This window comes from Paenibacillus sp. PAMC 26794 (assembly GCF_000316035.1).
Lineage (GTDB): Bacteria > Bacillota > Bacilli > Paenibacillales > Paenibacillaceae > Paenibacillus.
This window is the reverse complement of sequence record NZ_ANHX01000079.1, coordinates 1-57671: the sequence shown is the minus strand read 5'-3', so window position 1 is coordinate 57671 and position 57671 is coordinate 1. Positions and strand designations below refer to the sequence as shown.

The following is a 57671-nucleotide window of genomic DNA, read 5'->3' as shown; positions in this document are numbered from 1 at the left end:
TTCCTCCTAGAATAAAAAACCGTTTTCCAATCTTTCAGTTCGAATATTTTCGAACTAACTGAAAAGAAATGTAACACACTTCTTATACTGCCTGCAAGAAATATATAAGTTGAGACCGACTTTTACACTAACACGGAGAGTGCAGAACCAATCTGAAGAAGCGAAGCGTGCGCTTGAAAGCTTTCTGAAAGAAAGCTACATCGGAAGCATACGCTATCACCGGATTGTTCCCTTGGACCAAGGAAATAAAGAAAATCTGGGGATAAGAGCGATCGAAAGATGGTACTGCAATCGGAGTAAACAAGTGTAATAGTTACAGTTCAACTTCTATAGTTCGATATTTTTCAAACATTGAAAGAGAAAGCCGAATATGCTAACGTCATAGATATGAGAACTCCAACGATACCTATGGCTTCGGAATTGAAACTGACTACGGTCTGCAATGCATTGGGCGATCCGATCCGCATGAAAATTGCACACTGTCTAGCCAGCTCTGGCGAGAAAAACTGTTCCGCCTTCGAAGTAGACCATATTTCCAAATCCACGTTGTCCCATCACATCAAAATTTTACGTGAAGCTGGCGTGATCCAGCCGCGTATTGAAGGTAAACAGCACTTTTATTCCCTACGAAAGGAAGAGCTAAACACACGTTTTCCAGGCCTCGTCGAGATGATTCTGAATTCAACCGAGGAATACGTACATTAAAGTAAGTAGGTCTGGGATAAAAAAATCACATTAATCATGATCGCAATTCCCATAAAGGAGGCTAACCATGTGGACAAAAAAGCGGCAAAGATACTGTTGAGCACCTTCTGGGGAGGTGGGGGCTGGAAAACAACCTCTCTACCCTTCTCTGGAGATGAATTTGAATATGCTAAAAGCAAAGGCGTTATGTTCGACCCAATCACGATCACGCATGACGAGATCGTCCAGCGTCTATACGACATGCATCAGGATGACTCGCTCAAGGAGCGGGTGATTTCGGCCTTTCTACATAGTCTGTCCACCAAAAAAGTCTATCTACGCAGCGCATTATCCAGCTGGGCTTTAACATCGAAGATGCCTTTGCATACTTACAAGGAACGTCCTGCCCTTCACCCTAACACCAGTGCCTGTGGAGATTGTAACTTCCTGCGTTTGCAGTCAGACAAAGATTATTCTAACGTCGACTTAAACGTCCTGAATTTTGAACGGATCAAGTGGGGCGGCGTGCGTCATGGCTGGCTTATCTATTGCCTGATGGATCTGGAATTACTGCTTCAGGACAACGATGCGAACTATGAAGTAACTCCTGAAGACCAAGCCATCCTGGTCAACCTTCTTGAAGCAGCTCAGACGGAAGACCCCAAGGACAGTGCACGTTCCCTCGAGAAGAAGTGGAAGGATCTCTTCCCTTCCAGCAAACAGGAGCGTGATGCCCTGCTGGAAATCTGGGCGGCAGCCGGAATATTGGTGCCTGGAGATAAACCGAGAAAAGGCAAAGGTGGTTCCAGTGATTTCGTCTTTGCGGCGACCTGGCAAGGTGATGATGGATATAATGTAGAAGCGACAAATCATTATTTCGGCTCCTATCTTCCTCAAATACAATAAAACCTGAACTTTTGCTCACCTTTGCGTACGTCTGGTTACAATAATGACATCGACAGATTTCCTGTTTAACTCGTATAATAAGGTGAAATTGGTAGATGGGAGTGAAACAAGCGAGTTTATGGTATACATACTGGCTTTTATAGTGTCTTTTGCTGTCGTGGTTCTGCTTATTCCGCCGCTTGGTCGACTGGCTCACCGGCTCGATTTTGTGGACAAGCCCCGGGAAGATGTGGAGCGTAAGCTACACAGGCAACCTATCCCGCTCACGGCGAGTTACGCGATATTTACTGGATTTTTCCTGACATACATTGCTCTGACGAAAGAAATCACATGGGAAACGGCGGCTCTGGTCGCTGGTGGTATGCTTCTGCTAACGATTGGTACCGTCGACGACTGGTACAAAACAAAAGGCAAAGATTTTCCTGCCCTGCCCAAGATGCTCGTACAGGTCTCTGCGGCAGTGCTCGTATTTGCTTCTGGCATAGCGTTCACCGGATTTGTGAATCCCTTTAACGCGGAATATGTCATGCTTCCAATCTGGCTGCAATTCATTCTCACGATCCTGTGGATCTTCGGGGTGACAACAGTCATCAACTTCTCGGACGGCATGGACGGACTGGCTGGCGGATTATCGGCCATCTCGGCGATTACCCTGTTCATCGTAGCCTTGGCCAAAGGTCAAAGTGATTCCGCACTCATGTCCATCATTCTGGTCGGTGTGACGATCGGTTATCTGAAGTACAACAAAGCTCCTGCCAAAGTATTCATGGGCGATGCAGGCGCTACGTTCCTTGGCTTCATTTTGGCGGTTATCGCTCTGGATGGTGCATTCAAACAGGCAACCATGTTGTCCATCTTCATTCCGATTTTGGCGCTGGGTGTACCGATCTTCGACAACATCTTTGTCGTTATCAAACGTTTCATTCAAGGTAAAGCGATCTACCAGGCCGATGCGAGTCAAGCCCATTATCGACTGCTGCGTGCCGGATTGAATCAAAATCAGGTTGTGGGTGTGCTGTATCTCGTCAGCACCTGCCTCTGTCTGTCCTCCATTATTCTGATGCTGGTGGATCTGTAAAATAGTAAAACCAAACAAGGAAGCAACCTTCGTTACGATGAGGGTTGCTTCCTTGTTTGCGGTTCAATCCATGTGTAGCACTCCATATGCTGGCCTGCCCGATCAGGCGAAGGATGCAATGACTGCCCCCGAAGCATACCTTGTTAACTCCTGCACCTGAACTGAATTAAGATTTAACAGCCCCGGCCATAGCGCCTCCCACAATGAACCGTTGCAGAGCAACGTACAGGACAACCAGCGGCAAGGTAACAATCAGAATGCCACAGGCGAGCAGCGGCCAGTTATTCATGTATTGTCCATAAAATGTGAAGAGTCCTTTGGTTACCGGCTGATAATTCGGATCAGATAAATAAATGGTCGGCCCGATAATATCGTTCCATACACCTATCGCGGTGAGAATAATGCCTGTTGCCAGGATTGGCTTCATTAACGGAACAAGGATCGTGAACAGATAACGTGTATATCCACTCCCGTCCATGGCCGCCGCCTCATCCAGCTCCCGTGATACGGATTTGATATAACCCACGAACATCAAAAAGGCGATCCCCGTCCCTGTCGTCTTCAGCAAAATATACCCCAGCTGCGTGTTGTAGAGACCCAGATTGTTGATCAGGGAAAACTGCGGAATGAGCGGGTTAGGAAGATACATGGAGATCAAAAAGAAAATATAAATGAGTGTGCTGAACTTCACGTATCTGCGTGCGAGCGGGAATGCGGCAAAGATGGACAACATTAATGTCAGAAGGGTGGACATCCCTGTATAGAGCACACTGTTCCACATATACTGAGAGAAGTTTCCTTTATTCCATGCCTCGGAAAAGTTCTCAAGTCGAATTCCTTCGGCAATCGCTACAGGATCAAGCAAATATTCCGTCTGCGTCTTCATCGATACATTGAACAGATAGAACAGCGGGAAAACGTACAACGCAAGCATAAGCAGGACGATGACGTAGCTAGCCATTCTCGACGTTTGGCTCTGCTTCATTATACTTCCACCTCTCTTCTACGAAGATAGAACAGCGCAATCATAGATATCGTAAATACAAAGAGGAACTGAATCATGGCGACAGCAGAAGCCAAGCCGTAATCTGCCGTTCCGCTGCCAAACGCCGTAGCGTATACATCAAACGCAAGCGTCGTTGTATTGAACTTGCCACCCGTAAGTACATAGATAATGTCAAAGGTTTGCAAAGCTCCAATAATGGACAACAGCATGTTGACCGTAAATGAAGGGGCAATCATCGGGAATGTAATGTTGGTAAATGCTTTCCACCCTGAAGCACCATCCATGTAACCCGCCTCATACAGATCGCTTGGAATGGATTGCAGACCTGCCAGAAAGATCGTCATGGAATACCCCATGTACATCCAGATCTGAACGAAAATAATCAGTTCAAAGGCGATATTATAATCACCAAAAAAGTTGGAGCTGGTACCAAAAAAATTGAGAAGCGACTGGGCTGGGCCACCCAGCGGATTCGCAACGAGTTGCCAGATCAGTCCGGACACCGTAACCCCCAATACAACCGGCAAAAAGAATACCGCACGGTACAATTTGTCGCCTCTAAGCTTCTTGTTGATCAAGATCGCCATGAACAAACCAACCGCATTTTGGATGATCACTACAGCAAATGCAAAGTACAAGGATCGCCCAATAGCATCCAGCCGATCTCCGGCATTGGATGCACCAAAAAATGTTTTATAATTTTCAAAGCCGATAAAGCTCCATGTCTGACCCCGAACGCCAGTTGCATCCGTGAACGAAAACAGCACCGTTACGAGCGATGGTCCGAAACCAAACACCATGTACAGCAGCAACGGAATGCTCAAATAGAGATAAGGAACAAGCCGAGCCTTACCTTTTCCAAAGGGATACATCTTCCTCACACCTTTCATGTGGTAAAACCAAGACAAAGGAAAGCCGGAATAGCGGTCTGGCCTGGGCCCGAAGGCTCTGACCCTGAGCGTGATTCCGGCGTATGCGGCACATATGTGCCATCGATGCTAACTTATTTTGGAGCAGCAGCGTCCCAATCCGCTTGTGATTTGCTTGCAAGCTCTTCCGGCGTTGCAATCGGTCCGGCAGGCTTGAGCATTTCCGCGTGAACGCTGGACTCCGAAATGTACTGCCCTACATTTTGACGGTTAATGAACAACTGATCCCAGGAAAGCTTGAAGTTTTCCAGGTACGGCTGAATGCCCTTGATAAATTCGCTCGATATTTCCACATCAGGTTGTGTTGGGAGGAAGCCGGCTACATTAACAAAATCCGTATAGTTCTCTTTCTCGGACAACATGTCAAGCCATTTCATTGCGTAGTCCTTGTTCGGTGATTTGTCCACCACCATCCAGGTCATATCGTATTTACCGGCCAAATCTTTGTTTTTGGCCGCATCATTGCTGCCTGGAATAGGGAAATAACCGAATTTCAGATCAGGATTGGCCGTTTGAATCGTTGTTGCATCCCAAGTGCCGTCAGCAATCATGGCAACCTTTCCTGTAGCAAACAAACTTGGCAGTGTGCCATAGTCAACACCCATGAAGCCCGGCATCGCACTGTTCATCAACACTTGAGATTTTTGTAATACTTCGATCTGGACCGGATCAGTCAGCTTGGTTTCGCCAGTCCACAGTCCTTTGATATAAGCAAGCTGATCCTCATGAATAGAAGCCTGAAGACCTTGCACCGCGAGGCCAATCGGCCACACATCCTTGCCCGCCAGACCAAGCGCCTCTACCCCATTGTCTTTAAATACTTGGATGACATGCTGCAATTCGTCCCAGGTTGCAGGCACTTCCAGATTATATTTGGCGAAAAGCTCCTTGTTGTAGAACAGTCCTGTGAAAGCTACTTTACCCATGTTCACACCGTACACTTTGTCGTTGTACGTCATTGCGTTCTGTACATCCACTTCATTGTAGTTTTGGATGAATGATTGATCCGACAGGTCACTGATCAGCCCTGCATCAATCCACTGCTTCCACATCGGGTCAGCAGCGCCCTTGGACCAATCCTGCGGAGCGCCTACAAAGCTTGATTTGAGCGGAATGATATCGACATCTCCACTATTACCGGCGTTCATCCGTGTTTGCATCAATTGATCATATGTAGCATCCGCCGGAACCGTCGTATATTCCACCTTTACGTCCGGATATTTCGCTTCAAATTTCGTATTAAACTCTTTGATGTAGTTGTTAATGTTCTCTTGCTGCCAGTGAATAATCTTCAAGGTAACTTTTTTGCTGCTGTCTGTAGCCTGAGTTCCTTCTTCCGAAGAGCTGCTACTACAAGCGGCGAGCACACACAATAAAGCGGTTACAAGCGCAATGGTTAAAGTCATTTTCTTCATTTTCGTTGTCCCCCATGATTTTGAATTAAATCTACGAAATCAGTTTCGTTAATTTCACCCTTATTATGACTTCAGATCTTTATTTTGTAAATAGTCATTTTGTGTTTTTTGATTTCCATGCACCAACCCGCTTGATAAAAGCTTTTTTTATCGTTATATACGTTGAAATCAAGTTAACCTTTACGAAAATTACGAAACACAGCACATGACATGATTTCATGTACAGCCCCAGATAACCCGGTATTCCCTTCAAATGGACTCAAAATCTGTAAAAAAATTAAGATTATGTGCTAAAATTCATCCTTATTTTCGCGACAAACCTCCTTGATCGCTTAAAACCTATGGATGCATATCATTTCAAGTGTGAACCCCCCTTTCTGCTGTTGACTCTCCTGTCTTTGTAGCATAGAATACTTGCAAGAAAGCGAAAAAACCGATACAGCCCCAGTTTACGAAACCAGTTTAGGAATCCGAGGGATGTTTATGAATATCAAAACGATAGCGAGTTTAGCCGGCGTGTCTGTAGCCACGGTGTCCAAGATTATCAATAACTATCCAGATATCAGCGAGGAAACGCGCCAGCGCGTGCTTAAAATTATGGAAGAGACAGGCTATCGTCCATCTTCTTCAGCCAAAACACTGGCAACCAAAAAATCCAGCCTAGTTGGCGTCGTGTTTGCAGGGAAGCTGAACGTGGATTTCAGCCACCCTTTCTTCGTACAGGTTATCAATGCGTTTAAGAAACAAATTGGCTTGCTTGGATACGATCTACTCTTCTTCTCGAATGAGAAGTTTCTGGATCAGGGTGAGGACTACTTGGCGAGATCCAAGTATTTTCAAGTGGATGGCTGCATTATTATTGCGGGGGATGAGGTAGAGAGCAGCATATTCGACCTGGATGCCAGCCCGATTCCTTGTATCGGCATTGACATTGAGCTGACAGGACAGGGCTCCTGTTACATCATGTCGGATAACGAGAAAATTTCACTCAAAGTTGTCGAGCAGTTCTATATGAACGGGTACCGGGATATCGGTTTTATTGGGCTTCAGCGTGCCTCCTTGGTGATGCAACAGCGGGAAGAGGCGTTTAAGCGTTCCCTACAGCAGTTTAGTATTGAGGAGAAGCCCGAATGGATGGTATACAGCTCCGATTATGCCGCAGCAGACGGATATGAAGCAGCCAAGAAAATACTCTCCTGTGACGTTCTGCCACGGGCAGTATTTGCGGCCACGGATCTGCTTGCCTTCGGAGCTGCCCGCGCCTTCAAGGAGCACGGCCTACGCATACCGGAGGACATCGCGATTGCAGGCTGTGACGATATCGAGGCCTGCCGCTATACCGATCCGCCGCTCACAACCGTCAAGCAGGATACCGACAAAATCGGACGCCTTGCCGCCATGATTCTGTTCGATCTGATGAACAAGCAAATGGATAACCGCTGCATTAAAGTGGAGCCGGAACTGGTTGTGCGTCAATCCTGTGGCACAGCCATGCTGCTGGCACAGGAGATCTGAGCGATATGTCTATGGGACTGGCTGCTACAGATCACTTCACATCATAGACATAGCGATTTTTCATAAAACTCCACATCAAAAAGCAAAAAGGGGATGTCCCATAAGTCATGAATATGACAGGGGACATCCCTTGTTCGTGTTATTTTGTTTTTAATGAACCTGAGACACGCTATTCGCTTCCATTGCCGAGATCTGAGATCTAACGAGTCACAGAGACGTTATTTCGTCGATTCGGTGGAGGTTTTAGGTTTTGACCACGTTTTATGACGAAATAGCGTTACTGAAAATCTTGCAAGCGTTGATGATCCGCCTTTTAAGGTGCGGCAGGTTCGTTAGCGCTTAGAGCGAGGCGGAATTCCTTTTGAAACAGCCCCATTTGCGATGCTGAGTAAACGGACAGTCCTGCTCTGAGATCATGGTTATACCGGGAAATTCCTGCTATCTGGAAGCAGCAGGTGGCAGCTCGACCTCTACTGTCTGCAACTCAGACCAACCCGGCCGATCCAGTTCGAGCAGACGGCGATAACGCTCTTCCCTAGCCAGCAATTGTTCGTGAGAACCCTGCATGGCAATCTGACCATTTTCCATAAAAATAAGTTCGTCCATCTGTTCCGCACCAATCAGGTGATGGGTGACCCAGATCATCGTTTTGCCTTGCAAGCTGTTCAGAATGGTGCGCATCAGTTCGCGTTCCGTCACCGGATCAAGCCCTACGGTTGGTTCATCCAATATAATAACAGGTGTCTCCCGAAGCAGTACCCGGGCCAGAGCAATCCGTTGTCTTTCCCCACCGGAGAAACGCAGACCCGTCTCCAGCATCGGCGTATCATATCCTTGCGGCAAAGATTCGATCAGACCGGATAAACCTACTTGCGCGGCCACCCGACGAATCTCCTCATCCGTTGCATGTGGACGACCAATCCGTAAATTATTGGCTACCGTGGTATCGAACAGGTGTGGACTCTGATTCAGCACCGCAATGACATCAGTGATACTTTCGCCCAGGGTCTGCACAGGCAAATCATTAATCAGAACGTTACCCGCAGACGGAAGCAAAGCCCCCTGAATCAGTTTCAACAAGGTCGATTTGCCGCCGCCGCTTCGTCCAAGAATAGCTAATCGTTTGCCTTGTGGCAGATGAAGGGATACGTCCTGTACAGCGTAGGAATCATCCGCTGCATACCGGTAACTAACGCGATTGATCTCAATATCTGCTCTTAGTTTGGGCGGAATGCGAAGACGAATTCGTCTGTCCGGGATAGCATTCGCAGCTGGCAAGGACTCCGATGTCTGTCCAGCCAATCCGTTGCCGTTTTTTATTACAGAGATCGAGTCGCCTGTTCGGCCAACATCATCCACTCCATTCTGCACCGGAAGATGCTCTATCCCTTCCAGCTGTTTCAAGCTATCCAGCGACTCCCGGTACTGTGGAAGATGCTCCACCGCATCCCCTACAGGCAGAAGTGTTTCCGTGAGCGGAAATAATACCAATACAAAAGCAGCAATCATCACGGCAGGTAATTGCCCGACAGAAGCAGTATTTCCGGCCCATAACGTAACCGTTACTACCATTAGTCCAATGACGCACTGGGCCATCAGATCACGCCAGCGTGTCCAACGCCGCAACTTGCGACGAATCGCGTCGACCTGTTCTTCTGCCTCTTCCTGCTGCTGAACAAATTCTGCGGCTCGTCCACTTGCAAGCCAATCTCCCAGTCCAAGCACACCGTCAGTTAGACGGGTATACAACCTGCTGTTTTCCTTTTTCAGCCGTACACGCCATTTCCACGTTACTTTAAGAGAGATCGCAGGTAACACGGCAACGAGAAATAACATATACAAGCCCATCCACATCGCAAATCCCAGATCCACACTGCCAAAGGCAATCACAGCCCCACCGTACATCACAAGTGCGGTAACGGCGGGAAAAACGGTACGCAGATAGATATCCTGCAACCGCTCCACATCATCGGCGAGTGCTCCGAGTACATCTCCTGTCTGCATGCGAGAGCGCAGGAACAGGGCTTGCGGCTCAAGAATGCGATACAGCTTCACCCGCTGATCGGCCAATACCCGCAGTACGGCATCATGTCCTGCCAATCGCTCGATATATCGAAACACGGCGCGGAATATCCCAAATGCACGTACCCCGACAATAGGTACATACACCATCAAAATATTTTCAGGACGCAGCGCAGACTTGGAGATCAGAAATCCGGAGGTGAACAGCAGCAGTACCGCACACAGTGCAGCACACGTGCCTAGCGCAATGACTGCAATGAATCTCCAGCGGTACTGTGCCACATACGGAGCAATCCAGCTATTTTTTTCTTTTCCGTTACGGACGGTCTCCATATGCTCATATCCGGACTTCATGTTATATCGCCTCCATCTGGGCCTGAATCATCTGATAATATACACCTTGTCGTGCCAGCAATTCCTGATGTGTTCCCGTCTCTGCCACCGTGCCGCCGTCCATAACAATAATCCGATCCATATGTGGCATCCAGTGCAGGCGATGGGTAGCCAAAAATACAAGTTTGCCATCAAACAGCGGCAGCATCGTCTGTTTCAGTTCATACTCTGTTTCCACATCCAGATGAGCTGTCGGTTCATCGAGCAGCAGGATGTTCGGTTGACTAAGCAAGGCTCTTGCCAGCGCTACCCGTTGCTCCTGCCCACCACTGAGCTGTCTGCCGCCAGCCCCAATCGACTCATGCAACCCACCGGATAATGAGGTCAGAAGCTTGGTTAATCCAGCTGCGCTAATGGCCTTGGCCACTTCCGCATCCGAAGCCTCCGGCATATAGAAACGAACGTTATCGGCTAGGCTTCCACTAAAGATATACGGATGCTGCGGGATAGCTGCCGTCTGTCTTCGCCAGGATTCAAGCATATCCTGTGTCACAGGCTGTCCGTTGGCTAATACTTGGCCTGAAGTAGGAAGCTGAAATCCAGCCAATACGTCAATCAACGTGGATTTGCCTGCTCCGCTGGCGCCAATAATACCGATTTTGCCGAGACCTGTAATCTGAAATGTAACATCCTTTAGCGAATAAGGACCTTCATCATCATGCCGTACCTGTACATCCGTTAATGCCAATCTGCTATTCTCATTCCAGAAGGACACTGAAGATGAGGAAGCAACAAGATTAGGAGTAGTAGAAGTAGAAGCAGGATCAGGATGCCCCGCTGCCATTTTATCGTTCAACACGACGTGTATGGTCGAAGAGCTTGCTTTCCTTTTACCCGAAGATAACGATGATGTAGATCCAGCTCCGTCCTCTGTTGTGTCTGCATGCACAACAACATTCGCATAGGCTTCTTTCTGTTGCTGTTCAGCGGCTTTTCCCCGTTCAATCACCTGGTTAATGGCTACTCCGGCTTCCTTACCGTCCAATGTTGCGTGGTAATCGGCACCGAGCATACGTACAGGCAGGAAATATTCAGGTGCCAGAATCAGTACTGTCAGCGCAGGGCCAAGCAGCATATGCCCTTCCGTCAGACGTAATCCCAGACCAACAGCTACGGAAGCAACGGACAGCATGGTGAAGAAATCGAGTGCAAACGAAGAAAGAAAGGTTAGGCGCAGGGTAGACATCGTTGCCTTCCGATACCGCTGACTGACCCGCAGAATGGACCCTTCGTGTGTCTTGCTCTGTCCCAATGTTTTTAGCGTCTCCAGCCCCCGCAGGGTATCGACAAAATGGTTAGCGAGTGCTTTGTAGGATCTGAATTGTCCGTCTATCTTACGCTGAGCTGCGAGGCCAATCAGAATCATGAACACAATCAGGATTGGGAGAGTCAGCATCAGAATAACCCCGGACATCAGATCCAGCTTGAACACATACAGCAGAATGACGATGGGTGTGAATCCTATGCCCAGCATGCGAGGAATAAATAGTTCCAGATACGTCTTGTATTGAGCTGTTCCCTCACGTGCCAGTGTAACCAGATGGCCTGTGCCCTCCGTCTTGGCATAACGCGGTCCAAGTCTGAACCACTGCTCCACCATCTGTCTGCGCAGATCGGTCCCTGTCTTCTCCGCATATCGTGAAGTCACGAGTTGTAACCAGAAGGATAAGGCGTAGCGGGCGGCAAAAGCAGCCAGGAACAGCAGCAGTACCGGGTACTGCTCCGTTACGGATGAACCTTCAAACAATGCTGTTATGGCCTGTGCCAGCCATTTGGCTTGCATAATGATCGTCATCGCCTGCAACAGTACCAGCGCTGATGCCAGCGCGAGTACCGGCCGGATGCCCGGCAGCTTCAGCAGCCCTCGTCCCATCTCAGTACTCCAGTTGGTGCTGCTCGTTCAGACGTTTGCGGAAGATATAATAACTCCAGATCTGATAGCCAAGAACAAACGGCAGCAATGTGCAAGCTACAATGGTCATTACTTTTAATGAATACGCACCCGATGCGGCATTGTATACAGTCAGGTCATACGCCGCCCCAAAGGAACTCACCATCACTCTTGGGAAAAGTCCGATAAAGACCGAGGCAAAGGCAATTGCAATCACTGCCCCAGTCATACCAAAAGCCCAGCCTTCACGCTTCTGACGAACAAAGTATGCCGCAAGTGCAAGCGAAACTGCGCCAAGTACAACCATAATCCAAAGAGCCCAACCGCGTACGGCGAACACATCCGTCATGAAATACGTCATTAACGCGTAAACAGCGAGTAGTGCAGCCAGCGGCAGCATCAATTTTTGCGCTGTCTTCAAGGCACGCTCTCTGAGATCACCTACTGTTCGTAGTGATGCAAACAGCAATCCATGAACCAGACACAGCAGGGTTACGCTCAAGCCACCAATCACGGTGTACGGATTAACAATATCGAGGAATCCTGCACGCAACTGCATCTCCCCATCAATGGGCAGACCTTTCATCAATGTGGCAAAGACCACGCCGAACAGGAACGGCAAGAGCGCGCTGGAGACAACAATGATGATGTCCCATGTTTTGCGCCAGCGTTGCTGTTTCATTTTACTGCGGAATTCGAAAGCAACACCGCGACCAATCAAGGCGAGTAACACCACTACAAGTGGCAGGTAAAAACCACTGAACAACGTCGCATACCAGTGCGGGAAGGCGGCAAACATCGCGCCCCCCGCCGTAATCAGCCATACTTCATTACCATCCCAGAACGGACCGATCGAGTTGATCAGAGTCCGGCGTTCGCGGTCTGTTTTGGCAATAATGCCTGTAGACATCCCCACACCAAAATCAAAACCTTCCAAAAAGAAGAAACCAACAAACAATACGGCGATCAGCAAAAACCACAACTCACTTAGTGACAACGGAATAACCTCCATCCACGCCGAACGGATCGGCCGATTCATCGTGATCTTCTGGCTTCTCAACCGCAAATGGGCCTGCCTTGATCTCACGTACGAACAGGTATACCATCACGATACCAAGCACGGTATACGCAGCTGTGAACGCAATCGTGGAGAACAGGATCATGCCTGCGGATACGTTCGGTGAGACCCCGGCCTCGGTGGTCATATAGCCAAATACCGTCCATGGCTGTCTTCCAACCTCGGTCATGATCCAGCCTGACGTATTGGCAATAAACGGCAGGGAGATGGCAAATACCATCAGACGCATAAACCACTTTCCAGCGACCTCCAGCTTCTTGCGCATAGCCAGAAACGTACCGTACAGAGCAAGCACAATCATTAAACCACCTGCTGCGATCATAATGCGGAAACTCCAGAACGTTGTCCGTACCGGCGGGATGTAGTCCCCCGGTCCATACGTCTGCTGATACTCAGCATTCAGTTCCTTCATGCCTTTGACACTACCGGAGAACTTGCTGTAGGACAGGTAACTGAGCAATCCGGGGATTTTGATCTCACCCGTACTCTCCTGTTTATCCGGATCAATAAAAGCGACCACCGTCCATGGCGCCGGATCTTCTGTCGTCGTCCATGTGCCTTCACTGGCTGCCATCTTCATTGGCTGTGTCTCCACCAGATATTGCGCCTGGAAGTGCCCCGAGAATGCCACGCCGAATGAAGAAACAAGAGCGATAATGATCGCAATATTAAACGATTTGCGGAAGATCTCCACATCTTGCTTCTTCATCAATTTGTAGGCACTGATCCCGGTTACGACAAAGGCCCCTGTCATCAATGCCCCAAAAATCGTATGTGGGAACTCGACGAGAAGCTGACCATTCGTGATGAGTGCAAAGAAATCATTCATCTCGGCTCGGCCGTTGTTAATCTCAAACCCGACAGGATGTTGCATAAATGAATTGGCTGCCAGAATCCACAGCGCGGACAGGAATGTGCCGACAAACACCAGCCAGATGCAGGCCAGATGCACTTTTTTGGACAAACGATCCCATCCGAATATCCACAATCCAATAAATGTAGACTCCATAAAAAACGCCAGTAGCGCTTCAATAGCCAGTGGCGCACCGAACACGTCCCCGACAAATCGGGAGTACTCGGACCAGTTCATACCGAACTGGAACTCTTGCAGAATACCTGTGACTACCCCGACGGCAAAGTTAATCAGGAACAGCTTGCCCCAGAACTTGGCCATCGTTTTGTAGATCTCCTTACCCTTAACAACGTACAACGTCTCCATGATCGCAACCAACAGTACAAGACCGATGGATAGCGGGACAAAAAAGAAATGGAAAATCGTTGTAAGTGCATATTGGATACGCGATAACATAATCGGATCCATATCGTTACCCCTTCTTTCTGTTCACTTCGCAGTATGCGTATTTGGCATTGAAGCTGCACCTTCGCTGTCTGTCCGCCAAATACGTTGATGAACGTATTGTGCCAGATTACCTATTTTATACATGTGAGAATTATCACAATCTTCGTCTCTAGAGCAAAAAAAAGTGATCCTGGTCACACAAAAGATAAAATTCAGCCTATTATCACAGCTTGCCAACTTCATCTATTCATGGAAGATACTCATGTTTGGTACGGAATGCCCATATGTTAGTCTCAGGCATATCATGCGAAGTGCCGTGAGGACTTTACATATGAAGTGAAAGCATGAAGCACATGCAGAGCGAATGACGCGCCATATTACAGTCAAGGTGAGGTGAACTATTCATGGAAAATCCTGCGCCGTTACCGGATTCAGCCCCCGAAGTCAGCCCGGATGGGGCCAATACAGCGCAGTCCCCTGTTCGGTATGTTCTCTTCCCTCGCAAAGGAGGCTGGTCATCCTTTCCCTATCCCGATATTGCTGCACTGCTATCGATCGAGGGAGAGGTCTACTATGTCAGTAGCCTGACGCAAACAGAGGATGTACCTCCGGTCATTACCGTCATCTCCCTCCCTGAGGCCGAGCAGCTATTGCTGGAACCTCGCACCGTAGCCGTGGTCGCCCATCCCTACTGGCTAATGGCTACAGCTTCGCTGGAGCCTGAGCTATGTATTGTCCTGCTCCCTGAGCCTGCTGGAGATGAAGCACAATCTCCGCTATGGGAGAGCAGTATTTCCAAACTGGTCGGCATCGCAGATCTGGTAGGTACATCCTCCGAAACACGTTATATGAAGCTGTTATTCCAAGGCGTACGTGCTATCTGGCTGGGCGGCGAAGACCCTGCACCTGCGGGTACGATGCAAAAGGATGATCTCGAAGTCCCTCTCCGGGACTACGAACTGCTCTTCCTGCATGCGCTGCGGCAGATCCTGTCAGGCACTCCGGATAGCGTCACCCTGCTTCAATGCAGTGTACGTGCCGACTACTACCGTCAGCTCCGAGCCAAAGCAGGTGCTCATGAGACGATATCCTTTTTGCTGGCAGCCTATGAGTACTTGCTTGAAGATCCTCGGGCTATCCATTCACTTCAAGAGGCATTCTCCCATGCGGTCTTGAATGGTCGCAGTGACTGTGTAGTCTCCCACTATAGATTCCTGTCTGCCATCCATGCCCGGGCCGGCAAGTTGGAAGACGCCCTACTGGTGTATGGAATCAGTGCAGCCGACGAACAGGAACGCCATCATTATGAACAGCTCTGTCGCTGGTTTGAGGCGGGAGAAGATCAACTTGTACGAGCGGAACTACTGCGTATGAACGATGATTACGGAAATGCCCTGCGTATCCTGGACGAACTTGGCGGAGAAACGGCGAGACATTGGAAATTCCGCATCTACCAGGAGACTGGACGTGTGGAAGAAGCACTGGCTCTGGTGCATGCAGTCGACATTCAGGATGATGCCAGTCGCCGGGATTATCAGCAATTATCCGGTAGTGCGCTGGCTCTGCGAGGGGAAAGGCACGGGGCAGTCCGACATTTTCTCGAAACGGCACTGGAGGATGAAGATGCGCTCGCCCGGATTGTCGAGCTGGAATTGTTGGATCATGCTGTACAGCAATTGCTTGGGGAGGTGCCATGATGCTGGACCCGAAGAAGCGCAGACAACAGGTGAATGGGCCAATGGTGCACAGGGATATCCGAACCGAAACCACTTACACGCCAACGGAAACAGTCGATTGGACACATACAGACGCATTGGAAAATGGCGATCACACGCCGGATCATGCACAACAAACGCAGGACATCCGAAGCCAAGTGCATCACTGGGGTGATTCACAAGGTCAGGAAGAACAGAATGTTGCTATAACACAAGAGGAAACAAGTGTATTCAAAGAGCCCTTCTCCATTCATCGGGTTCGCAAAAGCAAAGGCAACAAGCTGACCGCCATGCTCCAGGTTCGCAATGAACGCGGCCGATACCTTGAAGAAGTATTGCATGATCTGAGTGAGTTCGTAGATGAGATCGTGATTGTGGATGATGCCAGCACAGACGGAACCCCAGATATATGCAAAGCCTATCCGAAGGTGGTCCGTCTGGAGGTCTTGGAGAAACCGCTGTTCGCCGTGGAATGGCGACTTCGCAACACCTTATGGCAAGCGGCGGCGGGAACACGTCCCGACTGGTTGCTCTCGGTTGATGCGGATGAGCTGTACAGCACAGAGGCCAAGAAAGCCATACGCGCTCTGATTAATCAGGAGTATGCAGACTGGTTTGCATTTCGATTCTACGATATGTGGGGTGGCAGGACCCACTACCGGGAAGATGATCTTTGGTGTCTGCACAAACGGCATACCGCTTCACTTGTACGGTATATGCCTGGATATCCTTATTTTTATCCACAACAGAATCATCATGTTCCCCGTCTTCCCTTGTCCTGCACCGTATTGCCTGGGGTCAGTACGGAACTGAAGGTTCAGCATCTCGGCTGGGCCGGTAGTCTGGAGGACCGGGTTCGTAAATATTTGCGTTACAAGCGCATTGATCCTGGCGGTGAGTGGGGCAATCTTGCACATTACGAGTCGATTCTCGATCCGGAACCTCGGCTGATTCCCTGGAAGGAGGGACCGTGAGATGGGTGTGGTGAGTATTCTGACGCATAGCTTCACCGACGGGTACAATCGGGAATTCGGCAGGGTATTTGGCGGTGGACTGGAGCGATATATTCTGGATCTGTGCAGTGTCATCCGTGGACTCGGGCATATTCCCGAGGTTCATCAGCTCTCTTATTTTGAAGCATTCCAGACTCGGACGGAGCAGATTGACGTATTTGGTTATTCGTACGACATGGATAATGTACCGCAAGCCTTTGACCGGATGGCAGCAGCAGCGCGCGGCCCAGTGATCTATGCCAACTGTCTGTGGCAACCCATCACCTATAAACCGGGCAGTCTTGGCATCTGTCACGGCATTAACTGGGATCGTCCCGGACTGCCACTGGAGACCAAACAACAAGTCGCGGAACATATTCAACTGGCTCTGGATGGACTCGTGCGCATTGTATCCGTGGATTCTCATTTCCAGACCTTTTGCCGGGCTGCGTGCACCTATACCGATCCAAGGCAGGTTGTCCTGATTCCCAATGCAGTGGATACGTCCTATTTCACACCAGCCCCGCCAACACGAACCTTTGAGCAGGAACAGGAAGACGAATGGCTTGTCGCAGGGAAGAATGATCTAGCGAGTCATGAGGAGAATGCTGGTGCGGTTATATCAGGGGTGCAAGCTGTAGAAGTAGATGCTGAGTCCCAGGTTAATGGTTCAATTCAGGGACAGGTTGAAAAGAAAGCTGCTGATGCCCGTGTGTCTTCTCCCCGTCCAATTCGCATTATCTATCCGCGCCGCATCAGCATGGAACGAGGCATTATTCCAATGATGCTGGCAGCAGATAAGCTATTGGGGGCTTTTCCGGATCTGGAGATTGAATTTGCCGGGGAACTGGTCGAAGGCAGTACGGTAGGGAGAGCCTTTCGTTATTGGCATCGTACTCATCCACATGCGGAGCGAATCATCCAGCGCACGTATGATTTTCGGGATATTCGTGAGGCCTACCATCAGGCAGATATCGCCGTAATACCAACCGTTTTCTCAGAGGGTACCTCCTATGCCTGTCTGGAAGCGATGAGCTGTGGACTTCCGGTGATTGCATCCAATGTTGGCGGGTTGAATGATTTGATTCAGGACGGGTTTAATGGACTCTTGGTGCCTCCTGGTGAGCAGGAACTAACCGCCGCACTGGTACGTCTTGTACAGGATCGAGCCGAGCGAGAACGACTGGGAATCTACGCGCGAGAGACTGCACTGTCCTATGATCTTGCCAGGTGGCGGGGCCGGTGGAGCACGGTGTTGGAATCTTTTTTGGCAGAGACAGGATTAAAGGAGGGAATTCGGGGATGATGGATACGCCCAAGGCAACGGAATTCATGGAATCAAGATACATTCGGCAAAGTGACCCTAAAACGGACACATTGGTCTTCCCCCTGCATCCGGCATGGTGGAGCCGTCCTTATGAATACGAATGGGCCCGGCGATTTGCACGTCCAGACGACGTCGTACTTGATGCAGCCTGCGGCATCTCCCATCCGTTCAAATTCTGGCTCGCCGAACACTGCCGCGAGGTTCACGCCTGCGACTGGGATGAACGCATTTTGTCTGAAGAAGCGATCAGGCTGGATATTGTTTCTGATTTTGGCGAGCAGGCCGCTCAGGATCTGCCGGAATCAACTCTCGCCCGATTGCACCGTGCAAAGGCTGATCTGGCCCAGCTTCCGTACGAGTCGGGTAAGTTTGATCGGGTATTCTGTATCTCTGTACTGGAGCATCTGGATACGGGCACGATGCTGCGGGCTTTTCGTGAATTCGCCCGGGTGTTGAAGCCAAACGGACAGTTAATCGCTACCTTCGATGTACCCGAGATGCGCCCTGATCTGCTGGAGACGATCATGGCTGTTACCGGATTAAACATTGAAGATAAGCTGAATGTGAAAGAGCCGGACGATGCCATCTGGTCTGACATGTACGGCACGCCAATCCGCTGTTTTCGAGCGGTGATATGCAAAGGTTGAGAATGATTGCGTTGAGTACAGAGTAAGGAACGAAGGAATGAGGGATCGAGCTATTGGCAACGGAACCATACACGGTTCGGGAATTGCTCCGATGACCGGTAGCTCCGTTGCTTTTGCATTTTCAATGGGATGAGCTATTGCGGGAATATGTGGTGATTAAGTGATATTTACGAAGTAATCCGTGAATGACCTCCTGCATTTCTGGGTCCTGAGCAGAGGGGCTAGCGGGTAGAGCGGACTTATTCTCATGCACAGCAAGCCGATATCCGTAGCCCCGTACTGTATCCAGACGGATCTCGTCCCAGCGTTTCAGCTTCTTGCGCAGGCGATAGATATGATCGTCCACAGTGCGTTCAACCGGATATTCAAGCGGCCATACCCGATCCAGCAATTGACTGCGGGTGAAGGCTTTCTCCTTGTTTTCATACAGAAAATGCAGCAGTGCAAATTCCTTGGCGAGCAGGCGAATGGACTCTGTACGCCGCGTGACCGTATATGTCCCTTCATCCAATTGCAAAGACATGCCTGGTTCCTCCTACTATGTATAATTCGCTGATCCGAAATCGTATAGATTCATTCCATTTTTTCAACGTGTTCAACATACCACAAAAACCCTTTGCGAGAACGCAAAAGGTTTTTATCGTCTAACTTATAGATGGCTTAGATTGTGGATTACGGTACGTATATCTGTTCTTCCAACAAGTGTTCCCTTGTCTTAACCCAGCACGACACGATCATCTGCCATTTTTTTGCCGCTAATCCGTTCGAATTCACCAAGCAACTCAGGGACAGTCAACGTACGTTTACGCTCTTCGCTGACATCCAGAATAATTCGGCCTTTGTTCATCATGATCAGACGGTTACCCAGACGAATGGCCTGCTCCATATTGTGCGTCACCATCAATGTAGTAAGTCTCATCTCACGCACAAGTGTCTCCGTCAGTTCCGTGATCAATTCGGCACGTGAAGGGTCAAGGGCTGCCGTATGCTCATCCAATAGCAAAATCTGCGGCTGGGTAAAGGTCGCCATCAACAGGCTAAGTGCCTGCCGCTCCCCACCAGACAAGAGACCCACTTTTGCATTCGGCCGCTTTTCCAGTCCAATTCCCAGCTTCTCCAGTTGGGTATTGAAAATCTCACGTCTGGCACGGGTAACTCCGAAGCCCAGTCCGCGTCCTTTACCACGTTTGTATGCCATCGCCATATTTTCTTCAATGGACATATGTGGTGCTGTTCCTGCCATCGGGTCCTGAAACACCCGGCCAATCCAGCTGCTGCGTTTATGCTCCGGCAGGTTTTTAATGGAGCGGTCATTGATCAGTACATCACCCATATCCGGCTTCATCACACCCGAGATGATGTTCATCAGCGTGGATTTACCCGCCCCATTACTGCCAATCACCGTCACAAAATCTCCCGGATTCATCGTCAGATTCACGCCAACCAGCGCGGTCTTCTCATCCGTTGTGCCTGGGTTGAACAGCTTGGTTACTTGCGTAATCTCCAGCATGATCACATACCTCCCTTCGCCTGATGACCCCCGGATCGCATCAACTCTTCTGTTCGTTTGCGAGCCAGACTACGCTGCTTCATGGAGCGCTGCATAGTAGGGAATACAAGGGCAATAATGACGATCACCGCGGTGATCAACTTCAGATCAGATGTATCAAACCATTCGACCTGTAGGGCAAGCGCAACCACAATCCGGTAAATAATCGAACCAACGATCGCTGCAAGTGTAGCCCAGAAGACCGTTCTTGCACCAAGAATGGCCTCACCGATAATCACCGAAGCCAGTCCAATGACGATCATACCAATGCCCATCGTGATATCCGCAAACCCTGATTGCTGTGCAATGAATGCACCGGACAGGGCAACCAATCCATTGGATAAGCTGACCCCTACAATCGTAGTCACATCCGTATTTGCACCAAAGCTGCGAATCATACGTTTGTTATCACCTGTCGCGCGGAGTGCCAGTCCAACATCTGTTTTCATGAACAGATCGAGCATGATTTTAAACACCAGCACGACGATGATAATTAACACCATGACATGCTCACCTGAGAATGGATTATCCATACCCATAATGGATTTATTCGGTGCGCCAAGAATACGCATATTAATGGAGTAGAGCGCGATCATCATCAAAATCCCGGATAATAATCCGTTGATTTTGCCTTTGGTATGAAGCAGACCTGTACAAGCCCCAGCCACCATGCCGCCAGCCATTGCCGCCAAACAGGCTAGCCAAGGAGAGAAGTCATTGGAGATCATAACCGCCGCGATTGCGCCTCCTGTTGTAAAACTTCCGTCTACGGTAAGGTCAGGAAAATCGAGTATGCGGAACGTAATATATACACCAAGTGCCATCAGTGCATATAAAAGCCCCAGCTCGATCGCCCCTTCAATTGAATTCCAGCTTATACTCACACTACTTCCTCCCTGTCTATCGAAAAGAATGAGGCGAACCCGTTGCATGTCCGCCTCGCATCCATACTGCCGAATTTGCATTCCGGTCAGATTATTGAATAATGTTGTTTTCCTGGTCTTTTACTTCCGCTTTCATCTCATCCGTAACCGTGATGCCTTGGGCTTCAGCTGCTTTCAGGTTCAGGATCAGATCCAGTTTGTCTGGAACGGTGACTTTCATATCACCAGGTTTCGTACCATTTTTCAGAATGTCCGCAGCCATCTCACCAACCTGATATCCATGGTCATAATATTTGAAGCCAACCGTTGCGAAGGCCCCTTTTTCAACGGTATCCCGATCACTGGAGAAAAACGGAATTTTATTACTGTTTGCCGTTTGGATAATCGTATCCACCGCACTCACGACAGAGTTATCGAGCGTAATGTAAAAGGCGTCTACTTTGCCAACGAGGGAATCCGTTGCCTGTTTTACTTCAGATGTATTCGTAACTGGTGCTTTCACCAGCTTGATATTATGTGTTGCGAGCGCTTTTTCTGCGTTATCTGCCATAACCACCGCATTTGGTTCACCTTCGTTAATGACCAAGCCCACCGTTTTCACATCCGGCAGATTTTTAGCGATAAAGTCAGCCAATTGTACAATAGCCGCCGGATTCGTGTCGGATGCACCTGTAACATTGCCGCCCGGCTTGTCCATATCGGTCACCAGTTTGGCACCCAGTGGGTCTGTTACCGCTGCGAACAATAATGGCTTATCCTTCACTTGTTGAGCCAGAGCCAGCGCAGATGGTGTTGCGATTCCGAGTACAAGATCATTTTTGGAATCACCCGAGATTTTCTGTGCAATGGACAGGTTGTTCGTCGAATCACCTTGCGCATTATTGTAATCGATTTTGAGGTTTTTGTTCTCTTCAATGCCCGCTTCCTTCAGGGCTGCGATGAATCCTTCACGTGTAGCATCCAGAGATGGATGTTCAACAATCTGCGAGATGGCAATCTGGTATGATTTTTCCTCGCTGCCTCCACCTGTTGTAGTCCCTGATCCTTCGGATTCCGAGCTTGTACCGCTGTTATTTCCGCAACCTGCTGCAACGATCATTGAAGCAACCATCATCAGTGACATCCAAAATTTCTTTTTCATGTGTGAGAACCCCTCTCCATCTTATAAAATGTAGTTACCCTTATCGAGATTCCATTGACACGATAGGGCGGGACAAAACAAACGCTTCAACGCATTGTTGCTTTGATCGACAAAAGCAGACAAATATAGACTTTTCTCATGCGACTGAAGTCCATGACCCGTGTTGGTGTTTTATTGTTCCCCTAATATTAAGGGGCGTCCCGATATCCGTCAATGGTTGAACCGCTTCCAATTTAGTTTCATCGTATGGGTGTGATAGAAAACATTACATAAAACATAAAAACCACCCACATTGTTCTGTAGATGGTCGCCATGAGTACAACAAAATAAGGTCCTACTCATAAAAATGGAGTATTAAGTCTTCTTCTAATCTCGTCCACAAGCATTGTTTTCTCCGCTTCCGATATGGCATCCGCGATCAATTTGCGTGCCGCAACAGGCGCAATCCATGGTTCGATATCTGCATAGCCAATACCGGACAACTTCTCATACTCCTCCATAAAGATGCGAATGCTGGCCTCTCTGGTAGCATCAAGAACAACCGTCGCTTCATGTGGCAGATGCGGGGGCAGTATCGCATATCGAATCATAATAATGTATTCGGCCAAGTCTGCTTCCGGACTCCCGGTAGAAGCATTATTCCAGTCAATAATGACTGCATCATGATCTCGAAGGAGTATGTTACCCGGGTTGGGATCACCGTGACATAGTTGCTGCTTCATGGGTAATTGATCCAACTGGGCAATCACGGCAGCTTTCTCCGCTTCAGACAAGTATTGTGCTTCAACAATATTATGCTTGATATTTTCCCGCTGACTCGGCATATGGGCAACCGAATGCGAATGAATCTGGTGAAAAAGCTGTGCTGTAATCCGGGCATTCACGAAATCTATGCCGACATCCAAAGGCGCCTGTATTCTGGACTGTTCTAACGCTCTGTCTACAAAACGCTTCATGATCGTCTCGCCATCAATCCGTTCAAATACAATACCTGATCGCCCTTCAACAGTCACCAGATCATATGGCTTGGGAACTGGCAACCCACACGCCGAAGCGATTCGGCAATGATGAAGTTCGGCCTCCAAAGCAGCCGTAATCGTGTTCGGTTTGGCCAGTTTAACGATCTTGCTCCCGTCTTCCCATTCGAAAACTTCCGCACATCCACCTTCTCCAATTTTGTTGCCGAGCCTATGGACCATGATGCTCACTCCTTCAACGGATTTAATAAGTGAGACCTTCTCTATGCAATAACATCTCGTACATTTCCCGGATCATCTCAATCGCTTCATTCATCTCCAGCTCCAGGGTGTGAGAGTTCAGAAGTGTTCCAATGCCAATCAGATATATCGTGAGCTTAAGGAAAATGCGCTTGAGTTGTTCGACCGATACATCCTGCAATCGCTTGCTATATCGCATATAGAACATGGTTAATTCTTCACCCAGAAACTGATCGGTGTGGGGATTGTATTGTCGGTATCCCGAAAGATACAACGTTCGAAATAACTGCTTCTCGTTCTGTGCAAAGTACAGGAATCCAATCGTCAGGTTCAAAGCAGGGGAATTGGCGCTGTCCTCATATGCCAACATACTGCGACGGGCGAATTCGGCAGCCTTGTCATACACGCTTGCTTTTAGCTCTTCAATGTTACTGTAGAGACTATATATGGGTTGGGTGGAACAATGGAGCGCCTGAGCAACGTTTCGCGCAGTGAGCGCCTCCAAGCCTTGAGTCCGTACAAGCTCAAAGGCGGCAGATAACACTTTTTCTTGCGTAATCTCAGATTTTGGTGGCATATACTGCTCCTTCCCTTGTTAATAACGCATGTTATATAACGTATGTTATTATGAGTGGATTCATGTGTCAAGTGTACTTACTGGCTGAGATTTTTCATATATAAAATCTTTTAAAAAAAGAGGCGCCCATATCCAATGTACCTTGGGTATGGGCGCCTTATATCAATCAAAGGATAGCTCCAGAGTGCTTATTCCTTTTCTTTTTGCAGTTCCTCTAATTCAGATGAGGTTAGCCCGGTAGCCTTAATAATAGTAGCCTGATCAAGACCTAAAGTGAGCATATTCATTGCGATTTTCCGCTTGCTCTCAGCTTCACCTTCTTTGATTCCTTCTTTGATTCCCTCTTTGATCCCTTCTTTAATTCCTTCTTCGATACCTTTTTGAATTCCTTCCTCCATGCCTTTCTTGAGACCCTCTTCTCGTGCGCCCTCAATCATGGAAGCTTCGTCCCAAAGAAATTTCTGACGGTCGATATATCGTTGACGTGCTTGCTCATCCTGGCTCAGAAACTCTAATACACTCATGGCTTTTTTCAAAGCCGGTTCGGGTTCGTGCATCATTAACGCCTCCCAGCTTGATTTAGTCATTCCTTTCAGAAATAACAGCCAACGCACCAATCCATCCTTCATTTGAATATTTTCATCATTTAACTTTGGTATTTCCATAAAATGAATCTCTATAACATCCGTCAACGGAATATCGGTATGGTCTTCTCTTAAATGAAATACGTTGTGGTACTGATCATTAGCGAGCATTTTGAAATTAACAATGTTGATCGCAACGCATTTTTTGAGTTGACTATATCTCTGTCCTTCAAGTAATTGTCCAGAATATTGTTTACCCCAATAGAACAAAGTCCTCTTCTCTAAATCATACTGATTAGGGCGTGTCTCAAAACTCGCTGAAGTGCATCTTTTACCGCCTTTTCGCCCCATGCTGCGTCACTTTCCCTTGACGTGCCCCGGCACGCCTGCGGAAAACTTCCTTGCTTGGAACGAAAATTCGGCAAAATCTGCTTCCTTCGGAGTTTTCAGACACGCCCTAACAACTGCATTTCAACATTAATTAGCTCACCTTGATCTGTTTTGGCCCGTATGTCCAGAATGGACTGTTTATCTCTCGGGGTATCCTTGTCCAGATAAGGATTGATCAATACAATCTCGGTCAGTAAGGATTCACCTGCATTTTTGAAGGTGTGATTCAGAAAAGCCAGAAGAACATCCTTATTCTCTTCACTTCCAAAGATTCGTTTAAACACATAATCGTTCTTGGGATCAAGCAACTCTGTCATCATTATTCACTCCTACGCGCAAAATGAACAGGATATATCTGCTGAAGTATCAGCAAATATAAGGATGCGAACATGCACTGGATGTTAACTCTATTATAACACGCATCGCCATATGAAAATAGCGTTTATACGTAATTTACTATCAAAAAAAAGAGACCGTTTCGAGTGATCGAAACAATCTCCATTCTACTAATTCCCCGACGCTTCGCGAATCTCATACTTGCACCTTTTGCCTCCATCGGCGTAACATTCGGTGCGCTCCACCTCAGCTTGAAGCAGCGAGCGGAACAGTTCCAGTTCACAGCGGCAAGCCTGCTTGTAGACACTCGCGACTTGCACAATCGGGCAATTCATTTCCGTAATGACGTAAGTTCCATCGTCTTCTCTGGACGCATCCGCCATATATCCGTTGGTATTCTGAATTCGCGCGAGTTCCTCCACCCGTCCGGCCAGATCCTGGCCCTCCATCTGTGGCAATCCGCTACGAAGCAGCTTGTCCCGGCGACTCTCGAACAATGCATCTACCACACCGCTCCCGGCTGATTCAGACAATTCTTCAAGAAGTTCCAGTGTAAGGGACGAATAGGATTTTGGAAAAAAGCTGTCCCCGCGTACCGTCAGTTGGTACACCGAGGACGGACGTCCGGCCGTAGCCCGGGCCTCCCGAACCTCGATCCAGCCGTCCTGTTCCAGTGCCGTCAGATGACGGCGAATGGCCATGCCGGTCAGGCCCAGATCAGCTGTCATTTCCCTTGCGGTCAATGTACCTTGCTGCTTCAGCATGAACAAAATCCGTTCACGCGTCGTTCGTTCCTCTTCGCGCTTCACGATCAGCACCTGCTCTCCTGCTTATGCGTGTACCGGTGCTGCCTCCCGGCAGGCATCCGAGCAAAAGCGGTTATGCGTCTCTTCGCAATCCTCACAGCTTACATGCTGCAGGTTGCAGGTTGGACAATTAATATATCGGTCATGTGTCGTTCCACAGTGATAACAGCTGGCAATGACAATATCCTCTTCTGTCCGGTTAATCGGTACAGAGATCCGCTCGTCAAACACGTAACACTTGCCATCGAACAGATGGCCTTGTACTTCTGGGTCTTTACCGTACGTGACAATACCACCGTCCAATTGAGCCACGTCCTGGAATCCTTCATTGATCATGAAGCCCGTCAACTTCTCGCAGCGAATGCCGCCAGTGCAGTAAGTAATAATGGTTTTGTCCTTCATGTCACCCAGGTTCTCCCGAATCCACTCTGGAAACTCACGGAACGATTCAACATCTGGACGGATAGCCCCGCGGAAATGGCCAATTTCGTATTCATAATCATTGCGACCATCGATAACGATGACGTCATCACGTTGCAAATGCTCATGGAACTCTTTCGGCGAAAGGCGTTTGCCGCTAGTCACATTTGGATCAAGGTCATCTTCCACGCGGAACGTAACCAGCTCGGCTTTGTGACGAACAAAGATCTTTTTGAACGCATGCTCTTCCACATCATCAATCTTGAACACCATGTCGCTGAATAGCGGATTAGCCAGCATATCTTTCATGTACTGTTCCGTCTGTTCAGGCGTACCGGATACGGTACCGTTGATGCCTTCGGATGCGATCAGAATACGACCTTTCACACCAAGATCCTTACAGTATTCCAGATGCTCTTGTGTAAACGTCTCAGGGTCTTCAATCTTCACGAACTTATAATATAAAAGCACGCGATACGCGCTGTTACACATGTATATCACCTGTTCCTATTCCATGTTGTTATTAGCCGGATCATCCGGCAAGACGACTACGTTGCACCCTTACTGTTAAAAAGAAAAGAAACAGCCGCCCGAAACATCGTCTCGAACTGCTGCCTGACATTCGACTTTTATTCCTGCATTCTAGTTTATCGGAAGCGGAATAGCTTAGTCAATATAAATGTATAGAAAGGCATGAAAGATATGGAACATATATGCCTCCATCAATCATCCTATTCCGAGATCGTAATGACCGAGGTTACAAAATGATAGGATTCATTTTCCAATACCGCCTGCGATAACAGGATTTTATTGCCTTCCGGGCTCCAGGCCAGTGGGTCAGAAGCGTTGTCCATATCTGCTGAGATCTGGAACTGTTCTGCCGACTCCGTGTTGGAGACAAACAGCCCTTTCTCATTATCATTCTCAGAATTGATGGTGTATGCAATCTTGGAATCATCACCCGACCAGCTTGTGCCGAAAATCTGTGTGCCTCTGGCGAGCGTAGCCTTTTCATTGCCTTCCAGATCGGTGAGCACCAGCGCCCGTTTGGTATCCGCTGTTCTTTTCACAATCGCAAGCCTTGTTCCATCATTAGAAGGGATGACCCACTCCACACTTTTCAGCACCTGTTTTACTTCACCCGTCTTCGCATCGTATGCATTCAACTGGCCGTCCTCGCCCGTAATATAATAGAGCGTACCGTTTGAAACCTCGATGCTCCGTACATTGAAATTACCTGTCTCTACTAGCACCTTCGTTGTGCCCTCCACACTTGCCGAGATGAGATCACCCTTCATATTGGGAAAAACGACATGTTCATTATCCAGCCATGCACCCTCTTGGATGAATCCGTCCTCTTTACCAGCAGGGGTTGCCTCCCCATTATGCAGGTTCAGGATATAGCCTTTGCCCGTATTTTCCTCCGGCTCCCGATAGAACAGGTACTGACCATCCGGTGACACCAGCGGTGCACCCAGGCTGACCTCACTTTCCTTGAGCGGTGTGTCTGTACCTTTGGTTAGATCATACATATATAAGTTATGCGGGTATCTTTCCTGGCCTTCAACGGTAACGGGTTTCAAGGACTTATTCTCCTTGTCGGATACAATCCAGTCGTCACTTAACCATGCAATCCCGCGCATATTCGGTAGTTTATCAATTTTCTCCAGCTTGAAGCTCTGGTACACGGACGTGTTGGTATTATCTTTTACCGTAATACCGGTGCCCGTTTTCCCACCTTGTGCGTTGCCTCCCGGCTCCGTTGTTCCCCCGCATGCTGCTGTCGTTAACAGGGTAATAGCCCCGAACGTGCCCAAAGCTGCTTGTTTCCAATTCATGATGGTCCCCCCTGGTTTCTCTTGCTATAGACCAAGCATACACACGGCATACTTCCAAAGTTATTCAGACTTGTTTCGAACTTGTAAACTTGAGTCAGCCAAAGGGAACATGAGCTGGAACGTCACTCCGTCCCCATCCTCTGGGTCGCCCGACAGCAGGTTGATTGTACCGCCCTGTTTTTCAACAAACTGCTTCACGAGAGATAGTCCGAGTCCGGTTCCACCGGTTTTTCTGGCTCTGTCTTTGTTCACAGTGTAAAAGGGTTCAAAAATCTTCTCCCGCGCCTCTGCCGGAATCGGCGTACCCGAGTTGTAGATGCGAATGACCGCTTGACGCTCCTGCATCCGCAGTTCATTCTTCACCCGGATTACACCATCCGGAACGTTATATTTGATGGCATTATCCAGCATGTTGATGAAAATATGCATAAGACTCTCCCGATCGCTGCGGATCACCGCCGGTTCAAGATCCAGTTCCATGTTCAGCGCAAACTTCTCCGCTTTCCCACGCATCCGGCCACAGGCATCCTTAAGCAGAGCGCTGACCTCTACATCTTCGGCCTGGTTCTCGAAGTCATACTTCTCCAGAGCAGATAAATGTAGTACTTTTTCCACCATCTCGTACAGCCGCTCCGTTTCTTTGCCAATGTTATTCGTGGCATCATCAAGCAGTTGCGGATCATCCTTATACATGTCGAGCAGCTCCACATAAGCTTTGATCGATGTCAGCGGTGTCTTGAACTCATGGCTGATGTTACCGATATATTGTTTCTGCTGCTGTTCCAGCGCCTGAAGCTTCTCAATCGCCAGTTGCAGCTTCTGCTGCTCCGCATGCATGGCTGTGATATTTTGCTGGATGGATGTACTCATATAATAAATGCCCTGCCCCAGCTCCCCCAATTCATCCTTGCGCTTTAAAGGAGACTCCGTAATGTAATTCCCTTCGCGAATGGAATCTGCGGACTTTTTCAGCCGGGTAATCGCAACGGCAAACCGATTGTAGAACAGATAACCTAATATGAAGCTCAGCGCAACAACGGTAATTCCGGCCCATATGAACAATTGAAGGATGCGAGTATAGAATTCATGGTAGCTTTGGACCGGATATTGCATCCATACAGCACCCATCTGTCCATCCGGACCATCCAGTGGTGCGGCGTAGAGCAAGGTATCCCCCTGTTCATGATAGGCAATTTTATTTTGCAGTGCATAGTTGAGCGTATCCTGAACAATCGCACTCTCCCCGGAACTGATCGATGAGCCAACTTGCTGGCCCTTCATATCATAGAGAGCAATTGGCAATCCGGTAGAGTTGGCCAGTTCCTGTGCAAGCCTGCGGCCATTTCGCTGTAAAAAAACGTCCTGATCGAGATGAACGGACTCGGTGTAGTAGGACTGTCGCACATTCAGATTCACCAGCCGTGTCTGCTGTGATAAAATACCTTCAATCTGTGACTGCTGATTGCGTTCAATACCATGCAGGACCAGTGAACTAAGCACAACCACGGTCAGGATAAGCAAGGCTGCCAGAAAAACACTGAACTTCAGCTTGATGCTGACTCTCATATGGGGCCGCCTGTATCAGGTGCAGATGCTTTGTAGCCAATCCCGTATACGGTCTGCAATTTTTGCTGATCTGTATCTCCGATTTTTTTGCGCAAACGCTGGATGTGAATGTCCACGGTCCGTGTGCCACCCGCATATTCCATGCCCCACACCCGATCCAGCAGATCGTCTCGTGTGTACACACGTTCAGGATTGGACATGAGAATGGTCAGCAGATCGAACTCTTTTGGTGTCAGATCCAGCTTCTCCTCATTCACAGTCACCGTGCGGTGAGCAACATGAATACGCAGTGTGCCATTCACGATGGCCTGATTCTTCGAATCGTCCGGTGGTGGACTGCTTTTCTCGACACGGCGCATGAGCGCTTTCACCCTTGCGAGCAGTTCACGGATCTCGAATGGTTTGGTCATATAATCATCGGCGCCCATCTCCAGACCAACGATTTTGTCCACGATATCATTTTTGACTGTTAGCAAAATAATGCCGATATCATCCCGGTCCTCCAGCCTGCGGCATACGCCGTATCCATCAAGCTTTGGCATCATTACATCCAGAATCATGACCTGCGGCTGAAACGACGCGACCTTGACGAGTGCTTCCTCCCCGTCACTCGCAGTATCTACTTCATATCCTTCGCGCCGCAGCGCGTAAGCAATGGCACTGACGATGCTTGATTCGTCATCTACCACGAGCACTTTTTTATTCATGGGATTCATCCTCTTTATCTATGTCATGAGTTAGTTTATGGGTCTATGTTAGCAAGGTCCGTGCGATTTAGCTATGGATGAGTTTGCAATTTGTATGAAAAGCTTACATCCTCTCAGCTTGGACTTGGCTCTACTTTCTTTATACCCTAAAGGCAACAAAAAGAGCCAACCCGTGATTGGATCAGCCCTTGATCTATAGATTCCCAATTCATGTTACTGTTTAGGCAACAACTTCTTAATTTCATCTTCAGAGAGTCCAGATGCTTTAACTATCGCAGAGAGATCTACGCCAAGTGTGAGTAACTCACGAGCCATTTCTCTCTTGCCTTCAGCCGCTCCTTCAGCTCGTGCGCCTTCAATCATTGATTTTTCGTCACTCAATGCTTTCATCCGAGCATCGTAGGCCATTCTGGTGGACGCATCCTGACTCAGAAATTCCAGCGTATCCATCGCCTTTTTCAACATCGGTTCATTCATAGCCAGCACCTCCCAGTTTGATGTATCTATTCCTTTCAGGAATAATAACCAATTCACGAGTCCGCCTTTTTCCATCGGAACAGAATACTGATCCAATTTGGTTAGTTCCATCACATGTATTTCGATATCATCCGTCAAACCAATACCTGTATGATCTTCTCGTAAATGAAAGACATTGTGATACCGCTCATTATCCAGACAGGAATAATTGAGGATATTAATAGTCACGCATTTTTTGAGCAGATTATAGTTTTCACCCTTTTTTATCTGATGAAAGTACATCTCACTCCAATAAAACAACGTCCTTTTCTCCATGTTATACGGGTTAAACAGTTGCATTTCAATGTTAATTAGTTTGCCTTCTACCGTCTTTGCTTTAATATCCAGAATGGATTGTTTATCCTCTGGACTATCCTTATCTGTATACGTGTTAACCACAGTGATCTCCGTAAGAGGAGATTCGCCGGTCTCTATAAACGTGCTGTTCAGAAAAGCTAACAAAACATCTTTGTTTTGCTCACTTCCAAAAATGCGTTTGAACACAAAATCTACTCGTGGATCGAGTAATTCCGTCACTCAGCATCAGCTCCATTCTCACCAGCATTATATCATAATTCCCATATAGCCTCAGCTTGATAATGGATCTGCACATATATTGCTTCTACTCCTCAAATGACAGATTGAGTGGCTCGTCCGACATCTCGTACTCTGTCTCCATATGTGTCAGTGGTGTGTTCAGATCAACCTCCTCGAAGCGGAAGCTGTCGACCCACACTTTTCCTTTACCGTTCAAAATAACCCCGAATGAAATGACCGCGCTACCCTCCGGTACATCAAGCACAATACTATACTGATTCCATGGCTGCGTACCCGTAATTGGCCGATCATGCATGTTATCAAATTGAAGTACATCATGCACGTTATTATCCACACGCATCCATAATCCGCAGAACGCATCCACATGCTCGGTCTTCACGAATCCCGATAACTTCATCCGCTTACCCACATACTTGTCCGCTCTGAACTGTTGCATCATTGTTGCGAACTCGTTAGGCTCCATTGGCGTAACTGCCTTCAAATACCCTGAAGCTTTCCCTTGATGCACTTCGGCAGGATCAATGCCCATCTCATAATTTTGCGGATGACTTCCGGTTAACATCCAACCTGTTATCGTTGACGTCTGATTCATCTGTAATTCTCCTCCTCTGGTTCTTCCTTCGAATAATTTCAGATCGAACAATTTGCGAAAACGTCCTGGTGGCATGCCATATAATTTGCGAAATGCGCGGGTGAAGGCTTCCTGACTCTCAAATCCACATGCCAGGGCGATGTCCAGAATGCCTGCATCCGTCGACCGCAGGGTCGTGGACGCCAGACTCATCCGACGGTTGCGGATATAATCCACCACGGTCATGCCAACCTCATTACGGAAAACCCGGTGGTAGTGATATGGCGACAACAACGCCTCGGACGCTACTTCTTCCAACCCGATCTCTTCATGCAGATGGGTCTCAATATAGAACAAACTTTGCTGAATCATTGCACGGTAACGGCTCAACTGAGGTAAAGCCCCCTTCCATATCCTTACTATACGTGAATGATGTCGTCGCCGTTTTGATCATTTTTGCTATCTTCACTTCGGTTGACCTCTGCCAGAAACGCAAAAAGAGCCAACCACGGATTATGTCCTTTCCGTCATTGACTCTCCTTTTATCTATTTGCACAACACTCTTCGTCAGACAGCCGGTACCGGCTGTGCACCAACCTCTTCGTCATCATGCTCCACCAGTTCATGTTTCTCCCACGCTCTACTCTTCCAGCGGAAGTACATAATGACCGCGCGGGTCCACTCATCCGCCGCAATGGCAAGCCACACACCAGCGAGCCCCAGATGAAGCTTGAATATGAGCAGGTATCCCAGAGGCAGACTCATGCAGACCATGGAGATCAGACCCATGTATACCGGGAACTTTGCATCCCCTGCCGCTCGCAGAGAACCAATGATCACAATATTGCAGGTACGCCCGGTTTCGAGCAACAGACTGAGCAGAATTACTTGAGCCCCCAGCTTGATAATTTCCGGATTATCCGTAAAGATGCTCATCAGCGGCACACGGAACAAAATGATGATTACATCAATGATAACCGTGGCCAGAAGGGCCCATTTTACACTGTCAAAAACACGTTTGTACGCATCGTCTTTGCGCCGCGCACCCACAAGCCGGCCTACAATGATCGATGTCCCCATACCAATCGCCATGCTGAACAAGTAGATATAGCTGGAGATATTACCCGCATACTGCTTGGTTGCCATAGCTTCTGCGCCCAGATAGGTCACATACAGCGTGAACACGAGCTGGCAGGAATGATATACCATCGATTCCATCGCAGACGGAATGCCAATCCGCAGAATTTTGCCAATGAATTTCTTGGACAACTTAATGTAGTATTCGAAATCCACCCGTACCTCGCTCACACGATACAACAACCAGAAGAAGATCAGCAGGCAGATAAACCGGCTCCCCACCGTGGAGATCGCTGCCCCTTCCACCCCAAGCTTCGGCAGGCCGAAGTGTCCAAAGATCAATGCATAGTTACCAACAACGTGAATCACGTTCATGAATACAGCAACATACATCGTTTCTTTGGTGTAACCATGTGTACGAATCGTCGCAGCCAGCGCATTAATGAGTGCCTGGAGGAAGATCCCGCCACCGACGATATTTATATACGAACGGGCAAAATCATAAATTTCGCCTTGAATATTCAGAAGTGTTAACAAATGTCCTCCGAACAGAAGGAAGATTCCGCTCAGGACCAGACCTACGATAAGATTCAGTGTAATCGCATTACCCGTAACTTGTGCTGCTTCACTTAACTTTTTCGATCCGATATATTGTGCTACTACAATCGCAGCACCATGTCCAATAACTTCCAATACAAGGATAGCGATAGAAATAATCTGATTGGCTGCTCCAACGCCGGAGACCGCATTATCGGATACCGAGCTGAGCATGAGCGTATCCACGCTCCCCATCAACATAAATAAGAAGAGTTCCAAGAAAATAGGCCATGTCAGTCGAATCAGATTCAGATCCTTGGCATCAGAACGAAGGGACTCTTTGGTTGAGGATATTGCTGTCATTTTCTCACCTTTCCCATGTGGGCTTTAATTCTTAGGGTATGTTAGCACAGGTGGTTTGAAAATGCAGTAGTTTTGCGAAAATAGTTGAAAGTTTTTTGTAATTCCATAAATAGGTATTTTCACCGCTTTCATAAAGCCCAGCTTGCGTACGCCTGCCAGAGGTTTTAGAAGACAAAAAAGGCCCCTCCCGACTCGCTTTTAAGCAAGTAATGGAAGGACCTTGGATCCTCAGCCTTTTAACCTTTAACAGAACCCGCAGCAATTCCCTCCACAATTCGATTACTCAGGATGAGAAAAGCAATCAGGATCGGCATAATGCTAATCATCAGCGTTGCACCAATCGCTCCCCAATCCGTTGTATATTGACCGATAAAGTTCTGTACCCCAACAGTTAAGGTTTTGTACGAATCTGTACTGATGAACGTATTAACAAAGATGAATTCATTCCAGTTATAGATCATGTTAATGATCGCCGTTGTGGAAATGACCGAAGACGTCATCGGCAGCACAATCCGAAAGAAAATCCGATGCACAGAGCAGCCATCCATCACTGCGGCTTCTTCCACTTCCCGGGGAAGCGCGTAGTAAAATCCGAGTAAAATCATAATGGTAATTGGCATATTAAAGGCAATATAAGACAAGATGACCGACAAAGGATGATCTGTGAGATGAAGCTTCAGGAACAAGCTGAACAGCGGGATCAATGTGGAGTGCACAGGGATCATCAGACCCACCATGAACAGCCCCAGCACCAGTGAACGACCCTTCCAGCGCATACGTGTAATGGCAAAGGTCACCAGACTGGCGAACAGCACGGTGACCACCACCGAGACCACCGTAATCCATACACTGTTGAAGAAGTATAAGCTGATATTTCCCTCTGTCCATACCTTGACATAGTTTTCCCAACGCGGGGTAGCAGGAAGGGAAAAAGGCGCCATGTCGAATACTTCCTGATTATTTTTAAGCGAGAACAACAGCAGCCATACCAAGGGCAAAATTTGCAGCAAAGCTACCAGGGACAAGAGGAAATACAGCAGAATATATCCGAATCTCCTTAACCATGCCGAACCTCGGCCTGTCCCCGGGTAAGTTGGCAATCTAACGGCCGTATCCGTCTTCACCGGGATGGACCTCCTTTCATTTCACTTACGTCAGGAATACTGGATCGTATCTTTGGATGCCGTCGCTTTACGAAGCAACCAGGTAACAAGCAGACAGATCAAGAGCAGGAAGAACCCTACAGCACTGCCGTAACCAAAGTCGAAGCTACGGAACGCCTGACGATACATATAGGAGGCCATCACTTCGCTCGAACCATTTGGTCCGCCATCGGTCATCACGTAGATGAGATCGAAATACTTGAGTGAGCCTACCACAGCAAGTACAATGGTCACCTTGATGACTTCAGTAATTAGCGGCAGCTTGATTCGAAAAGCGATCTGCCAAGGGTTTGCCCCGTCAATCCGGGCTGCTTCCACCAGAGATTCCGGAATATTTTTGAGGGCCGCATAATAGATCAAAATATAGAAGCCTGCATACTGCCATAGAATCGGTACGAACAGTGCATACAACACCAGGGATGGCTCCGCCAGCCAAGCTGGCGGATTGCTGAAGCCGATGGCTTCCAGAAAGGTGTTCAGCACACCATTGCTGGGATGATAGATCTTCAGCCATAACTGGGCGATCGCGACCGAAGACAGCAGCATCGGGATCAAATATATTTTGCGGAACAGATTGGCACCCTTGATCTTGCCTGACAGCACCAAAGCGATCATCAGATAACCGATCAGACTCAGCGCAGAAAACAAAGCAAGCAAAAAGGTATGATTCGCACTCTGCCAGAATGTTCCGTCCTGAAGTAGTCTGGCGTAATTATCCAATCCAATAAAGGTCATTGCACCGATCCCGTCCCATTGCATCAACCCATAATACCCGGTAAGCACGATTGGGATGTAGACCAAGACCAGCAGCAGAAGCAGTGCAGGAAGCACGTACAACGCAGCAACGAGACGGTTGGACATGACTTTGTCCATCACATTATCCTCCCTTCAAGCGTTCAAACGTGTGTACGTCAATTGCCTTTATCAATCGCAGCCTGATGATTCTTCACAAAGTCCTCCGGTGTCACCGCTTTACCAAACAATGCTTGAATCATGTCCAGATGGGCCTGAGCGGCTGCCGGTTTCATTTGCACGTCTGCAAAGAGTGTGAGGCTACTGGCCTGATTCAATTCGTTGAGCAGGTCAATATAGAGCTGTGGCAGCTGTACTGCAGCTGTATCCACTTTGGTAGCCGGGATGACACCTGCTTCAGTTACCGAACTCTCACCCCATTTTTCCACAAAGTATTGCACAAACTTCTGCGCTTCTTCCTTCACTTTGGAGTTCTGGGCCACGAACATTCCTACACCCGGACCACCTACCCAGCTGTTAATGTCGCTCTTACCGTCTTCCATCGTTGGAAATTTGAAAAATCCAATCTTGTCTTTGAATTCCTGCGGGATGTCCGGGTTAGTCGTAAAGTTTGGCAGTTCCCAGGTGCCCATCAGGTACATGGCAGCTTTTTCGTTCATGAATTCGGATTTGCCCTCATCGTTGGACAACCCGTTGAAGCCTTTGTTGAAGGCATTCATATCCACCAGCTTTTGTACCTCGGCAGCAGCTTGAGTCAGCGCAGGGTCGTCAAACTTGCCGGAGCCATTGATCGCCTTTTCCAGTGCATCTCCACCTAACCGATTCGCCAGGTACATATACCAGAGTGAGCCGGTCCAGCGGTCTTTATTGCCCAGTGCGATCGGCACCTCACCGTTCTCTGTCAGTGTCTTCAGCACACTCAGGAATTCATCGTACGTTGCTGGCGGCTGCAAGTTATATTTTGCAAAGATGGCTTTGTTATAATAAATGGGGGAGATATTCAACTCGATTGGTAACGCATATGTTTTGCCGTCTATGGCATAAGCTTCTGTTGTTCCGGCTATGAATTTCTCGCCCAGCGAGTCGCTCAGCAGATCATCGACCGGTGCGAACAGATTCCCCTTCACATAAGGCTCCAGAAATCCGGCAGCCCAAGTTACACCAACATCGGGAAGTTCATTGGATGCCGACAGAATTTTCAATTTGTTCTTATATTGTTCATTCTCAAGAACTTCCTGCTTGATGGTTACATTCGGATGATCCGTCTGATACTGCTTGATGATATCGTTGACCAGTTTGTTTTGCTGTGCGGAACTGCCTGCTGGCCAGAGGTGCATGAATTTGAGGGTTACTTTCCCATCTGTGCCGTTGTTGCCAGTTTCACCCTCTTGATCCGAACTTGAACTGTTACATCCGGATAAAATTACGGCGAGAACCAGCGTCCATGACAGAAGAATGGCCATCGTCTTTTTGCTCATTATCCCAACCCCCTTGGTTTTTTCGGTTAATGTAACCGCTTTAACCAAATTGTAGCACGAGCATAACACCCCCATAAGACTAGGACGATTTGGAAAAACTCCACTTTTTTGAGGTTATTTGTTATCTCGTTCAGATAGGGAATGCCGATATTTGCTTGGACTAAGCCCCTCAAGACTTTTAAATACCGTGATAAAATACTTATCCGTCTGATAACCCACCTGTTCGGCAATCTCCGAGATTGGCATCGTTGTCTGCACAAGCAACTCCTTCGCGCGCTGAATGCGTTTGCGGGTAAGGTATTCACTAAAATTGATGCCGATCTGTTCCTTAAACAATACGCTGAAGTAACTGGAGTTGAGATGGAGTAACTCAGCGATTTCACGCATGGTCACATGTTCACCCAGATGAGTATCCACATAGGTCAAAGCTTCACTGATCTGGCTATTGAGCCTTTGTTCCCCTCGCTCCTTAACATCCAGCAGCTTGGGGTCAACCATTTCCTGCATCGTTTGAATACGCCGCTGTTGTTCGCTGAACTTCAAGGCTTTTTCGACGGTCTGTAGCAATTGTTCCTTATCAATCGGTTTCAACATATACTCCACGACACCCAGCTTCATGGCCTGTTGGGCGTACTGAAAATCGGCATGTCCCGACATAATCAGGACAACAGGCTTATTCGAAAAGTGCTGAATGGCCTCAATCAGAGACAACCCGGAGAATTCGGGCATGCGAATATCCGTTATTAACAGATCTGCCGGCTTTTTCTTGAGCCATTCCACGGCCTCGACGCCACTTTCTGCAGTCCGGATATGATTTCGTCCTGCCGACCATCCTTCCAGTGTCTTGCGAATACCCTCTCTTGTACGCGGCTCATCATCAACGATAAGAATCGTCTTGTCATGAATCATATGCACCCTCCGTTCCCATAGGAATCTCAAAGCAAATGACAGTTCCTTCCCCAACCTTACTTGTAATGGAAAGCCTGCACCGTTCGCCAAGTTCGCTGCCAAAGTAAAGCTTCAACCGCCGATGTACGTTGATTAGACCTACACCTGTCCCCTTCTTGGACACAGTCGGCCCACCATGTAAAGCATGAATGACAGATTGAAGCCGTAATTCATCCATACCGGGACCATCATCCCGAACCTCAATGCGAACCAGATTTTTCTCGGTCGAAGCATCCACATGAATGCTTATCTTTCCCGGTCCCAGTTTACTCTCAATGCCATGGAGAATCGCATTTTCCACCAAGGGCTGTATAAGCAGTTTTGGGATTGGGATCTTACGAACCACGTCGCTCAGTTGAATCTCCCATTGCATTCTATCTCCCAATCGCATCTGCATAATTTGAAGATAACGCTCGGCGTGTTCCAGCTCGTCGGCCATCGTAACCCATTCATCCTGTTGCGAACTGGAGATGATGTAGCGAAATAATCGGGACATCGCCACAACCATACGTGCCATCTCCTCGTCTCCCTTTTCCTCAAGGGACCAATAGAACGCTTCCAGTGTGTTGAATAGAAAATGGGGATTAATCTGAGACTGCAACGCCTTCAGCTCAGCCCGGGACTGCATGACTTCCTTCTCATGAACCACACGGGTCAATTCGTTCTGCCTGTAGACCATCTGGTTATATACGTCGTTAAGTTCATTGATCTCCATCGTAGAGCTAACCATTAGATTAGGTCTCATTGCTCCCGGCTGTGCACTGCGCATGGCCCGCATCAGCCGGATGAGCGGACGTGTAATCATCGTGGACAGAAAGAAGGACATGATAAGGAAGAGAATAACACCTATCAATCCCGAGACGAGCAGTGCCGTCCTCAGGATGGATACACCTTCCGTTGTCTCCCGCAGCGGGGTCAGGACAGCAAGTGTCCAGCCCGTTAACTCCGATTTTTGCCTGACGACGATATAGGATTCATCCCCGTTCTGCACGACTGATCCGCTGTCCAATATGGCTTTGGGATCGAGATTAACCTCCAGATCGGAAGTCACCACTTCTCCTGCCCCATCCAAGAGCATGATGGAGTCCTGCGAACCATCTGCCCCATTCGAATCATTCAATTGAAAAAAACTGCGTTGCATCCGCACCACCACATAACCTCCATGCTCGAAAGAATGATCCAGCAGGTTAATCCGCCGAATAGCCAGAAGCACACCCGGATCTTCCGGGTCAGCGCCTGCCCATACCAGTCTGCCTTTTCCTTCATCGGCCAGGCTGATCCAGTTGCGCTCCACTCTAAGATCGAGGGATCGGTCATCCATCGGAAAGATGCGGTTATAACCCGTAGTGTATATCTCCATACTCTGTGCGCCATTGATAAAAGATTGATAACTGCCTGCAATCTGCAAGAGGGCTTGACGCTGATTAAAGGTAGCCGGGTTGCCTTGCTTCTCATCGCTAAGCAGACGCTGCACGTATGAATCATCCGCCACCTGAGCGGTCAGCGAATTCACTTGTGCAATGAGTGCATCCAATCTGCCACTGGCTTGGACGGCGGTTTGGTGAATATGTTTCTCCGCATTGCTTTTCAGCAAAGCAGCTACCCGATCATAGGCCGATATGCCTGCGAGCAGCAGAACAACAAGCATCACCATAACGAAACCAATGAAGATCTGATTCCGAAGTGAGTTAAAATGCCCTTTTTTCCCGCGCAACTTCCCCATTCTCCTCTCTTTTTTTGCATGTAAAAGAACCCACCACCTTACGCCCGTGCTCTTGAAGACTGGGTACATACGATGCCGGATTTATCTACGTATTCAATTCTTCTCGTTAAAGCGCTTGCAAAATTAAACCTTAAACTTCTTCTCTTCTAGTCTTTGTTTACCGATTAAACTAACGACTAAAAAATAGCATAGTTTTACAGGTTAATCAATCCATCCGAAGAGTCACCGAAGCGGGCATAACAAAAAGGACACTGGCTTATAACCAATGTCCCTCATTTATGCACCTCATGCTCAGCCACTATAATGCTCTTATCAACGTGTCACGAACGCTCAACTTTCGGCAAAGCATTGCGTAAACGCTTGGCTCGATAACTCTGAAATGCACGAAGCAACATGCCAATGATGATCATGACCACACCGATGTTAATTGCGACATCAGCGAGATTCAAAATCCCGCGTCCTGACGGAAATACCAAGAAATCCGTTACCCGGGCATAGATAAATCGATCGATCGCATTACCCAGTGCCCCGCCGACCATGAAACCCGCGCCAGCTTGCATCCAGAAACCGCGAATCTCACCTTTACTCCGGTAATACAGCATACCCGCTATGAACAGAACAGCAATCACACCGAACAGACGCGCATTCCCCTGAAACATGCTGCCCGCCATTCCACTGTTCTCGTAATGCTGTAATTGCATGCCCGAGTTACCCAGTCTCATCACGTCGCCAACTTCCATATACATTCTCACTGCAATCTTGGTTCCCTGGTCCACCAAAGTCACCAGCAGTGCTACAAAATAAAACAGCATCGTGTTCTCTCCTCCTGCCTACTGAGCGATAACTTATTTTAACTTTAAGAGTTTTGTATATTAGGTTCCCTTCACTTTAACACAGCCAATGTATGGTCTCCAAATGGGCCGTCTTCAACCATGCCGGTTAAGAAGCGAAAATCAGACACTTGAGCAAGACTTCAATCTGACTTCATCGGACTATGTACTGGCTGGTGGCGCTTTCCCGCTGATTCTGAAAAATGAGAGACAGGTCGGCACCATTACAGTATCGGGTTTGCCTGATGAGGAAGACCATGATCTGGTCACGACAGGTATCCGCTCGTTTTTGTTGCAGCAAAACTAGATTAAATGGAGCACAAAAAGCCCACCTGATCAATATAGATCAAGTGGGCTTTACTAGCTAAAGCAGTGCTCAGGACGAATTTTTGCTTTTCATAATATGGTACACATTGCTAAAGCTGCCGGAGAGAATGCCTGTAATCGGGAATATGGCCCAATTGATATCCCACCGTTGATATACAAAGCCTGTGAACAAGAAGATGGCTGTCGCCAGCGGCCATACAATCGCTTCCACGGCTCTCACAACCTTTACTTCTTGCTTCTTCTCTACCGTCAACTGGTGCTTCTCCAGCAAGTTCGTGTAAGCCCCCTGAATATTACCGTAATATACAAACAGGAATGCTCCTACCCCAGCCATAACCATAAAGGCAGATACACCATAAGAGGCGTAGTTATCATTGATAGAGGAGGCTGCGAAAATAAACACAGGAGACAGAATGCACAGGCAGACACCCGTAATGATGGCTATACGATAAGTCAGAGCGAAGCTCTCCCGACTATGCTGAATACTCATTTTAAGTGTATAAGGAAGCTGGAAGCCCTTCTCCATATGACTGAAGCGTTCAAGCTTCATGCCACTGTGAATGAACATGCCTACCGCAATGGCAATCAGCACGAACATGCCGATCAGGCCCAGTACAGCCCCCGTTTCCACCGAACGGTTTGCAGCTGAAGTGGCATAGTTCTCAAATAAAGTATCCATGAAAATCAGAAACGCCACACCCGACGCGCACAATAAAACACCCAGCCCGATCCAAAATCCGGCATTTCTTTTTGCAGTGGTATATGCGTAGGCTTCTTCTTCCGTCAGCACAGGTACTGCCTCTTCCGCACTGACTGGTTGAATACCGAGTTCTGCAGTTAGCTCCTCGATATTACCAAATTCTGAGATCACAATACCGATGGCTTCATTCTCCGACTTGCCTTCCCGCTTCAACTCCAGGTACTTATCTTCCATCCCCGAAAGGAGCTCCTGCTTCAGATGCTCCACCTCGGGTGTCTTCGGTAGACCAGCAAACATGTTCTCCAGATACACCATAATTGTCTCCATGTTCCGTCACAACTCCCTGATAAATAGATTAACAACCTCCTGCGTAACCTTCCATTCCTCACACTTTTCTCTGTAATAGTCGAGGCCGGGCGGCGTAATCCGGTAATAGGTACGACGCTTTCCCAAACTATTCTCATCCAGGTAAAACGATTCAATATAACCGTTCTTCTCCAATCGGGTGAAGGCCGAGTATAATGTCGTCTCCTTCATGACGTACTTTTCCTCTGTCAGCTGCCTGATGTTCTTGGAAATCTCGTAGCCGTACGACTCCCCTTCGAGCAGCATGTAGAGGATCAGCGTATCATTGTAGCCACGTATAACGTCACTGCTGATCACAAAAGATACTCCTCCTCATTACTTCATCTGTCGTAGTAGTTGAAGTATAGCACAATTTACTACGACAGGTGAAGTAGTTATGCCAAAAATGGGCAATAAAAAATCCGTACCTGGGATAGGCACGGATTTTCTTCTTTTTTCCTGCAGTTAAATTCCTGCGTTTATTGGATCGCTGAGAGAACGTCCAGCAGCATGGATTTGAATTTGGGCCGATCGATGGCTTCACATACACGTACATTATGCTCTTTGCCAAAACGTCCGTTGATATCAACCACACTGTATCCACGTGTCAACTCTCCTGCCGCTTCCACATCCACATAATATTGACCCGACTTGGTCATGATGGATTCATTTGCCGCAACAGCCATTAGCAACGTATCGGGATGAGTGGTGCCATTGAGTTTATGTACCGACTTGTTGAACTGCATAACCACTTTGTTGATTGCGGTGAAGAAATCGGCACCGGATGTACCCAGAGCCGCAATCTCTGCATGATCGTCATCGTCCATCACTGAATATTGCGTACACATCTCCCAGCCAACCATCGTGATCGGAATGCCGGCATGCAGTACAATTTTCGCCGCTTCCGGGTCCACGTAGAAGTTATACTCCGCCGCCGGTGTGATATTGCCCAGTGCATTATTGGTTCCACCCATGATGTACAGGTGAGCAATCTCCGGAATAATGGTTGGGTCCTTTTGGATCGCCATCGCAATATTAGTCAGCGGGGCAATCGCCAGCAGCTCAATTTCACCCGGATGTGCATGCACCTTCTCAATGATAAAATCAACCGCATGCCCGCTCTCGGGACGCTGATCCGCCTTCGGGAAATGCGCACCGCCCATGCCGTCATCGCCATGCACGTCTTCCACTGTACGGTGCTGAGCCTTTCCGTAGGCCATTAGCGGACGCTCGCAACCTTTATACACAGGCACCTTGCCGCCATGTCCAGCAACCTGTACCGTGTACAGGGCATTTTCAACCTCCTGGTCGAATTGTACGTTACCGCCCGTAATGGTTATGCCTTCCACCTGAAAGTGATGCAATGCTGTCAGGATCGCAATCGTATCGTCTCCTGCTGTATCTGTATCGATGATGACTCTTCTCATGATGCCGCGCTCCTTCTTCCGTCTGATATTCATTTAGAACAAAAATACAACATTACACGCTTCGCTTCTCCAGATTTTTTCTGTCCTCTTCGTTTACGTGTAAACACTATATTCATTCTAAATTATCTTTTACCTCTAGGCTTATTTTACATCAAAAACGTACCGATGACGATGGAAACGCCGATGATAATCGAACGGAGCAGCTGGGCTACCGCCATATTGCCTCGTGCGATTTCGTCACATACCCGCATTTTCGGAATCAGGAAATCAAATATAATATAGACCAGGCACAGCACAATAATTCCAAACGCCGACCACAGCAGCATATCCAACCACGAATGCGTCGAGAAAGATACCATGCCCACAATAATACACAGTCCCAGCAATTTGCTGCCCATGTACATGCCTGCCGCCTCGTTACCTTTGGCGATTTCCTCACTATCGTTATACCGGGTCAATTTGCTAAAAGCGAAATATCCACATACCAATACCACCAGCAGAATGCCTACACCCACCGCAACATTCACGAGGTTTAATCCCAAGTTTTCCATTCCTTCTCCTCCTCATCATTCATCCGTTCACGAACCGTAGCCGCGCAATAATAGGCCATATCTCCGGTTACTTTCTCCCCGACCCGTGGTAGTATCCCAGCCAAACGCCCACCGATAACAAACACCCCTGTAAGCAGATAACCGCTGTATGCTCCAGCTTCCGTCTCGATCACAACCTGTTCCATCGGAACCAGCTGCTGATAGATTTTGGGCTGATTTTCGTAATAAGCTGTGATCTCTTCATCCTCGTCTGTTGCCGCAGTTGCAAGATTGGATTCCAGCGCCTCGTTAAGAGGATGCTCCATATCCTGCTTTCCAAAGGCATTGTCCGTTCCTCCATCCAGCAAAAGAGTTCCTCTGCCTTCGCGTCCCCAGTAGCTTTTGGCTACATATGATATGGCGTTCAGCTCGAAGGGCTCAGATGAAAAATAGGTGGGTAGCAGATATCGGGAAATCACGTCCATCTCTGCTTCATCAAAGAGGGTAAACCCGCAATATTCCGGGGTCTGCTCGTTACGCTCGTAGAGCGACCAGATTGCTGCCATGAAGCCTTTGCTCTGCATCAGCACATGCTGAACGGGATTCATCAGGCCCAATCTTCCCTCACGTACAAGTTCAAGCAGCGCAGCACCAATGTCCACCCCTGTCGTCTCATCCCGATCATCGATCAGATACTCCAGCGGATAAAGGCGATACAGCAAGTTAATCTCCCGCCCCCTATGGTAAAGCGCCTCTCCCGGAACAATCTCCAGTTCCTCAAGTGGAGCATAGAAAACTTCGTATCCCGCTTCCTGACAGCGTTTCATCAGGTATTCCGTATTTGTACGATCTTCGACATGTTCGCCAAAAGAAGTGAATGTCACCGGACCCTTCAATCCTTGGTTTGCGTAGAATTCGAGCCATATCCTGAAACACTCCCAAATACGTGTATCCATCTCGGCAGATGGTGCAGTTAGCGTAGCATCATCAGCAAGACCGACCAGGATATTTTCCAATGCAGCAACCTCCGGTATACCCGTAGGGGTGTCCGTATTATTTTCAATACACTTCGGTCCAGCTTCTCCAATAATCCAGTCCTGACGGGTAATGCCTCCAGTTACCAACTCCATACGTGCCGCCGGGATAAGCCCGGGATGGATACCCAGCTGATGCTCCAAAAAGGAATCCGGCATATATTGCTGGATAAATCGCATCACTTTACAGTAAATGCCGTCTACCGCCTCGGCTGCGGTATGCAGTTCCAGCACCTCCGAGGGAGAGTAGACCGTTAATGCAGGCACACAATATTGCTTCCCGTACATTCGATGATATGGAATCTGTTGTTCCGTTTCACCCTGAAATACCTCTTCGTGACTTAACGGCAGTTGAACCACTTGCCTCATCCGGTTATCCTCCCGAGCTGCGGAAGAAGCTACCGAAGCCGCTTGATTTGGACTTGGATTTGCTATAGGAGCTGTTACTGTTACTGTCCTTGTTGCTTCGATAAGACGATCCACCGTAGTAATAGTGCCCACTGCTGGAATCATATTCACATCCGGTATCATACTCCGGGTCACATTCATCATTGTTGCTGCCACAACCGGATAACACGGCAGGAACCGCCAGCATCAGGGAGAAAGCAACCAGTTTCGCTTTTGACCCGGGTTTCGATGCTTGCCCCCGCTCTTGGTCACTCATCACAGATCCACCTCTTTCATATAAAACAACACTTTCTTGCGATCTGCATCCAGCACGGAATACAGGAACTCATACGTCTTGCCCCCGCGAACCATATAATGGTCCAGCAGTTGCTCGGCAAGCTCCATCGTATAGGTGGAGGAAGCTGTGAGTTCCAACTCCTGAAATGAACTTCCATTCCACAACATGTACTCTGCACTATACATGGAAGACATTTTGCACATCGCCAGCGCAGCATCCGCAATGGCTGCACCGTACTCATCCGGCATCTGTTGCTCATACGCCGTTACATATACTGCATGTTCTCGCCCATCCTGGCATTCATTGGACAGATGCGCCCAGAGTTTGTTTTTCACCAGGGTGGCATCCACCAGTTTGCGCATGAACAGTTCATCTCGTGTGACTGAAGCCTGTTCCAGCACCCCCGTCTCCGCCTGTCGATCATCCGACCAACTCCGATACGTCAATGAATAATAGATACCGATACCCTCCCTTTCTGTGAGCTCTTAGGTGAGCCGTTTCAATTCATACAAACGTATTTAACGCATCAGAAGGAAAAAAGTTACACTATTCACCATGACATGTAATAAAGAACATGTTGGCTACCTTCGTTCTCCGATTAACGAAGCAGGAAATAACATACTGTTTTCTACTTTTGGTACGCAATCCAGTTCAAAAAGGCCGGAGAAGACTCTCCGACCGCACTTTTTTAATCTTATTCTCATGCCATTCGGACTTATAACTCAGCCCACTGGGCCAATACATCATTGTATTCAGTGGACAATTGCTCGCGATCATTCCAGATTTGTTCCAGTTCAAGCGGATTGTTTTGCACAACTTCCAACTGTTGATCCAGCAACTGAATCTGTGCTTCAAGACGAGCCAACGTCTGTTCCAGCTTCTCCGCAGACGGTTTGTTACCATTGCCACTTCTATGTTTCGATGCAGTTGCTGCCGAAGGAGTGAACGCCTTACCTGATTCAGTAGAAGCTTTATGATCATGACTTCCACCGGCAGCTACAACAGTGGATCCGTTCATTGTCGAGGTTGCTCCTGGCTTCTTCCCTGATCTGGCAGTCCCGCCAGGCTCGGACGTTAAACCTGACTTCATCTCTGACTTGGTGTTCCCACGAGAAGAAACGCCCACGCCTGCTGTAGCCTGAGTTGTCGCCGCCGCACGAGCTTGCAAATCAAGCTTCTTCTCACGATACGCCTCATAGTCTCCCAGATAAGCAGTAATCTGACCGTCCTCCAGTTCCCAGACACGGGAAGCGAGGCGATTGACGAAGTACCGATCATGCGAGATGGCAAGTACGGTTCCTTCAAAATCAACCAAGGACTCTTCCAGCGCTTCTCTGGATGCGATATCCAGATGGTTGGTTGGCTCATCGAGCAGCAGTACATTGGGTTTACGTTGCACCAGAAGAGCTAGCCGCAGACGCGTCCATTCCCCGCCAGATAATTGCCCGACAGAGCGGAATACATCCGCTCCATAGAACAGATATCGTGCCAGAATTCCGCGAGCCTCTCCCTCTTCCACGCCTGCTTCTAGACGGAAGTATTCGAGTACATTCAGCTTTGGATTCGTAGGTTCCTCCTGTTGAGCCAGATACCCGATATCCACACGCGCCCCCCACTCCAGCTTGCCCGCATTGGGCTGCTCGTCACCAAGCAACAGCTTGAACAGTGTCGTCTTGCCGGAGCCATTGCGGCCAATGAGTGCAATTTTATCTCCATATTCCAGCAGACCCGAGACCCCGTGCAGGATTTCACGCTCACCATAGCTCTTCTCGACCTGTTCCAATACCGCTACCCGTTTACCCGTTCGATCCGTAGGACGCACATCGAATTCGGCATTGCGGCGCTCCAGTACAGGACGCTTCACCTGTTCCATCCGCTCGATGGCTTTACGCATAGAAGCCGCCCGTCTGAAGAACTTTTCATTCCCACCAACTCGGCCCCACTCCTCTAACTGGCGGATCGTTTCCTTCATTTTTTTGATAACCTTCTGCTGCTCCTTGAACTCTTCGAATTGCTGCAACAGCCGTTGTTCCTTCACTTTCATATATTCCGTATAACCGCCAGCAGACGTTTCCGCTTCTCCATCCTCCAGCTCCAGTGTTCGATTCACGACCCGATCCAGAAAATAGCGATCATGCGAGATTAGGACAATGGTGCCGGGGTATTCTCGTAAAAATCCTTCCAGCCACTCGACCCGCTCCAGATCAAGATGGTTTGTCGGCTCATCCAGCAATAACAGGTCGGGTCTTACGATTAGCTGTGAAGCCAGCAGCACCCGAGTCTGCTCCCCACCGGACAGGGAACCAAAGCGCCAACCATAATGCGCCTTGGCGATATCCAAACCGTCCGCCACCTGATCGATCCGGGCATCCATCTCGTATCCACCCTCACGCTCGAACTGGTCTTGCAGCGCTGCGTAGCGCTTCAGCAGGCGCTCCAATTGATTAGGGTCTGCTGCACATGCCGGATCGGACATCTGCTGCTCCATTTCCTCCATTTGCGTGCGACATATCATAAGCTCCTTGAATCCAAGACTCAGTACATCCAGTACGGTATGGTCGTCCAATCCTTCTGGAACTTGTGCCACATATCCCATTCGTGTATCTTTCTTTATCATCAATTGACCTTCGTCCGGCTTATTCAGCCTTGCCATCAGGCGCATGAGTGTCGTTTTCCCGCTTCCGTTGCGGCCGATTAGGGCGACCTTGTCACCTTCCATAATTTCAAACGTAATGCCGTCCAGCACCAGATGTGCTCCGTGGTATTGAGTCAGTTGTTGCGCGCTAATCATCATCATAATAAGGTTCCTCCTATGGTATGGAAGATCCTGACCGCAATACAAAAAGAGCCGCAGGAGGTTAGCTCCGCGGCCCTTCAGAATTCAAGCAATATCGCTTATCGTCCGAATGAGGTCAAGGCAGGCATCTTCTCGCAAATGTTAACTTCCGTATATTCAAAATTGGACAGACTTCTCCCGTTGGTCAGAAAAGTATGAACAATGCCAGCCATAGCAATCGGCAGCTGGCTAATACGGTTGTTAAGCATCTCGTGATTCACCTGTCTTCACCTCCCTTGTCATAATTAATGTCAATATATCACAGACGAATGCGTTTCCGCAACCATCCCGTCGCCCAATTCAATCTCACTGTACAGTAGTTTCATTCTTACGCTTAATTCCTGCCCCGTCGCCGAAGCATTACATCCCTGATCGCCACCGTAATAAGCGTTAACATTCCCGAGGTACCCAGTGATGCGCCGAGCAGGGCATATCCGATGCCGTTCCACCCGCCAATATCGATGCTAATCATGATTACAACGGCACCGCCGAGCAAGGCCACACATGGCAATATATATTGTACCCACGTCATTCGGCGTCCTTGTAACCGGTAGATAAACCATTCAATCAGCAGCTGCACTGCCCACATTCCCAATGTCCACAAGATCAGTACTTCCATAAGGTTCCCCTCCTGTTTCTGGATGGATCAAGCCCTTTGTTACAGACCTTACGTTACTTCAACCAATCTGAGAAAAAGTTCTGGTACCCTTCTTTCATCTTCGTGCGCGAAAAAGCACCAAACGCATACTCCCGGTTGTCTTCTGACACACTGCGCGGCGCAGCCGCAGCCATGTTCACCAGTTCAAACCAGTTATCCTCGTTGCCTGCAAAGGCATGCGTGGATCGAATGTGACCGTAGCAGGCATGCTCCGGCTTCACGACCATTTTGCCCATCGCCATCGCTTCCGTCAGCGGCATCGCAAACGTATCAAAGGCCGAACAGCTCCAATACACCTTGGATGAGTTCATCAACGTAAATATCTCATCCTGCGTGAGCGCAAACTTCAGCTTCACGTTGGAAGGAATGTCGTACTTCTTCATGGTTTCCTTATAGCGTACACCGCCAAACACCATATATACTTCCTTGTCCGGGTTCTGCCGAGCGTATTCCAAAACTAGATCCGGGCGACGGTTCGCCTCATCCCGACCGATCCAGAGAACCCGATTATGCACAACCTGACTCGGGTCATAGTGCCGGTTCGCCAGCTCTTCGCTAAAGCCAATCGGAATGACGTTCACGTCATGTACACCGAAATTGCGACCCAGTTCTGTTTTCAAAAACTCCGTCTGTACAATTGCTTTATCCACCATCGTATAAAATGGCTTCATCATCTCATATCCCGTTAGCACGGGATCGGGGAAACTGTGCGGGAACAATACGCTTTTCGGTAAGAACATCTTCAAAAACGTAAACCCGGATACGGTGTAGATAACATGCTCTATATTTTGGCTATGAATCTGGTCCAGCACGATATCGTAGTTCACCAGGTCACCTTTCTCATGCTCATAACCCGGCAACCAGTCGTATCCGCTGACATGACGCTCCGGCGAGATGAACACGATATCAACACCCAACTCCAGACCAATCTGCTTCAGCCGATCCGCAAATACGCGTGGCCCCTGAGCTTCTGTAAATTGAATTTTACGCATAACAAGTCCGACTTTACGCAAGCTTCTCACCCCTCATTTCTATTCCTCACCCACGTGCTTCATGCACTGTTCCAGCGTCGCTGCCGTCTCAAGCCACTGGTTACGCAACTGTTCCTTCGGCCACACACATTCCTCACTTCTCAGGTCACCATCAATCAAACGCAGCATCCAGAGTGAGAATACAATAGCATAGGCATCGTACCATTCTGCAAAAGAAACCCGTTCAATCTGCACGCCCAGGCTCCCCAGTTTGTCCAAATAAACATCCATGGCCCGCTCTCGCAATGCAGGCGTAATCGTTCTGGGAAACAGCGGATGCGAGAGATCCACCAGATGAACTACGTCCCACAGCGGCGTGTTCAGGTGGGCATGCTCCCAGTCCAAGACGACCAGTCTGCCGTCCACTTCCGCCAGATTACCGGGATGCAAGTCTCCGTGACACAGAACGGTAGGAAGTTCTTCCTCTGCTGTGAGGATCAACCTGGAGATCTTGTCCCAATCGGATTCGGACAGCTGCATATCCAGTCTGGATAAAAGATCAACGGTAGATTGCCTATGTATTTGCAACTCATCCAACATTGTGCGAATGGACGGTTTCTGGCCCACGCGAGGCAGCTCACTCCAATCCGTAACAGGCAATGCATGCCATGCTGCCATATGTGCCGCTGCGCCGAGCATCGTCGCTTCTTGTGAATCATGCACCAGTTGCCCCAGATCCTCATAAATCATCCAGCTCTGTGCTGGAGCAATGGTAAGGTCCGACGCTGCAATGAGCTGCGGATAGAACGGAGGTAGAACAGACATCACACGCTCGTACATCCATCGTTCCCGTCCATGCTGCGCAGGATTCGTCAGCGGTTTGAAAATATAACTTTCACCGCTAGGAACAGTGAATCGCTCCACATATCGTCCGTTCATTCCTTTATACAACTGTTCGCGGCTTGTTATATAGTGATCATTCAGCATTCCTTCGGGCGTCACCCAGCTGTATGCATCCAACTCTTCATTCACGCTATCCACCATCCATTTCGTTCTCCCTGCCGCTCCGATTATGATTTCTATTCATCATACGTTGCCGCTTACAAGCCTGCAAGCTTTGTTCGCAAGCGCTTATTGAGTGTCTCAATTTAGAGTTTCAAGATTGCTTGTTGCATTTTAGTTAGTAATCACTTACTATACAATCATGAAGAACAAATCTCATGTGGATAGCAAAAAGAAAGATATCCTACAAGCGGCGATGCGCTTGTTCGCAACCAAAGGCGTTGACGGCATATCCGTCAAAGAGATCGGTGACGCCGCCGGAGTAACTGATGCGGCGATCTACAAACATTTTAAAAACAAAGATGCCGTTGCCCTGGAAGCCTTCACCCAATACTGCGCGGACTATACTGCACTGATTGACGGGTATGTTCGGCAGGAAGGTCCCGTGTTGGAACGCTTCAAGCAACTGGTTACGGAGGTTCTCCATCTGCATGATGAAGATCCCTACGGGCTGCTGCTGATTTCACAGAATCATGAAATATTCATTGAAGCCGGAAGCAGCGAGGATTACCGTCAGCCATTGGATGCGTTAATGGATCTGATCGATCAGGGAATGATGCGGGGTGAATTGCCTCAGCAGGATTCACGGCTCACGGCCGTTCTGGTGATCGGTGCAATTACACGCATGGCGGTCTCCAGTATGCAAGGTGAGCTACCAGAGCTGTTGGTACCTTATACGGGCGAGACTGTTCACCGACTTGCATCAATGTTGGGACACCTACCCCAGGAGTAATGATGGAAATGGGATGAAGCTAGAAATGGAGTAGCGGATCGTAGGGAAAACGACGTGAGCAACTACATTGTTTCCGAAGCAAACAACCTTCATAAACATCGGCTTATTTCGGCTGAATCCCATATTCAAATGCGGATGATGCTGCTAGGCCTGATTCGTAAACAAAAGCGGACTTGTTGAATAACTTCTAAAGAGAATCGTTAACATCCCATCAGGATATACAGATGGATTACCGGGTCATACGTGACCTTTTCTTTTTGCACATGAGGTTAGTGTTCATTAACTAAAATAGTCAGGACGTGTCATCTTCCATGAAAAAAATATTAATTATTCAAGGCAATCCCGTCTCTCCCAGTTACAACGGTGCAATCGCCGAGGCTTACCGTAAAGGTGCGGTTCAAGCTGGCGCAGACGTTCGCATGATCACCCTGAACGAGTTGGCATTCAACATGAATCTGGAGGGAGGATATCGTAATAAACTTCCACTCGAACCGGATTTGCTACAAGCCCAAGAATCGATCAAGTGGGCCGAGCATCTTGTATGGGTATTCCCAATCTGGTGGGGAGGACCACCTGCCCTGCTGAAAGGTTTCGTTGACCGAATCTTTATGCCGGGTTACGCCTTCAAGTATCAGAAAGGAAAACCATTCCCGGATCAACTGCTCAAAGGCCGCACCGCTCGCATGATCACTACGATGGATGGCCCAAGCTGGTATTTCAAATGGTTCCAGGGTGAGCCCGCACATAAAATGATGAAGATCTCCACATTTGCACTGACTGGCATCAAACCTGTGCGGATAACAACTGTAGATCAAGTTGGTAAGAAATCAGATGAACAGAGAAAGAATTGGTTGGATAAGATCGAACAGCTTGGGCGGAAGATGGGGTAACTGGATAGCTTTTTGCAACGTTAATTTGGATAAATAACAAGAAGGCGATACTTACCAAAGTAAGAATCGCCTTCTTGTTATTGTACTCTTCATACTACCTAGTGTGGCACCTGTGCACTGAAATCATCTCGGCTGGAACGATCGGCATGGTAGAACACCACATCTCCGTCCCTTAAAGTGAACGAGTTGCCGTAGCTATCTTCGACTTGACGCTGAAATCCTTCCAGCAACCATTGGTTCATCAGCGGTGCATGGATATATTGCAGATGCGGAGCCCCCAGGTTCCCTTCCTGGATCGACTCCAAGTTAAAGTTGACCACGATATAACCATTTTTCAGGAAGATCGGTGACTTTGCATCCAAACCACCATGGGTACGCCCATACTCGGCCAGATTGGTTCCTGCTTGAACCACGTAAGGCTCGGCGGGTAGACTATACTCTCCATACCACTGCTGAATGGCAGCATTTGCACGAAGTACATCCGCACTTGCGTTCGTCGGAATATTCGTTTTGGGTCCGATAAACGTACGTAATTGCTCCGGCATCAGCAGCAGACTGTATCCGCCTACAGGGGTTTTCATTTTCGTAAATTTATCCCGGTAATAATCCTGATACGTACGTTCACTCATCATCCCTGGATGAATTTCGCCATAGCGATTATATTTATAGGTCGCCGTATCTCGTAGCTGTTCCGAAGGTACTTGACGTAATCGATCATTGAGAATAACAAACCGCTTGACTTGATCCTCTGCTGAACCTATACGAATAAAACTTCGCTGGTTCGTCGAGTAATACAGATCTACTGGTACGCGTGTTTTCCCATCTTTGCTAACAAAATCAAAGGTCGGAGTCAGGCGAATGCCGTCTCTGGGCCCGAACATATTACCCTTGGTTTTGAAATCAAACTTAAAGTGATATCCCGTCTTCACAGCCACATTCTGATACCCTTGCAGCGGATGACTGCCTGGGCGAATCGGTATGGTAAACTGCGGTTTGTTCCCCCGCTTGTCACCGTCGATGCCCTGCGTTCCTGTCCAATAACTGATCCAGGTGGGTGCAATGCTACCCTTAAACCGCCGGAAAACAAGCTCCCAGTTGTAGTCTGCAATGTCCGTAATTTCAAAGTCGTATAACCTCCCAATGACCTCCACGGATACTTCGTCGCTGGCTAGATGGTAGGTTAGATCTGTGTTGGCATCTGGTTGGGCATTGCTCCTGGACATCGATTCAAAATCAGCAGGTGCATTCTCTGCAATATTACGGAACTCCACCTGGTAATCTCCCTCATCTACCCACACAGGCAGATAAAAGGTGGTATCGAGCACGTCCACCGGAATATCGATCCATGTACTCCGCGGGTAAAACTGTGTCCGGTCGGCACTGTACACGTCAAACGGAAACCGCACCTGTTTGATTCGATAATATTTGGCATAATCCCGATCCCCATATCCCGGATACGAGTTGACATCTAAATGCTGTCCGCTCGTGGGGATACGGACTGTGAACGGCCGCTCCAAAATAAGGGCAGACCGAGCCATATTCGGTATTGTTTTCTGATTATGAGGCTGATCGTCTGAAACAAGAGAATAGTTCACGACCGGAGTATGAACAGTGACCGTGTTAATCCCCGGAATTTCAAAGGTTTCTTCCTCATTACCCTCATTAACATTTCCACTCATTAATTCATAACGGATTTCGCCTGTGCTAGGCGTATCCTTCTTATTTAACAAGGTTTTGGATATTTCATTGTCAGGACTGTACAGAATATCTTTGCCAATCATTTGGGGTTCTGCGATCTGACCTGGCGTTGGCCCCGTTTCTTCTACTTTTGCGTTGTCCATGACAACAGCCCCATTAAACTTCAAATAGTCATTCTTAACTTGGACCTTTGGCACAGCATCTTCCGCAATTGATGAGAGATCATCTGTTGGTGTTGGAGGTTCGCTGGTCCCTCCCGGCACTGGCTGTGAAGGCGCTGTTAACACAGCCGGTGTATTGGGTGCGTAAAAGGTACCGTTCGTAGCCGCCGCATAGATGGGACTACGATAATCAGCAGGATATAGTTCAATCTGTGGTAAAGCATAGTTTTTTAGGATCGCATCGGTTATCTCATAAACAAGCAAAGTGTCAATTTTCCAATACTCGAAATCCCGTTTCACAGTATAGGTGTAGGGTACTTTTACATCTCTAGATCTTGGAGTTGATACCGTTGTCGTACCGCCTTTACCATCCGAGATTTCCTTTACGTCTGTCCACGTTTTGTTATACGTTTTTTCAACAACTACGGTATATGTACAAGTGCCTTGCATATTCACAAACTTATTTTGGAATAGGTAACTTAGACCAAATACATTGCCATATAAACTCTCAGAGGTAGGGATACCTCGCAGTACGTCAAATGGCTCACTTCCACGTTGATCGGCCTTAATAACTGCGCTTGCATTAGGGTCCATTCTCTCCCCTGTCATTTCTCCGACAGGTGACTCTGCACATGCCGCATCTGGCGTTTCCGGAATTTCGGGTGGTGGCGTGTCGCCAACTGTAATCGTTACATTTTCATAAATGTGATACGGTCCATCTTCGGAATTCTTCCATTTTGCCGTGATGATTGCTGTACCAATATTTTTCGCAACGATCTGACCAGTTTTTGGTTCTACATAAACTACGTTTTGTTTATTTGAACTCCACTCGATTTGGTCGGAGCGTTTGGAAACATTCACCCAGTTACCGAATTCTTCTTGGTCATACTGCTTGGTTCGGATTTCTGCTACAAGGGATTTCACATCATTAACCTGAAGTTGCATGTCTTCTCGGACACGGATCTCTTTGGTTTCAGTCACGTAACCGGAGTATTCAATTTTCAACGGGGTATCATAGGTCGCTTGGTATTTACGATGTCCATCAGGTCTAACACCACCATAAGGTTCTTTTTTTGTTGCTTGCTTCGGGTATCCTGTTTTTGTTTTTAGTATTGCAAACAAATTACCTTTTTCATACTCCGGCTTTGATCCAGGTTCAACTGTATAACTTGGGGCCGAGACATAGTTAATGTCTTCTATCCCTAATGATTTCACATATGGCCTTCTGAAAAGGTTTTGTTTATCATCACCTAATGATGCTGGAACATAATTTTGTGTATTAATCTTATCTTTTACAAATTCATCTCCTCTTGGTACGGCATCTGCTCCACTTCCATATGTGGTTGTTGTTACTCGATCAGCACCTTCATTCCTTGTTGCTGACCAAATATCACCGTCACCTTGCGTCCATACTGTCATAGGGTGAGGGGAGGCAGTTCCTGTCACCATTACCTTTATTGATTGTTTACCTTTGGCTAATCCACTAGGATTAACTTCAATACCTTTATTTGGGTAACCTTTATTAAAATTTGCATATGATGTATAAGATAATGCAAATGTAAGATATACAATTATGAGGGTAAACAAAACAGAAAAAACATACTTCTTCATTCTAAACTAACCTCATTTCTTTCTGATCACAGCAAACGATCCACCGTCCATATCAAATTGGGAATTCGGGTTATTGAGATCAATGTAGTTAGCAACCCATAGTCTTACTCCCTTATTGTTTTCTTTGAAGAATTGCTTTGTATTCATGTTGGGCAAATTAATGTACCCATACTTTTCATGCAATTTGTTTACTATTTTAGATCCACCTGTAAAATCAATAACACCATTTAAATAATGAATTACATCAAAGTCTTTAGCCTTAGGATAAATAGTGATTTCTGAAAATACTGGTAGTACATTTGTCATTTCATCATAAAAGGACTTATCATCTGCTGCAACAAAGAGTGGCGCATAGATGCTTTTCTTTTTATTCCATTCCTGCACATTCACAGCAATTAAACGGTGAAACTCCAGACTCCCAGATCCATTTCTAAAGGTTTTTCTCTTACCTGAAATATCAGAGATAGAGGTATTGCCTGTTGTCAAACTAGATACCAATTCAAGATTAGATTTTTCTATTCCTACCATACGTAGCTCGGTTAAATCATCAAATGCAGTGGCATCCTTTTTCAG

Annotated in this window: 52 protein-coding genes and 2 pseudogenes; 11 read left to right on the top strand and 43 right to left on the bottom strand. The window is 48.0% G+C overall.

The window, feature by feature from the left end; all coding sequences use genetic code 11:
• The first annotated feature begins 387 nt into the window (after nucleotides 1-387).
• The 3 genes from D829_RS0125465 to D829_RS0125455 all read left to right on the top strand — a co-directional run bounded on the left by D829_RS0125465 (nucleotide 388) and on the right by D829_RS0125455 (nucleotide 2668).
• Entirely contained in the window at nucleotides 388-705 is a 318-nt protein-coding gene (locus D829_RS0125465) for a metalloregulator ArsR/SmtB family transcription factor (RefSeq protein WP_026081415.1), read from the top strand.
• 69 nt (nucleotides 706-774) lie between these two features.
• Nucleotides 775-1590 carry a hypothetical protein gene (locus D829_RS0125460; protein ID WP_017691740.1) on the top strand — a complete coding sequence of 272 codons (816 nt, stop codon included), beginning with the start codon at nucleotides 775-777 and terminating at the stop codon, nucleotides 1588-1590.
• A 118-nt stretch (nucleotides 1591-1708) separates the two neighbouring features.
• Complete coding sequence (locus D829_RS0125455) at nucleotides 1709-2668, top strand: MraY family glycosyltransferase (protein ID WP_017691739.1); 960 nt, start codon at nucleotides 1709-1711, stop codon at nucleotides 2666-2668.
• Between the two features lie 166 nt (nucleotides 2669-2834).
• Here the strand turns inward: D829_RS0125455 and D829_RS0125450 are convergent, their stop codons facing one another.
• The 3 genes from D829_RS0125450 to D829_RS0125440 all read right to left on the bottom strand — a co-directional run bounded on the left by D829_RS0125450 (nucleotide 2835) and on the right by D829_RS0125440 (nucleotide 6018).
• Nucleotides 2835-3653: a carbohydrate ABC transporter permease gene (locus D829_RS0125450; protein WP_017691738.1), complete on the bottom strand. Its 819-nt coding sequence runs from the start codon at nucleotides 3651-3653 to the stop codon at nucleotides 2835-2837.
• Nucleotides 3653-4546 carry a sugar ABC transporter permease gene (locus D829_RS0125445; RefSeq protein ID WP_017691737.1) on the bottom strand — a complete coding sequence of 298 codons (894 nt, stop codon included), beginning with the start codon at nucleotides 4544-4546 and terminating at the stop codon, nucleotides 3653-3655. The genes D829_RS0125450 and D829_RS0125445 overlap by 1 nt, the downstream gene beginning before the upstream one ends.
• 131 nt (nucleotides 4547-4677) lie before the next feature.
• Entirely contained in the window at nucleotides 4678-6018 is a 1341-nt protein-coding gene (locus D829_RS0125440) for an extracellular solute-binding protein (RefSeq protein ID WP_017691736.1), read from the bottom strand.
• Nucleotides 6019-6501: 483 nt separating this feature from the next.
• On the opposite strand from D829_RS0125440, the gene D829_RS0125435 reads away from it, so the two are divergent.
• On the top strand, nucleotides 6502-7533 hold the full coding sequence (locus D829_RS0125435) for a LacI family DNA-binding transcriptional regulator (protein ID WP_026081414.1): 1032 nt from the start codon (nucleotides 6502-6504) through the stop codon (nucleotides 7531-7533).
• 438 nt (nucleotides 7534-7971) lie between these two features.
• On the opposite strand, the gene cydC is transcribed toward D829_RS0125435, so the two are convergent.
• Genes cydC through D829_RS0125415 form a run of 4 tightly spaced genes read right to left on the bottom strand, consistent with a single transcriptional unit; the run spans nucleotide 7972 to nucleotide 14238 of the window.
• Nucleotides 7972-9909: a thiol reductant ABC exporter subunit CydC gene (gene cydC / locus D829_RS0125430; RefSeq protein ID WP_017691734.1), complete on the bottom strand. Its 1938-nt coding sequence runs from the start codon at nucleotides 9907-9909 to the stop codon at nucleotides 7972-7974.
• A gap of 1 nt (nucleotide 9910) precedes the next feature.
• Nucleotides 9911-11821 (bottom strand): thiol reductant ABC exporter subunit CydD, encoded by a 1911-nt coding sequence (gene cydD / locus D829_RS0125425; protein ID WP_017691733.1) that lies wholly within the window; start codon nucleotides 11819-11821, stop codon nucleotides 9911-9913.
• Nucleotide 11822: 1 nt separating this feature from the next.
• A complete protein-coding gene (cydB, locus tag D829_RS0125420) occupies nucleotides 11823-12878 on the bottom strand; it encodes a cytochrome d ubiquinol oxidase subunit II (RefSeq protein ID WP_241230820.1) in 1056 nt (351 codons plus the stop codon).
• Nucleotides 12823-14238 carry a cytochrome ubiquinol oxidase subunit I gene (locus tag D829_RS0125415; protein WP_017691731.1) on the bottom strand — a complete coding sequence of 472 codons (1416 nt, stop codon included), beginning with the start codon at nucleotides 14236-14238 and terminating at the stop codon, nucleotides 12823-12825. Before D829_RS0125415 ends, cydB begins: the two co-directional genes overlap by 56 nt.
• A gap of 383 nt (nucleotides 14239-14621) precedes the next feature.
• Between D829_RS0125415 and D829_RS0125410 the strand changes: the two genes are divergently transcribed.
• The 4 genes from D829_RS0125410 to D829_RS0125395 are packed head-to-tail and all read left to right on the top strand — an operon-like array spanning nucleotide 14622 to nucleotide 18898.
• Entirely contained in the window at nucleotides 14622-15914 is a 1293-nt protein-coding gene (locus D829_RS0125410; RefSeq protein WP_017691730.1) for a hypothetical protein, read from the top strand.
• The gene (locus D829_RS31915; RefSeq protein WP_241230819.1) at nucleotides 15911-16906 is read left to right on the top strand and encodes a glycosyltransferase; all 996 of its coding nucleotides are present in this window, start codon (nucleotides 15911-15913) and stop codon (nucleotides 16904-16906) included. Before D829_RS0125410 ends, D829_RS31915 begins: the two co-directional genes overlap by 4 nt.
• Nucleotide 16907: 1 nt before the next feature.
• Nucleotides 16908-18230, top strand: coding sequence for a glycosyltransferase family 4 protein (locus D829_RS34190; RefSeq protein ID WP_017691728.1), 1323 nt, complete (start codon nucleotides 16908-16910; stop codon nucleotides 18228-18230).
• The gene (locus D829_RS0125395; protein ID WP_017691727.1) at nucleotides 18227-18898 is read left to right on the top strand and encodes a class I SAM-dependent methyltransferase; all 672 of its coding nucleotides are present in this window, start codon (nucleotides 18227-18229) and stop codon (nucleotides 18896-18898) included. Before D829_RS34190 ends, D829_RS0125395 begins: the two co-directional genes overlap by 4 nt.
• A gap of 121 nt (nucleotides 18899-19019) precedes the next feature.
• Here D829_RS0125395 and D829_RS0125390 read toward each other — a convergent pair whose 3' ends face one another.
• From D829_RS0125390 to lspA, 22 genes and pseudogenes are all read right to left on the bottom strand, one after another.
• The gene (locus tag D829_RS0125390; protein ID WP_017691726.1) at nucleotides 19020-19421 is read right to left on the bottom strand and encodes a winged helix-turn-helix domain-containing protein; all 402 of its coding nucleotides are present in this window, start codon (nucleotides 19419-19421) and stop codon (nucleotides 19020-19022) included.
• 192 nt (nucleotides 19422-19613) lie between these two features.
• Complete coding sequence (locus tag D829_RS0125385) at nucleotides 19614-20408, bottom strand: ATP-binding cassette domain-containing protein (RefSeq protein ID WP_017691725.1); 795 nt, start codon at nucleotides 20406-20408, stop codon at nucleotides 19614-19616.
• Nucleotides 20409-20410: 2 nt separating this feature from the next.
• Nucleotides 20411-21331, bottom strand: a complete 921-nt coding sequence (locus tag D829_RS0125380; RefSeq protein WP_017691724.1) for an ABC transporter permease — start codon at nucleotides 21329-21331, stop codon at nucleotides 20411-20413.
• A gap of 91 nt (nucleotides 21332-21422) precedes the next feature.
• Nucleotides 21423-22472, bottom strand: a complete 1050-nt coding sequence (locus D829_RS0125375) for an ABC transporter substrate-binding protein (protein ID WP_017691723.1) — start codon at nucleotides 22470-22472, stop codon at nucleotides 21423-21425.
• Between the two features lie 338 nt (nucleotides 22473-22810).
• The gene (locus tag D829_RS0125370; RefSeq protein WP_017691722.1) at nucleotides 22811-23671 is read right to left on the bottom strand and encodes an aminoglycoside phosphotransferase family protein; all 861 of its coding nucleotides are present in this window, start codon (nucleotides 23669-23671) and stop codon (nucleotides 22811-22813) included.
• Between the two features lie 22 nt (nucleotides 23672-23693).
• Nucleotides 23694-24266 carry a TetR family transcriptional regulator gene (locus D829_RS0125365; protein WP_017691721.1) on the bottom strand — a complete coding sequence of 191 codons (573 nt, stop codon included), beginning with the start codon at nucleotides 24264-24266 and terminating at the stop codon, nucleotides 23694-23696.
• A 188-nt stretch (nucleotides 24267-24454) separates the two neighbouring features.
• Nucleotides 24455-25201, bottom strand: coding sequence for an Rpn family recombination-promoting nuclease/putative transposase (locus tag D829_RS31910; RefSeq protein ID WP_051154083.1), 747 nt, complete (start codon nucleotides 25199-25201; stop codon nucleotides 24455-24457).
• A gap of 110 nt (nucleotides 25202-25311) precedes the next feature.
• Nucleotides 25312-25557: pseudogene (locus tag D829_RS31905) on the bottom strand (Rpn family recombination-promoting nuclease/putative transposase); the annotation flags it as partial.
• A 189-nt stretch (nucleotides 25558-25746) separates the two neighbouring features.
• Complete coding sequence (locus D829_RS0125355) at nucleotides 25747-26394, bottom strand: winged helix-turn-helix transcriptional regulator (protein WP_017691720.1); 648 nt, start codon at nucleotides 26392-26394, stop codon at nucleotides 25747-25749.
• A gap of 12 nt (nucleotides 26395-26406) precedes the next feature.
• On the bottom strand, nucleotides 26407-27294 hold the full coding sequence (locus tag D829_RS0125350; protein ID WP_017691719.1) for a rhodanese-related sulfurtransferase: 888 nt from the start codon (nucleotides 27292-27294) through the stop codon (nucleotides 26407-26409).
• Nucleotides 27295-27533: 239 nt separating this feature from the next.
• Nucleotides 27534-28640: a hypothetical protein gene (locus D829_RS31900; protein ID WP_017691718.1), complete on the bottom strand. Its 1107-nt coding sequence runs from the start codon at nucleotides 28638-28640 to the stop codon at nucleotides 27534-27536.
• Nucleotides 28641-28700: 60 nt separating this feature from the next.
• The gene (locus tag D829_RS0125340) at nucleotides 28701-30206 is read right to left on the bottom strand and encodes a HAMP domain-containing sensor histidine kinase (protein WP_017691717.1); all 1506 of its coding nucleotides are present in this window, start codon (nucleotides 30204-30206) and stop codon (nucleotides 28701-28703) included.
• Nucleotides 30203-30913, bottom strand: a complete 711-nt coding sequence (locus tag D829_RS0125335; RefSeq protein ID WP_017691716.1) for a response regulator transcription factor — start codon at nucleotides 30911-30913, stop codon at nucleotides 30203-30205. The genes D829_RS0125340 and D829_RS0125335 overlap by 4 nt, the downstream gene beginning before the upstream one ends.
• 213 nt (nucleotides 30914-31126) lie before the next feature.
• Nucleotides 31127-31966 (bottom strand): Rpn family recombination-promoting nuclease/putative transposase, encoded by an 840-nt coding sequence (locus D829_RS0125330; protein WP_017691715.1) that lies wholly within the window; start codon nucleotides 31964-31966, stop codon nucleotides 31127-31129.
• Nucleotides 31967-32051: 85 nt separating this feature from the next.
• Nucleotides 32052-32948, bottom strand: a complete 897-nt coding sequence (locus D829_RS0125325) for an AraC family transcriptional regulator (RefSeq protein WP_017691714.1) — start codon at nucleotides 32946-32948, stop codon at nucleotides 32052-32054.
• A gap of 177 nt (nucleotides 32949-33125) precedes the next feature.
• The gene (locus D829_RS0125320; protein ID WP_017691713.1) at nucleotides 33126-34535 is read right to left on the bottom strand and encodes an MATE family efflux transporter; all 1410 of its coding nucleotides are present in this window, start codon (nucleotides 34533-34535) and stop codon (nucleotides 33126-33128) included.
• Nucleotides 34536-34771: 236 nt separating this feature from the next.
• The gene (locus D829_RS0125315) at nucleotides 34772-35635 is read right to left on the bottom strand and encodes a carbohydrate ABC transporter permease (RefSeq protein WP_051154087.1); all 864 of its coding nucleotides are present in this window, start codon (nucleotides 35633-35635) and stop codon (nucleotides 34772-34774) included.
• 54 nt (nucleotides 35636-35689) lie between these two features.
• Nucleotides 35690-36571: a sugar ABC transporter permease gene (locus tag D829_RS0125310; protein ID WP_017691711.1), complete on the bottom strand. Its 882-nt coding sequence runs from the start codon at nucleotides 36569-36571 to the stop codon at nucleotides 35690-35692.
• 38 nt (nucleotides 36572-36609) lie between these two features.
• Nucleotides 36610-37929, bottom strand: a complete 1320-nt coding sequence (locus D829_RS0125305; RefSeq protein ID WP_017691710.1) for an extracellular solute-binding protein — start codon at nucleotides 37927-37929, stop codon at nucleotides 36610-36612.
• A gap of 114 nt (nucleotides 37930-38043) precedes the next feature.
• Nucleotides 38044-38838, bottom strand: coding sequence for a response regulator (locus D829_RS0125300; RefSeq protein WP_017691709.1), 795 nt, complete (start codon nucleotides 38836-38838; stop codon nucleotides 38044-38046).
• Entirely contained in the window at nucleotides 38828-40591 is a 1764-nt protein-coding gene (locus tag D829_RS0125295; RefSeq protein WP_017691708.1) for a sensor histidine kinase, read from the bottom strand. Before D829_RS0125295 ends, D829_RS0125300 begins: the two co-directional genes overlap by 11 nt.
• A 329-nt stretch (nucleotides 40592-40920) precedes the next feature.
• Complete coding sequence (gene lspA, locus D829_RS0125290) at nucleotides 40921-41412, bottom strand: signal peptidase II (protein ID WP_017691707.1); 492 nt, start codon at nucleotides 41410-41412, stop codon at nucleotides 40921-40923.
• 103 nt (nucleotides 41413-41515) lie between these two features.
• On the opposite strand from lspA, the gene D829_RS31895 reads away from it, so the two are divergent.
• A complete protein-coding gene (locus D829_RS31895; protein ID WP_017691706.1) occupies nucleotides 41516-41737 on the top strand; it encodes a heme-binding protein in 222 nt (73 codons plus the stop codon).
• A 69-nt stretch (nucleotides 41738-41806) separates the two neighbouring features.
• On the opposite strand, the gene D829_RS0125280 is transcribed toward D829_RS31895, so the two are convergent.
• The 12 genes from D829_RS0125280 to D829_RS0125225 form a co-directional block, all read right to left on the bottom strand.
• The gene (locus D829_RS0125280) at nucleotides 41807-42784 is read right to left on the bottom strand and encodes a permease prefix domain 1-containing protein (RefSeq protein ID WP_017691705.1); all 978 of its coding nucleotides are present in this window, start codon (nucleotides 42782-42784) and stop codon (nucleotides 41807-41809) included.
• Nucleotides 42785-42790: 6 nt separating this feature from the next.
• Nucleotides 42791-43120 (bottom strand): PadR family transcriptional regulator, encoded by a 330-nt coding sequence (locus D829_RS0125275; RefSeq protein ID WP_017691704.1) that lies wholly within the window; start codon nucleotides 43118-43120, stop codon nucleotides 42791-42793.
• A 161-nt stretch (nucleotides 43121-43281) separates the two neighbouring features.
• Nucleotides 43282-44229: a nucleoside hydrolase gene (locus D829_RS0125270; protein WP_017691703.1), complete on the bottom strand. Its 948-nt coding sequence runs from the start codon at nucleotides 44227-44229 to the stop codon at nucleotides 43282-43284.
• A gap of 146 nt (nucleotides 44230-44375) precedes the next feature.
• The gene (locus D829_RS0125265) at nucleotides 44376-44780 is read right to left on the bottom strand and encodes a DUF350 domain-containing protein (protein WP_017691702.1); all 405 of its coding nucleotides are present in this window, start codon (nucleotides 44778-44780) and stop codon (nucleotides 44376-44378) included.
• A complete protein-coding gene (locus D829_RS31890) occupies nucleotides 44762-46162 on the bottom strand; it encodes a glutathionylspermidine synthase family protein (protein WP_017691701.1) in 1401 nt (466 codons plus the stop codon). Before D829_RS31890 ends, D829_RS0125265 begins: the two co-directional genes overlap by 19 nt.
• 4 nt (nucleotides 46163-46166) lie before the next feature.
• Nucleotides 46167-46457, bottom strand: a complete 291-nt coding sequence (locus tag D829_RS0125255; RefSeq protein WP_017691700.1) for a hypothetical protein — start codon at nucleotides 46455-46457, stop codon at nucleotides 46167-46169.
• Nucleotides 46457-46924: a hypothetical protein gene (locus tag D829_RS33855; RefSeq protein ID WP_017691699.1), complete on the bottom strand. Its 468-nt coding sequence runs from the start codon at nucleotides 46922-46924 to the stop codon at nucleotides 46457-46459. Before D829_RS33855 ends, D829_RS0125255 begins: the two co-directional genes overlap by 1 nt.
• Before the next feature lie 269 nt (nucleotides 46925-47193).
• Nucleotides 47194-49275: an ABC-F family ATP-binding cassette domain-containing protein gene (locus D829_RS0125245; RefSeq protein WP_017691698.1), complete on the bottom strand. Its 2082-nt coding sequence runs from the start codon at nucleotides 49273-49275 to the stop codon at nucleotides 47194-47196.
• A 98-nt stretch (nucleotides 49276-49373) separates the two neighbouring features.
• Entirely contained in the window at nucleotides 49374-49535 is a 162-nt protein-coding gene (locus D829_RS33850) for a hypothetical protein (protein ID WP_017691697.1), read from the bottom strand.
• A 113-nt stretch (nucleotides 49536-49648) separates the two neighbouring features.
• A complete protein-coding gene (locus D829_RS0125235; RefSeq protein WP_017691696.1) occupies nucleotides 49649-49933 on the bottom strand; it encodes a hypothetical protein in 285 nt (94 codons plus the stop codon).
• A 53-nt stretch (nucleotides 49934-49986) separates the two neighbouring features.
• Entirely contained in the window at nucleotides 49987-50985 is a 999-nt protein-coding gene (locus D829_RS0125230) for a glycosyltransferase (protein ID WP_017691695.1), read from the bottom strand.
• An 18-nt stretch (nucleotides 50986-51003) separates the two neighbouring features.
• A complete protein-coding gene (locus D829_RS0125225) occupies nucleotides 51004-51987 on the bottom strand; it encodes an aminoglycoside phosphotransferase family protein (RefSeq protein ID WP_017691694.1) in 984 nt (327 codons plus the stop codon).
• A gap of 160 nt (nucleotides 51988-52147) precedes the next feature.
• Here D829_RS0125225 and D829_RS0125220 point away from each other — a divergent pair, with 160 nt between their 5' ends.
• Together D829_RS0125220 and D829_RS0125215 are read left to right on the top strand one after the other, a co-directional pair.
• Nucleotides 52148-52738, top strand: a complete 591-nt coding sequence (locus D829_RS0125220) for a TetR/AcrR family transcriptional regulator (protein ID WP_026081408.1) — start codon at nucleotides 52148-52150, stop codon at nucleotides 52736-52738.
• Between the two features lie 311 nt (nucleotides 52739-53049).
• The gene (locus D829_RS0125215; protein WP_017691692.1) at nucleotides 53050-53628 is read left to right on the top strand and encodes an NAD(P)H-dependent oxidoreductase; all 579 of its coding nucleotides are present in this window, start codon (nucleotides 53050-53052) and stop codon (nucleotides 53626-53628) included.
• Between the two features lie 98 nt (nucleotides 53629-53726).
• On the opposite strand, the gene D829_RS0125210 is transcribed toward D829_RS0125215, so the two are convergent.
• Together D829_RS0125210 and D829_RS33845 are read right to left on the bottom strand one after the other, a co-directional pair.
• Entirely contained in the window at nucleotides 53727-56702 is a 2976-nt protein-coding gene (locus D829_RS0125210; RefSeq protein WP_241230818.1) for a DUF5704 domain-containing protein, read from the bottom strand.
• Between the two features lie 408 nt (nucleotides 56703-57110).
• Nucleotides 57111-57671: pseudogene (locus tag D829_RS33845) on the bottom strand (S-layer homology domain-containing protein); the annotation flags it as partial.

What these genes read in the sequence shown, in the direction of transcription:
- D829_RS0125465 (WP_026081415.1), top strand. Translation starts at nt 388, where the DNA reads ATGAGAACTCCAACGATACCTATGGCTTCGGAATTGAAACTGACTACG.
- D829_RS0125455 (WP_017691739.1), top strand. Translation starts at nt 1,709, where the DNA reads ATGGTATACATACTGGCTTTTATAGTGTCTTTTGCTGTCGTGGTTCTG.
- D829_RS0125450 (WP_017691738.1), bottom strand. Translation starts at nt 3,653, where the DNA reads ATGAAGCAGAGCCAAACGTCGAGAATGGCTAGCTACGTCATCGTCCTG.
- D829_RS0125445 (WP_017691737.1), bottom strand. Translation starts at nt 4,546, where the DNA reads ATGTATCCCTTTGGAAAAGGTAAGGCTCGGCTTGTTCCTTATCTCTAT.
- D829_RS0125440 (WP_017691736.1), bottom strand. Translation starts at nt 6,018, where the DNA reads ATGAAGAAAATGACTTTAACCATTGCGCTTGTAACCGCTTTATTGTGT.
- D829_RS0125435 (WP_026081414.1), top strand. Translation starts at nt 6,502, where the DNA reads ATGAATATCAAAACGATAGCGAGTTTAGCCGGCGTGTCTGTAGCCACG.
- cydC (WP_017691734.1), bottom strand. Translation starts at nt 9,909, where the DNA reads ATGAAGTCCGGATATGAGCATATGGAGACCGTCCGTAACGGAAAAGAA.
- cydD (WP_017691733.1), bottom strand. Translation starts at nt 11,821, where the DNA reads ATGGGACGAGGGCTGCTGAAGCTGCCGGGCATCCGGCCGGTACTCGCG.
- cydB (WP_241230820.1), bottom strand. Translation starts at nt 12,878, where the DNA reads ATGAATCGGCCGATCCGTTCGGCGTGGATGGAGGTTATTCCGTTGTCA.
- D829_RS0125415 (WP_017691731.1), bottom strand. Translation starts at nt 14,238, where the DNA reads ATGGATCCGATTATGTTATCGCGTATCCAATATGCACTTACAACGATT.
- D829_RS0125410 (WP_017691730.1), top strand. Translation starts at nt 14,622, where the DNA reads ATGGAAAATCCTGCGCCGTTACCGGATTCAGCCCCCGAAGTCAGCCCG.
- D829_RS31915 (WP_241230819.1), top strand. Translation starts at nt 15,911, where the DNA reads ATGATGCTGGACCCGAAGAAGCGCAGACAACAGGTGAATGGGCCAATG.
- D829_RS34190 (WP_017691728.1), top strand. Translation starts at nt 16,908, where the DNA reads ATGGGTGTGGTGAGTATTCTGACGCATAGCTTCACCGACGGGTACAAT.
- D829_RS0125395 (WP_017691727.1), top strand. Translation starts at nt 18,227, where the DNA reads ATGATGGATACGCCCAAGGCAACGGAATTCATGGAATCAAGATACATT.
- D829_RS0125390 (WP_017691726.1), bottom strand. Translation starts at nt 19,421, where the DNA reads ATGTCTTTGCAATTGGATGAAGGGACATATACGGTCACGCGGCGTACA.
- D829_RS0125385 (WP_017691725.1), bottom strand. Translation starts at nt 20,408, where the DNA reads ATGCTGGAGATTACGCAAGTAACCAAGCTGTTCAACCCAGGCACAACG.
- D829_RS0125375 (WP_017691723.1), bottom strand. Translation starts at nt 22,472, where the DNA reads ATGAAAAAGAAATTTTGGATGTCACTGATGATGGTTGCTTCAATGATC.
- D829_RS0125370 (WP_017691722.1), bottom strand. Translation starts at nt 23,671, where the DNA reads ATGGTCCATAGGCTCGGCAACAAAATTGGAGAAGGTGGATGTGCGGAA.
- D829_RS0125365 (WP_017691721.1), bottom strand. Translation starts at nt 24,266, where the DNA reads ATGCCACCAAAATCTGAGATTACGCAAGAAAAAGTGTTATCTGCCGCC.
- D829_RS31910 (WP_051154083.1), bottom strand. Translation starts at nt 25,201, where the DNA reads ATGGGGCGAAAAGGCGGTAAAAGATGCACTTCAGCGAGTTTTGAGACA.
- D829_RS0125350 (WP_017691719.1), bottom strand. Translation starts at nt 27,294, where the DNA reads ATGTGTAACAGCGCGTATCGCGTGCTTTTATATTATAAGTTCGTGAAG.
- D829_RS31900 (WP_017691718.1), bottom strand. Translation starts at nt 28,640, where the DNA reads ATGAATTGGAAACAAGCAGCTTTGGGCACGTTCGGGGCTATTACCCTG.
- D829_RS0125340 (WP_017691717.1), bottom strand. Translation starts at nt 30,206, where the DNA reads ATGAGAGTCAGCATCAAGCTGAAGTTCAGTGTTTTTCTGGCAGCCTTG.
- D829_RS0125335 (WP_017691716.1), bottom strand. Translation starts at nt 30,913, where the DNA reads ATGAATAAAAAAGTGCTCGTGGTAGATGACGAATCAAGCATCGTCAGT.
- D829_RS0125320 (WP_017691713.1), bottom strand. Translation starts at nt 34,535, where the DNA reads ATGACAGCAATATCCTCAACCAAAGAGTCCCTTCGTTCTGATGCCAAG.
- D829_RS0125310 (WP_017691711.1), bottom strand. Translation starts at nt 36,571, where the DNA reads ATGGACAAAGTCATGTCCAACCGTCTCGTTGCTGCGTTGTACGTGCTT.
- D829_RS0125305 (WP_017691710.1), bottom strand. Translation starts at nt 37,929, where the DNA reads ATGAGCAAAAAGACGATGGCCATTCTTCTGTCATGGACGCTGGTTCTC.
- D829_RS0125300 (WP_017691709.1), bottom strand. Translation starts at nt 38,838, where the DNA reads ATGATTCATGACAAGACGATTCTTATCGTTGATGATGAGCCGCGTACA.
- lspA (WP_017691707.1), bottom strand. Translation starts at nt 41,412, where the DNA reads ATGCTGTTTTATTTTGTAGCACTGCTGGTGACTTTGGTGGACCAGGGA.
- D829_RS31895 (WP_017691706.1), top strand. Translation starts at nt 41,516, where the DNA reads ATGGGCCGTCTTCAACCATGCCGGTTAAGAAGCGAAAATCAGACACTT.
- D829_RS0125280 (WP_017691705.1), bottom strand. Translation starts at nt 42,784, where the DNA reads ATGGAGACAATTATGGTGTATCTGGAGAACATGTTTGCTGGTCTACCG.
- D829_RS0125270 (WP_017691703.1), bottom strand. Translation starts at nt 44,229, where the DNA reads ATGAGAAGAGTCATCATCGATACAGATACAGCAGGAGACGATACGATT.
- D829_RS0125265 (WP_017691702.1), bottom strand. Translation starts at nt 44,780, where the DNA reads ATGGAAAACTTGGGATTAAACCTCGTGAATGTTGCGGTGGGTGTAGGC.
- D829_RS31890 (WP_017691701.1), bottom strand. Translation starts at nt 46,162, where the DNA reads ATGAGGCAAGTGGTTCAACTGCCGTTAAGTCACGAAGAGGTATTTCAG.
- D829_RS0125255 (WP_017691700.1), bottom strand. Translation starts at nt 46,457, where the DNA reads ATGAGTGACCAAGAGCGGGGGCAAGCATCGAAACCCGGGTCAAAAGCG.
- D829_RS0125245 (WP_017691698.1), bottom strand. Translation starts at nt 49,275, where the DNA reads ATGATGATGATTAGCGCGCAACAACTGACTCAATACCACGGAGCACAT.
- D829_RS0125235 (WP_017691696.1), bottom strand. Translation starts at nt 49,933, where the DNA reads ATGGAAGTACTGATCTTGTGGACATTGGGAATGTGGGCAGTGCAGCTG.
- D829_RS0125225 (WP_017691694.1), bottom strand. Translation starts at nt 51,987, where the DNA reads ATGGTGGATAGCGTGAATGAAGAGTTGGATGCATACAGCTGGGTGACG.
- D829_RS0125220 (WP_026081408.1), top strand. Translation starts at nt 52,148, where the DNA reads ATGAAGAACAAATCTCATGTGGATAGCAAAAAGAAAGATATCCTACAA.
- D829_RS0125215 (WP_017691692.1), top strand. Translation starts at nt 53,050, where the DNA reads ATGAAAAAAATATTAATTATTCAAGGCAATCCCGTCTCTCCCAGTTAC.